The sequence below is a fragment of the Escherichia sp. E14V7 genome (assembly GCF_004212225.1).
Lineage (GTDB): Bacteria > Pseudomonadota > Gammaproteobacteria > Enterobacterales > Enterobacteriaceae > Escherichia.
In genome coordinates this window covers 1-57,671 of record NZ_RHJJ01000014.1, presented here as the reverse complement: position 1 = coordinate 57,671, position 57,671 = coordinate 1, and the positions used below count along the sequence as shown (strand labels likewise).

Sequence of the window (57,671 nt, the reverse complement as noted above, 5' to 3'; positions counted from 1 at the left end):
TCACTGGCCTGGTTGCCGATGATTAACTCATCGTGTTTGATCCAGATGGTGCGATTAGCCAGGTGGTGCGCCAGCGCCAGCGCGCGACGTACCGGGATTGGCTTGTCGAGATGTTGTTGATACATCTCAGTATAGTGCTGTGCGCGCTCGGTACAGACCGGCGGTTTCACAATATGCACCAGCGCATTTTTGTGCGCTTTAATGCGGTCGCTGAGCGTGTCCAGTTTCAGTGTTGTCATGATTGTTATCCTCGTAAGGTCGCGGTTAACCCTTTCTGGCAGGCATACTGCTGGGCAAAGTCGAGCAGTTCTGGCGCATCAAGCGGTTTTTCCGGGGCGTCATAGGGCAGATTAAGTAAGTGATATTTGTTGATGCCCAGCGTGTGGTAGGGCAGGAAATGGATTTCGTTAACGTGCAGTTCACTGGCGGCAAAATCAGTAATGGCTTTCACACTGGCTTCATCGGCATTAAAGCCTTGAATCAGTGGCACGCGAATAATGATTTTTTTGCCCGCTGCGGCGAGTTTTTTCAGATTATCCAGCACTCTGGCGGCGCTGCCGTCAGTCCACTGTTTAAACGGCGCGTCGGCAACGTGTTTTAAATCGGCAAGAAACAGATCGATATAGGGCAGAGAAGGGGCGATATATTTCCACGGCACATGCAGACAGGTTTCTACCGCAGTATGAATACCGGCCTCGTGGCTGGCTTGCAGCAGCGCCGTCGCCATTTCCGGCTGCATAAACGGCTCACCACCGGAAAGCGTTAAGCCGCCGCCGCTGCGATCGTAAAACGGTTTATCGCGCAGAACGGTCGCCATGATCTCCTCAACGCTTTTCACTTCACCACACACGGTTAACGCCTGTGTCGGGCAGCAGTCGGTCAGCGCCGTCAGATGTTCAGGCGTTAACTTTTCCCTGTGAATGAGTAAACCATTCAGCGCGCGCTCAATCACTTCCGGCGCGGTCTTTGAGCATAGTTCGCAGCCTTCCAGGCACAGACGCGCGTCATATAGCAGGTCCTGCGTGCGGGCGCGGCTTTCCGGGTTCTGACACCAGCGGCAGCCCAGCGAGCACCCCTTAAGGAAAACTACCGTGCGGATACCGGGACCGTCGTGGGTCGAATAGCGCTGAATGTTGAAAATCATAGATGCCCCTCTTTTTCGTTCAAACATTAAAATACTTTCGAATGAAAGTTAGATTGATGTGCATCAACTGTTCAGAGAGTTTTTTCGTGATAGTCTGATTTCATACAAAAGTAGATTTAGAGGATGACTATGGAACTGTATCTGGATACTTCAGACGTCGCCGCAGTGAAGACGCTGGCTCGTGTTTTTCCGTTGGCGGGTGTGACCACTAATCCAAGTATTGTGGCAGCAGGTAAGAAGCCTCTGGAAGTTTTACTTCCTGAGTTACATGAGGCGATGGGCGGACAGGGGCGTTTGTTTGCCCAGGTCATGTCTACAACTGCTGAAGGTATGGTGAATGATGCGCGTAAACTGCGTTCTATTATTGCGGATATCGTGGTTAAAGTACCTGTGACTGCCGAGGGGCTGGCAGCGATTAAGCTATTAAAAGCGGAAGGGATTCCGACGCTGGGTACGGCGGTGTATGGTGCGGCGCAAGGGCTGCTGTCGGCGCTGGCGGGGGCAGAGTATGTTGCGCCTTACGTCAACCGAATTGATGCTCAGGGCGGAAGTGGTATTCAGACGGTGACCGACTTACACCAGTTACTGAAAATGCATGCGCCACAGGCGAAAGTGCTGGCAGCGAGTTTCAAAACCCCGCGTCAGGCGCTGGACTGCTTACTGGCAGGATGCGAATCAATCACACTGCCGCTGGATGTCGCGCAACAGATGATTAGCTATCCGGCAGTTGATGCCGCAGTGGCGAAGTTTGAGCAGGACTGGCAGGGGGCGTTTGGCAGAACGTCGATTTAACAGGGCGCTTGTCATCCTCATAAATTGCTGATGACGTGGCAGAGTGCACCGATGCCTGCCGCGTCTTATCAGGCCTGGAAATGTGTACCCGAACCGTAGGCCAGATAAGGCGTTCACGCCGCATCTGGCGTCAGGAGCAAATGCCTGATGCGACGCTTGCCGCATCTTATCAGGCCCGGAGCTGGCAATTAATGCCCGCACACCTCACACCCCGGATTACGCATCAGTTTCATTTCGCGAAACTGACAGGTCATCGCATCGTACATTACGATTTTCCCGCTGGCAGGTTTGCCATAACCTGCCAGCAGTTTGATCGCTTCCATTGCCTGCAACGAACCAATCACCCCAATCAACGGTGCCATTACGCCTGCTTCCACGCAGGTTAGCGCGTTCTCGCCAAACAAACGGCTAAGGCAGCGATAGCACGGCTCACCGTCCTGATAAGTAAAGACCGTGATTTGCCCTTCCATGCGAATAGCCGCGCCGGAAACCAGCGGCACCTTCGCGGCAAAACAGCCCGCGTTCAGTTGATTACGTACCGCAACGTTATCCGTACAGTCGAGCACCAGATTGTGTTCAGCAATCAACGCAGCCAGTTCAGCGTCATCAAGCAACGCGTTTATCGGCGTAATCGAGATATGTGGATTGATCCGCGCCAGGGCGTCACGGGCTGATTCTACCTTCGGTTGCCCGACCGTAGCATCACTGTGCAGCGTCTGGCGCTGCAAATTTGAGAGCGAAACCGTGTCGAAGTCGAGCAGCGTCAGGTTACCGACGCCCGCGCTTGCCAGATACTGCGAGGCCGCACAACCGAGGCCGCCCAGACCAACCACCAGCACGCGGGAATCTTTCAATGCCTCCTGGCCGTCAAAATCAAAACCCCGCAGGATGATTTGCCGATTGTAGCGCAGCATCTCCTGATCGCTGAGTTCCGCCATTACAGGCCTCCGAACAACGCGTTAAATGGCTCGACTTCCACCCATTCGCCCGCTTCAACATTGCCGCGATCGCGCTCCAGCACGATAAAGCAGTTGCCGAGGCTAAAGGAGCTAAATATATGTGAACCCTGATGCCCGGTGGTCGTGACTTCCAGCTCGCCGTCGGCGTTGCGTTGCAGCACGCCGCGCTGGAAATCAAGACGTCCAGGGGATTTCTTGAGACGCGATGCCGTGCGTACGCGCTGACGGGCGGGCAGGCCACTGGCGGTATTGCCGCTTAATTTGGCCAGCAAAGGTTGTACCAATTGATAGAAGGTCAGCGTTGCAGAAACTGGATTGCCCGGCAGGCCGCAGAACCAGCTATTAGAGAGTTTACCAAACGCGAACGGTTTACCCGGTTTAATCGCCAGTTTCCAGAAAGCAATTTCGCCCAGTTCTTCGAGAATGGTTTTGGTGTAATCCGCCTCACCAACCGAAACACCACCGGAACTGATCACCACATCCGCCTGGCTGTCGGCTTCAATAAATGCGGCGCGCAGGGCATGTGGATCGTCGCGAATAATCCCTAAGTTGATTACTTCACAACCCAGCTGTTCTAACATCAAATGCACCGCGAGGCGGTTGGTATCGTAAATTTGCCCATCGCCCAGAGGCTGACCGGGTAACTGCAACTCATCACCCGTGGAAAATAGCGCCACTCGCACTTTACGAATCACCGGAACGTCGGCAATCCCTAGCGAAGCAATCACTGGCAGTTCAGCGGTAGTCAGGCGAGTTCCCGCCGGGAAAACAACCGCGCCCGCAGAGATATCTTCACCGCGACGGCGAATATTTTGCCCGCTATGCACTTCAGCGGTAAAACGTACGCCATTGTCCGTTAGTTCAGTCTGTTCCTGCATGACCACTGCTTCGCAGCCTTCCGGTACTGGTGCGCCAGTCATAATGCGGATGCAGGTGCCAGCGGGCCACTCGCCATGATAAGGCTGACCGGCAAACGACTTCCCGGCAACGGGCAGCGGTTGCCCGGAGGTGATATCGGCCAAACGTACCGCGTAACCGTCCATTGCGGAGTTATCAAACCCTGGGACATCCAGCGGCGAAACCACATCGCTCGCCAGAATACGACCAAAACACTGTACCAGTGGTAGCGTTTCCTGGGCGGTCAGTGGGGTAACGCGAGAAAGCATCTCATTAAGCGCGGTGTCGAGCGACATCAATCCGGTGGTAAATTCCATGAAAACACTCCTGCGGAGGCAAAATCGAATTTGCCTATTATGTCAGAAAAACGCCACAGACTGTATGCCACCTCGGTCGTAGAGCAGACACTCGCCTTTACATGCCATATACATCTTTCTATATTCAAAAATTGAATGAGTAATTCATAAAAATTCTGATATTTATAGCAAAAGTGGCGAGCCACCCTTAATGGACGAAGACTATGGGCAAAGCAGTCATTGCAATCCACGGCGGCGCAGGCGCAATTAGCCGCGCACAGATGAGTCTGCAACAGGAATTACGCTACATTGAGGCGCTGTCTGCCATTGTTGAAACCGGACAGCAAATGCTCGAAGCGGGTGAAAGCGCGCTGGATGTGGTGACAGAAGCGGTGCGCTTGCTGGAAGAGTGTCCGCTCTTTAACGCCGGAATTGGCGCCGTCTTTACGCGTGATGAAACGCATGAACTGGACGCCTGCGTGATGGATGGCAACACACTGAAAGCGGGGGCGGTGGCGGGCATTAGTCATCTGCGTAATCCGGTTCTTGCCGCCCGGCTGGTGATGGAGCAAAGCCCGCATGTGATGATGATTGGCGAGGGGGCGGAAAACTTTGCTTTTTCTCATGGCATGGAGCGCGTCTCGCCGGAGATTTTCTCTACGCCTTTGCGTTATGAACAGCTGCTGGCGGCGCGTGAGTGTGGGGAAACCGTCCTCGACCATAGCGGCGCTCCGCTGGATGAAAAACAAAAAATGGGTACGGTGGGGGCCGTGGCGTTGGATTTAGACGGCAATCTGGCAGCCGCCACGTCCACGGGCGGAATGACCAATAAATTACCCGGACGAGTGGGCGATAGTCCCTTAGTGGGTGCCGGATGCTACGCCAATAACGCCAGTGTGGCGGTTTCTTGTACCGGTACGGGCGAAGTCTTCATCCGCGCGCTGGCGGCGTATGACATCGGCGCGTTAATGGATTATGGCGGTCTAAGCCTCGCGGAAGCCTGCGAGCGGGTGGTGATGGAAAAACTCCCTGCGCTTGGCGGCAGCGGTGGCTTAATCGCTATCGACCACGAAGGTAACGTCGCACTACCGTTTAACACCGAAGGAATGTATCGCGCCTGGGGCTACGCAGGCGATACACCAACCACTGGTATCTACCGCGAAAAAGGGGACACCGTTGCCACACAGTGATGAACTTGATGCCGGTGATGTCCTGGCGGTCGATAATCTCAACATTGCCTTTATGCAGGACCAGCAGAAAGTGGCTGCGGTGCGCAATCTTTCTTTTCGGCTGCGACGCGGTGAGACGCTGGCCATTGTCGGGGAATCCGGCTCCGGTAAGTCAGTGACTGCACTGGCATTGATGCGCCTGTTGGAACAAGCAGGCGGCCTGGTGCAGTGCGATAAAATGCTGTTGCGGCGACGCAGTCGTGAAGTGATTGAGCTTAACGAGCAGAGTGCCAGGCAAATACAGCATGTGCGCGGCGCAGATATCGCGATGATTTTTCAGGAGCCGATGACGTCGCTGAATCCGGTATTTACTGTGGGTGAGCAGATTGCCGAGTCTATCCGTTTGCATCAAAACGCCAGTCGTGAACAGGCGATGGTAGAGGCGAAGCGGATGCTGGATCAGGTTCGCATCCCGGAAGCCCAAACCATTCTTTCGCGTTATCCGCATCAACTCTCCGGCGGGATGCGCCAGCGAGTGATGATTGCAATGGCGCTGTCATGTCGCCCGGCGGTGCTGATTGCGGATGAACCGACCACCGCACTGGATGTCACCATTCAGGCGCAGATCCTGCAATTAATCAAAGTATTGCAAAAAGAGATGTCGATGGGCGTCATCTTTATCACTCACGACATGGGCGTGGTGGCAGAGATTGCCGATCGGGTGCTGGTGATGTATCAGGGCGAAGCGGTCGAAACGGGCAGCGTTGAAGAGATTTTTCATGCGCCACAGCATCCTTATACCCGCGCGCTGTTGGCTGCCGTGCCGCAGTTGGGGGCGATGAAAGGGCAAGATTATCCTCGCCGTTTCCCGCTGATATCGCTTGAAGATCCGGCTAAACAGGAACGACCTGTCGAGCAGAAAACGGTGGTTGATGGCGACCCTGTTTTACAGGTGCGTAATCTGGTGACCCGTTTCCCTTTACGTAGTGGCTTACTGAATCGCGTTACGCGAGAAGTGCATGCGGTTGAGAAGGTCAGTTTTGATCTCTGGCCGGGCGAAACGTTGTCGCTGGTGGGAGAGTCCGGGAGTGGCAAATCAACCACCGGTAGGGCGTTGCTGCGCCTGGTTGAATCCCAGGGCGGCGAAATCATCTTCAAAGGGCAGCGAATCGATACCCTTTCACCAGGCAAACTTCAGGCATTGCGTCGCGACATCCAGTTTATTTTTCAGGATCCTTACGCCTCGCTGGATCCACGACAGACCATTGGTGATTCGATTGTTGAACCGCTGCGCGTACACGGTTTATTGCAAGGTAAAGAAGCTGCTGCACGCGTTGCGTGGTTGCTGGAACGCGTTGGCCTGTTACCTGAACATGCGTGGCGTTACCCGCATGAGTTTTCCGGTGGTCAGCGTCAGCGCATCTGCATTGCTCGCGCGTTGGCATTGAATCCAAAAGTGATCATTGCCGATGAAGCCGTCTCGGCGCTGGATGTTTCTATCCGTGGGCAAATCATCAACTTGTTGCTCGATCTCCAGCGTGATTTGGGCATCGCCTTTCTGTTTATCTCCCACGATATGGCCGTGGTGGAGCGGATTAGTCATCGTGTGGCGGTGATGTATCTCGGGCAAATCGTTGAAATTGGTCCACGGCGCGCGGTCTTTGAAAATCCGCAGCACCCTTATACACGTAAATTACTGGCGGCAGTTCCGGTCGCTGAACCGTCCCGACTACGACCGCGGCGCGTGCTGCTGTCGGATGATCTTCCCAGCAATATTCATCTGCGTGGCGAAGATGTTGCCGCCGTCTCGTTGCAATGCGTCGGGCCGGGGCATTACGTCGCACAACCACAATCAGAGTACGCATTTTTGCGTAGATAACATTCAGGCGGAGAATAAAATGGCAAGAGCTGTACACCGAAGTGGGTTAGTGGCGCTGAGCATTGCCGCAGCGTTGATGGCACCTTGTGCATTCGCTGCCAAAGATGTGGTTGTGGCAGTGGGATCGAACTTCACTACGCTCGATCCATATGACGCGAATGACACGTTATCTCAGGCCGTAGCGAAATCTTTTTATCAGGGGCTGTTCGGTCTGGATAAAGAGATGAAACTGAAAAACGTGCTGGCGGAGAGTTATACCGTTTCTGATGACGGCCTCACTTACACCGTGAAATTGCGCGAAGGGATTAAGTTCCAGGATGGCACCGACTTTAACGCCGCAGCCGTCAAAGCGAATCTGGACCGAGCCAGCGATCCGGCAAATCATTTAAAACGCTATAACCTGTACAAAAATATTGCCAAAACTGAAGCGGTCGATCCGACAACGGTAAAGATTACGCTCAAGCAACCGTTCTCCGCGTTTATTAACATCCTCGCTCACCCGGCGACCGCGATGATTTCACCGGCGGCGCTGGAAAAATATGGCAAGGAGATTGGTTTTCATCCGGTCGGAACTGGACCGTATGAACTGGATACCTGGAACCAGACCGATTTTGTGAAGGTTAAAAAATTCGCGGGTTACTGGCAGCCAGGCTTGCCCAAACTGGACAGCATCACCTGGCGTCCGGTGGCGGACAACAATACCCGCGCGGCAATGCTGCAAACCGGTGAAGCGCAGTTTGCTTTCCCCATCCCTTATGAACAAGCTGCGCTACTGGACAAGAACAAAAATATCGAGCTGATGGCCAGCCCGTCGATTATGCAGCGTTATATCAGTATGAACGTGACGCAGAAACCATTTGATAACCCAAAAGTGCGTGAGGCGCTGAATTACGCCATCAACCGTCAGGCACTGGTGAAAGTGGCCTTCGCGGGGTATGCAGTTCCTTCCACTGGTGTGGTGCCACCGAGTATTGCCTACGCGCAAAGTTATAAACCGTGGCCTTACGATCCGGCTAAAGCGCGCGAACTATTAAAAGAGGCGGGATATCCCAACGGTTTCAGTACCACATTGTGGTCATCACATAATCACAGTACCGCGCAGAAAGTGCTGCAATTTACCCAGCAACAGCTAGCGCAGGTGGGGATTAAAGCCCAGGTGACGGCGATGGATGCCGGGCAGCGGGCGGCAGAAGTTGAAGGTAAAGGGCAAAAAGAGAGCGGCGTGCGAATGTTCTATACTGGCTGGTCGGCCTCGACCGGTGAAGCTGACTGGGCGCTATCGCCGCTGTTCGCCTCGCAGAACTGGCCGCCGACGCTGTTTAATACTGCGTTTTACAGCAATAAGCAGGTGGATGACGAGCTTGCCCAGGCGCTGAAAACCAACGATCCGACGGAAAAGGCGCGCTTGTATAAGGCGGCGCAGGATACCATCTGGCAAGAGTCGCCGTGGATCCCGCTGGTGGTAGAAAAACTGGTGTCGGCACACAGCAAAAAACTGAGTGGTTTTTGGATTATGCCAGACACTGGCTTTAGCTTTGAAGATGCGGATTTGCAATAAGCAACGCAGGGAGAGGAATGCTTAATTACGTTATCAAACGCTTGCTGGGGCTGATTCCGACGCTGTTTATTGTCTCGGTGCTGGTGTTTTTGTTTGTCCATATGCTACCCGGCGACCCGGCGCGATTGATTGCCGGTCCAGAAGCCGATGCGCAGGTCATCGAACTGGTGCGTCAGCAACTGGGGCTGGATCAGCCGCTGTATCACCAGTTCTGGCACTATATCAGCAATGCCGTGCAGGGGGATTTTGGTCTGTCGATGGTGTCGCGTCGTCCGGTTGCCGAGGAGATCGCCAGCCGTTTCATGCCTACGCTGTGGTTGACCATTACCAGTATGACATGGGCGGTGCTGTTCGGCATGGCGGCGGGTATTATCGCCGCCGTCTGGCGTAACCGTTGGCCGGATCGATTAAGTATGACCATCGCGGTATCAGGGATTTCATTTCCGGCATTTGCGCTCGGCATACTGCTGATTCAGGTTTTCTCTGTTGAACTGGGCTGGTTGCCTACCGTAGGTGCAGACAGTTGGCAGCACTACATATTACCTTCTCTGACGCTCGGCGCGGCGGTGGCGGCAGTGATGGCGCGTTTTACCCGCGCCTCGTTTGTTGACGTTTTAAATGAAGATTATATGCGTACCGCGAGGGCGAAAGGGGTAAGCGAAACCTGGGTTGTCCTCAAGCATGGTTTACGCAACGCCATGATCCCGGTGGTCACCATGATGGGATTGCAGTTTGGCTTTTTGCTCGGTGGCTCTATCGTGGTGGAGAAAGTATTTAACTGGCCCGGACTTGGGCGTTTACTGGTCGATTCGGTAGAAATGCGTGATTACCCGGTGATTCAGGCAGAAATTCTGCTCTTCTCGCTGGAGTTTATTCTTATCAACTTAGTGGTGGATGTGCTTTATGCCGCCATTAACCCGGCTATCAGGTACAAGTAAGGATGCGACTATTTAACTGGCGACGCCAGGCGGTGTTAAACGCTATGCCACTGGTAAAACCTGACCAGGTACGTACACCGTGGCATGAATTCTGGCGACGTTTTCGCCGTCAGCATATGGCGATGGCCGCCGCACTGTTCGTCATTTTGCTGATTGTGGTGGCAATTTTTGCCCGTTGGATCGCCCCCTATGATGCCGAAAATTTTTTCGATTATGACAACCTGAATAACGGCCCTTCTTTGCAACACTGGTTTGGTGTCGACTCGCTGGGGCGTGATATTTTCAGCCGTGTCCTGGTCGGCGCGCAAATCTCGCTGGCGGCGGGTGTGTTTGCTGTCTTTATTGGCGCGGCGATCGGTACGCTATTGGGTTTACTGGCGGGATATTACGAAGGCTGGTGGGACCGATTGATTATGCGTATTTGCGATGTGCTGTTTGCTTTCCCTGGCATATTACTGGCGATTGCTGTCGTTGCGGTGTTAGGAAGCGGTATTGCCAACGTAATTATCGCAGTCGCCATCTTTTCCATTCCGGCTTTTGCCCGTCTGGTGCGCGGCAACACGCTGGTGTTGAAACAGCAAACTTTTATTGAATCGGCGCGCAGTATTGGTGCCAGCGACATGACCATCTTGTTGCGCCATATCTTGCCCGGGACTGTCTCTTCCATTGTCGTCTTTTTCACAATGCGTATTGGCACTTCGATCATCTCGGCTGCCAGCCTTTCATTTCTTGGCCTGGGGGCGCAGCCGCCGACACCAGAATGGGGGGCTATGCTCAATGAAGCGCGAGCGGATATGGTCATCGCGCCGCATGTGGCGGTTTTCCCGGCACTCGCTATCTTCCTTACCGTGCTGGCTTTCAACTTGCTGGGCGATGGCTTACGCGACGCGCTGGACCCGAAAATTAAAGCATAGCCACGGCAGAATATTGCTTAAAAATGTAATGGCGTCATAGGAAATTATTGCTATACGCAAATGTTGTAACTTTCTGCCGATTTTGTAGAATCAGGTAATTGGGTAAATATGCTGCTGTAAAAGTCTATTTATGCAGCGAAGTAGCGTACTGATAGTTATTTTGTTACGTGTATTAACATGCTTAGTTTATACGAAAAAATAAAGATAAGACTGATTATTTTATTTTTGTTGGCTACGCTGTCATTTATTGGTCTTTTTTTCATCATTAACTATCAGTTGGTATCGGAAAGGGCGGTAAAACGTGCCGATAGCCGCTTTGAACTTATTCAAAAAAATGTAGGTTATTTTTTTAAAGATATTGAGCGTGCTGCCTTAACGTTAAAGGATTCGCTGTATTTATTGAAAAACAGTGAGGAGATTAAACGTGCCGTCATTCTGAAAATGGAAATGATGCCATTTCTGGATACGGTAGGATTGGTGCTGGATGATGATAAATATTATCTCTTTACCCGTCGGGCGAATGATAAAATCATTGTTTACCATCAGGAAAAAGTAAATGGGCCACTTGTCGATGAGGCAGGACGCGTCATCTTTGCCGACTTTAACCCGTCCCAGCGGCCCTGGTCGGTGGCATCAGACGACTCGGGTAGTAGCTGGAATCCGGCCTACAACTGCTTTGATCGGCCAGGGAAAAAGTGTATCTCTTTTACTCTACGAATTAATGGCAAAGACCGTGACTTACTGGCGGTTAACAAAATTCATGTTGACTTAAACTGGCGCTATCTGAATGAATATCTTGATCAAATCAGTTCGACTGATGAAGTGCTGTTTTTGAAACAAGGCCATGAGATCATCGCCAAAAACCAACTCGCCCGTGAAAAACTGATTATTTATAATAGCGAAGGAAACTATAACATTATTGATTCTTTCGACACGGAATATATCGCAAGAACATCAGAAGTTCCAAATAACGCGTTGTTCGAAATATATTTTTATTATCCCACAGGTAATTTATTTAACGCATCGGATAAACTCTTTTATCTACCATTTGCATTTATTATTATCGTATTGCTGTTGGTTTACTTAATGACCACGCGTGTGTTTCGTCGACAATTTTCCGAAATGACAGAACTGGTCAATACGCTGGAGTTTTTGCCCGATTCTACTGAACAAATGCAGGCGCTGAAAATCCGTGAAGGCGATGCGAAAGAGATTATCAGTATCAAAAATTCCATAGCGGAAATGAAAGATGCCGAAGTTGAACGTTCGAATAAACTGCTCTCGCTAATCTCCTACGATCAGGAGAGTGGATTTATCAAAAACATGGCGATTATTGAATCTAATAATAGCCAGTATCTGGCTGTCGGGATCATCAAACTGTGCGGGCTGGAAGCTGTCGAAGCTGTGTTTGGCGTCGAGGAACGCAATAAAATCGTCAGGAAACTGTGTCAGCGAATTGCCGAGAAATATGCGCAATGCTGCGATATAGTGACATTCAATGCCGATCTCTATTTATTATTATGCCGGGAAAATGTACAGACCTTTACCCGCAAAATAGCGATGGTAAATGATTTCGACAGCAGCTTTGGTTATCGTAATCTGCGTATACACAAATCTGCCATTTGTGAACCGTTGAAGGGTGAAAACGCCTGGAGTTATGCCGAAAAGCTGAAACTGGCGATTTCCAGTGTCCGTGACCATATGTTCTCTGAGTTTATTTTCTGTGATGACGCGAAACTCAACGAAATTGAAGAGAATATCTGGATTGCGCGTAATATTCGCCATGCAATGGAAATAGGCGAACTATTTTTAGTCTATCAACCGATTGTTGATATGAAAACCAGAGACATTGTCGGCGCAGAAGCATTATGCCGCTGGATCTCTGCGGAACGAGGAATAATCTCACCGCTGAAGTTTGTTACGATTGCTGAAGATATTGGGTTTATCAATGAGCTTGGCTATCAAATTATTAAAACCGCAATGCGTGAATTCAGGCATTTTAGCCAGCGTGCGGCCCTGAAGGACGGTTTCTTACTGCATATTAATGTTTCGCCCTGGCAGCTAAACGAACCACACTTTCATGAGCATTTTACAACTATCATGAAAGAGCATGATCTGCAGGCAAATAGCATCTGTATTGAGATCACTGAAACAGTGATCGAACGAATTAATGAACATTTTTATCTCAATATTGCACAACTGCGTAAACAAGGGGTAGGGATATCGATTGATGACTTTGGCACAGGGCTGTCAAACCTGAAACGTTTTTATGAAATTAACCCTGACAGCATAAAAGTAGATTCACAATTTACCGGCGATATTTTCGGCACCGCGGGAAAAATTGTACGCATTATCTTCGACCTGGCACGCTATAACCAGATTCCGGTGATTGCAGAAGGCGTTGAGAGCGAAGAGGTTGCGCGTGAATTAATGAAATTAGGCTGTGTTCAGGCCCAAGGGTATCTGTACCAGAAGCCTATGCCATTCTCTGCCTGGGATAAAAGTGGAAAGTTAGTAAAAGAGTAGTTTAGGTATGTCCAGAATCAATAAATTCGTACTTACAGTCAGTCTGCTGATTTTTATTATGATTTCGGCAGTTGCCTGCGGGATCTACACTCAAATGGTGAAAGAACGGGTGTATGGCCTGAAACAGTCCGTTATTGATACTGCTTTTGCGGTGGCAAATATTGCTGAATATCGGCGTAGTGTGGCAATTGATCTCATCAATACGCTAAATCCTACGGAAGAACAATTGCTGGTTGGCTTACGCACAGCCTATGCCGATTCGATTTCTCCTTCTTATTTGTATGATGTTGGGCCTTATCTGATTTCCAGTGATGAATGTATTCAGGTAAAGGAGTACGAGAATAACTATTGTACAAATATCATGCAGGTGGTTAAGTATTTGCATGTTAAGAATACGGGGTTTATCTCTTTTGACGGTAAAACCTTCGTCTATTATCTCTACCCGGTTAGCCATAATCGCAGTCTGATATTTTTGCTTGGGCTGGAGCGCTTTTCTTTACTGTCAAAATCACTGGCAATGGACAGCGATAACCTGATGTTCTCACTTTTTAAGAATGGCAAACCGGTTACTGGTGATGAATATAACGCCAAAAACGCCATCTTCACTGTTTCGGAAGCGATGGAGCACTTCTCCTATTTACCGACAGGATTGTATGTGTTTGCCTATAAAAAAGACGTTTATTTTCAGGTATGTACGTTGATCATCTTCTTTGCCGCATTGGTGGCAGCTATATCAGGGGCCAGCTGCCTCTATCTGGTACGCAGAGTGATCAATCGGGGCATTGTTGAAAAAGAAGCCATTATTAATAACCATTTTGACCGCGTGCTGGACGGTGGGCTTTTCTTCTCGGCGGCGGATGTCAAAAAACTCTACAGCATGTATAACTCAGCATTTCTTGACGACCTGACCAAAGCGATGGGCAGAAAATCCTTTGACGAAGACTTAAAAGCCTTGCCGGAAAAAGGCGGATATTTGTGCCTGTTTGACGTCGATAAATTCAAGAACATTAACGACACCTTCGGCCATTTGTTGGGCGATGAAGTGTTGATTAAGGTTGTGAAAATCCTTAAATCACAAATTCCGGTGGATAAAGGCAAAGTCTATCGTTTTGGCGGCGACGAATTTGCGGTGATTTATACAGGTGGAACGCTGGAAGAGTTGCTATCGATATTAAAAGAAATCGTTCATTTCCAGGTGGGGAGCATTAATTTAAGCACCAGCATCGGCGTAGCACATTCAAATGAATGTACCACCGTTGAACGGCTGAAAATGCTGGCAGATGAGCGACTGTATAAGAGCAAGAAAAACGGCAGGGCGCAGATTAGCTGGCAATAATGTTTATTAGCAGGCCGGGAAAATAAATTTGCCCGGCCTGGCATTAATTAAACCCGACTACCCCATAAATCGTACTCATCGGCATGCTCGACTTTCACACGCAGGATGTCGCCCGGCTTAACGTTGGTTTCACCGTTGAGATAGACCGCGCCGTCGATTTCCGGCGCATCAGCCATACTGCGGCCAATCGCGCCTTCTTCATCCACTTCGTCGATGATCACCAGAATTTCACGGCCAACTTTCTCCTGCAGGCGCTCGGCGGAAATCTGTTGTTGCAGTTGCATGAAGCGATTCCAGCGTTCTTCTTTCACTTCTTCCGGGACCTGGTCCGGCAGAGCATTGGCATCAGCGCCTTCAACCGGGCTGTATTTAAAGCAGCCAACGCGATCCAGACGTGCTTCTTTCAGGAAGTCGAGCAGCATCTGGAAATCTTCTTCCGTCTCGCCAGGGAAGCCGACAATAAAGGTTGAACGCAGGGTCAGTTCCGGGCAGATTTCACGCCATTTTTTGATACGTGCCAGTTGGCGATCAACCGAACCCGGGCGCTTCATCAGTTTGAGAATGCGCGGGCTGGCATGCTGCAGCGGAATATCCAGATATGGCAGGATTTTGCCTTCAGCCATCAGCGGGATGACGTCGTCCACGTGCGGATAAGGGTAAACGTAGTGCAGACGTGTCCAGATCCCCAGTTTCGATAACTGTTCGCACAGGCTGACCATGCTGGTTTTTACCGGCTCGCCGTTGTGGAAGCCAGTACGGTGTTTAACATCTACGCCATAGGCGGAAGTATCCTGGGAAATCACCAGAATCTCTTTAACGCCCGCATCCACCAGACGTTTCGCTTCGCTTAATACTTCGCCAATCGGGCGGCTCACCAGATCGCCGCGCATTGAAGGAATAATGCAGAAGGTACAGCGGTGGTTACAACCTTCGGAAATCTTCAGATAGGCATAATGACGTGGGGTCAACTTAACACCCTGTTCCGGCACCAGGCTCAGGAACGGATTGTGTTTCGGTTTTGGCACGTAGTGATGAACGTGCTCCAGAACCTGCTCGTAGCTATGAGGCCCGGTGATTTCCAGCACTTTCGGGTGAACTTCGCGGATCTGATCTTCTTTTGCTCCCAGACAACCAGTCACAATCACCTTGCCGTTTTCATTCAACGCTTCGCCAATGGCTTCCAGAGATTCTTGCACCGCGCTGTCAATAAAGCCGCAGGTGTTAACGATCACCATATCTGCGTCGTCATAGCTCGGTACTACGTCATAACCTTCAGTACGCAGTTCGGTAAGAATGCGCTCTGAATCGACGAGGTTTTTCGGGCAGCCAAGGGAAACAAAGCCGATTTTCGGCTGGGGAGTTACTTTGCTCATAGCTTAAAAAATATTCAGTTACAGGAAAGGTCAGGGCAGGGATTCTACAGAGTTCTGGATAAAATTTGTATCGTAATCTGGTCAACAGGTGAGGAAAACGCCCCAAATATCGGGGCGCAAATGATTGTCATGCTACTGGGTTTTCAGTTAGCGCCTCCGCAGGCTGGCTGCTGGATTTGTCCCGCAGCGTAAAGACCGAAATAATCGTGAAGCAACCGGCAATCGCCCCCAGGATTAGATAGGTTTCAGCAAAGCCAATGGTGTCATACAGATAGCCGGCAATGGGTGAATAGATTGCCGTGGCGATGGATGCCACAAAAAGCACCAGCAGGTATACCGTCGAAGAGAGTTTATGATCAAAGTTAGCCGCGATAAATTTAAACACAGACACCAGGATCAGTGGTTTTTCGATGGCGTGCATCATTTTAACGGCCGCAATCCACACTGGTCCCAGTTGGATAGCAGAACCGGCAATGCGTAGCGACATAATGGTTCCGGCAATAACCAATGCCCATTTGGCGCCAGTGCGGTTAACAAACCACGGCATCAGACAGAGAAATAAGGTTTCTCCACAGACCTGGACAGAAGCCAGAATTCCGTACCAGCGATTGCCTTCTTCTGGCGTCGGAAATTGCAGCGAAAAATATTGTGCGAATTGTTGATCGTAGGTGTCATAAATTTGCGTTACGAACAGAGTGAACATCAATAAAAACCAGAACTGACTATTTTTCGCCAGTTCAAGTGCATGGATAGCTTTCAGCGAATTGGTTTTTTCAATTTCCGCCTCGGTCAGTTCAATTTTGGTAAACATAAAGCAGATTGCGGCGATCACAATGGCACAGCTTGCCAGCCAGAAAGAGAGATTAGGGCTGGTATCAATGTATTTACCCACAATCCACGCGGCGGCAGCCCATCCCAGAGAGCCCCACATTCTTACGCGACCATATTCAAAATGATAACGGCGCGAAACTTTATCTATCCAGGAATCCAGAACGCCACAGCCAGAATTAAAAATGATCCCCAGGTAAACACCACCCAAAACAGCGCCCAGCCAGAAGTTATGAACCAGAAGCGGGGCATACACATAAATAAAGAATGGTCCTACGGGAAGTAATAATGCGACGAGGATCCAGATGAGTTGTTTCTTAAGACCAAATTTATCGGAGATGAAACCGAAGAACGGCTGCATTAATAACGCAATGAAAGCATTAACGGAATAAAGCAATCCTGTGCGTGTGGCGGTAATTTCCAGATGCTGTGTCGTCCATATGACAAAAAATGCCATCGTTGCCGACCAGGCGAAGAGGTACAGAAAATCAAAAATACTGAGCAAAATATAATTACGTTTACCGGGCAATAACATAGCCATATCCTCAATCACTGGCGTTGGGTCATTTACCGTTGGCACAGGCATTAGCTGTGCTTACTGGTTATTGTTTTGGTATGCATCTCCGGAAATGTCATGCGTTAACAATTTCATTTTTACTCTGACCCTGACCGCGATGATTAGGCAATGTGTTAAATGAATGTTTGAGATTTACATCACAATTATTGCTGATAATAAAAAAGATTTAGCGAAACAGATCACTAAATCTTTTTATGAGAACGTATTACTTTTATGCCTTTCGTGTTAGCTCATCTGCCAGTGTGCGAAGGTGTTCAGCAATATTCATCAGATCAGTCTGTGGTGAGTGCAGGGGACCAGCAGAGTTACGCACGACCAGGCGACTGGGAAGGATGGTCGAAGAGCGGAGCATCGCGTGTTCATCGTTCGGCTGTAAAATTTGTTGAACGGCAATTTTCCCTTGTAAATCAAAGTCGATTGCGACGGTCGTTAGCGAAGGTTCAAAAAACGCACTCTCATAGGTGTCGTCATAGCCTATGACAGAAATATCTTGCGGGATTTTACGTTTTTGTTGATGTAAGGCGCTTAATGCCCCCAATGCCATCTGATCATTGGCGATCAGAAGAGCGGTCGCCTGTGGTGTTTCACGTAGCATCTGTAACGTCGCCAGATAGCCGCTTTGAGCGTCCCAATGACCGTAATGAATGGCCAGCGGCGTCAGTTGGAGTGAAGCGAGTGTGTCGCGCCAGGTATTGAGTCGTAGCCGCGCGGGTACTGAATTTTCAGGGCCAGAGATCAAGCAAAATTGACGATGCCCCAAATCGTAAAGATGCTTCACGCTGGCGCGTGCACCTTCTGCGGGATTAAAGGTGACGTTAAATACCGGGCTATAAGGGTCCACGTCGAGAAACAGACACAATACATCGCTGTTTTCAGTAACCAGTGTTTCAGCCAATGCCGTTTCCAGTGGTGCGTTGATAATAATCTTTGTTACCCGTTGTGCTTTTAATTCATTAATTGCAGCCTGAATACCTTTAATATCAACATCGTCAATCATGGATATCAGTACCTGATATCCCTGTTCTCCGGCATATTTTTTCACTGCTGCCGCAATTTGCGAGGGGGCATGCAGGGCAAGTGAAGTTGTAACCAGCCCGACTGTTTTGCTCTCTTTCCCTACCAACTGTTGAGCTACGCGATTTGGAACGTACTTAAGTTCGGCAATGGCTTGTTCAATTTTTTGACGTGTTTTAGCAGACACGTTCGCTGAATTGTTAAGCACCCTCGACACTGTCTGATAAGAAACATTGGCATGACGAGCAACATCGGCAAGGGTTGCAGCTTTGGTTTTCATATTCGCCCCGGATAAAAGATTTGTCACAGTATACCGCAGTGAATGTCATACGTATCACGCTCACCTGTCTCAGTGCCGGTAAGCTGAACCGACGAACCTGTTTGAAGGGAAAAAACGCGTACTTGATCACATTCCTGCCGGACATTCCTTGCATAACGAAGCAATAAATTACTAGATGACAGCATTGTGAACGAATAACATTTTTTGTCTGTTTAAAACAATTCAGGAGTCAGCATGGACAAGTACCCACCGATTATCCCCAGAGCCCCATGGTTACTTCATGGAGCTGATTACAATCCGGAGCAATGGTTACATGTCCCTGGGATTCTGGAGAAAGATATCGCCATGATGCAACAGGCTGGTTGTAACACCATGTCGGTGGGCATTTTTAGCTGGTCAATACTGGAACCCACAGAGGGTGAGTATCGCTTTGACTGGCTGGATGAGGTGCTGGATAAACTTCATGCTGGTGGGATCTCTGTCTTCCTCGCAACACCAAGCGGAGCCAAACCCGCCTGGCTTGCTGCTCGTTATCCAGAGGTTCTGAGAGTTAGCGCCTCACGCGAGAAAATGCTTCACGGTGGTCGCCATAATCACTGCCTTTCTTCGCCAGTGTATAAAGATAAAGTGACGCAAATTAACCGTAATCTGGCGCAGCGATACGCCAATCATCCGGCGGTTCTGGGATGGCATATCAGTAATGAGTATGGCGGAGAGTGCCATTGTAATGGATGCCAGCAGGCGTTTCGCCGTTGGTTGCAGACGCGTTACACCACTCTTGAGGCGCTTAATCAGGCATGGTGGACTGGCTTCTGGAGCCATACATACAGTGACTGGTCACAAATTGAATCTCCTTCCCCAATAGGTGAAATGTCCAACCACGGTTTGAATCTTGATTGGCGGCGCTTTGTCACATCGCAGGTAAAAGAGTTCTATCAAATGGAAATCGCGCCGTTAAAAGCAGAGCGCCCCGATTTACCTGCGACGACTAATTTTATGTGGTATTTCAATGACTATAACTACTGGGTATTAGCCGAAGTGGTTGATTTTGTGAGTTGGGATAGCTACCCCATGTGGCACAAACAGGAAGATGAACGCGCCGTAGCCTGTAAAACAGCGATGTATCACGACCTGATGCGTACCTTGAAAAATAAACCGTTTATTCTGATGGAATCCACGCCCAGCCAGACAAGCTGGCAGCCAACCAGCAAATTGAAAAAGCCGGGAATGAATATTCTTTCTTCCTTACAGGCCGTCGCTCACGGCGCAGACGGCGTGCACTATTTTCAGTGGCGTAAGAGTCGTGGTGCCGTGGAGAAGTTTCATGGCGCGGTGGTTGATCACGTCGGCCATCTGGAGACGCGAACCGGACGCGAAGTCATACAACTGGGGCAACGGCTGTCTCATCTTAAACAATTGGTTGGGACGAAAACGCAGGCAAAAGTTGCCATTATTTTCGACTGGGAGAACCGCTGGGCGGTCAATGATGCTGCCGGGCCGCGCAATTGCGGTATCCACTACGAACAAACGGTAGTGGAGCATTACCGACCTTTCTGGGAGCAGGGCGTGGCGGTCGATATTATCAATGCTGATTGTGATCTTACGGGTTATCAGTTAGTTATCGCCCCAATGCTCTATATGGTTCGCGATGGATTTGCTGCTCGTGCTCGTGCCTATGTCGAAGCTGGTGGCAATTTTGTCACCACTTACTGGTCCGGGATTGTCAATGAAACCGATTTATGTCACCTGGGTGGGTTCCCTGGCCCGTTGCGTGACCTGATGGGCGTATGGGCTGAAGAGATTGATAGTCTTAATGATTATCAGCATAACGAAGTTATCTGCGAGCCGAATGCGTATGGACTGCAGGGGCAATGGCAGGCACGGGAATTATGTGCGGTTATTCACGCCGAAGGTGCTCAAGTTCTGGCGCGCTATGGTGAGGATTTTTATGCGGGTACACCTGCGTTAACGGTAAATCACGTCGGACAAGGTCGTGCTTTTTATGTGGCTTCGCGTAATGATGCGTCATTTCATCAAGCGTTTGCCGCGATGTTGATCAACACACTTCATCTCCCAAAAGCACTTGCTACTGAACTTCCTGCTGGCGTTATTGCAACGCGTCGGGCAGACGGCGATCAGGAATGGGTTTTTGTACAAAATTACACTGCTCATGTACAAAATGTTGTGCTTCCTGGAGCGTGGCGAGTGGCGGAAACGGGCAAGGCTTGTTCACAACAATTAGAACTGGCGCCGTGGGGATGTGAGGTACTGGAAAGAGAAATAATGTAAATTCTTATTAATAAGATGTGAAGTATTGGTCCTTGACAGCATTTTGCTCAAAAAATGGCCATACTATTTAATTGCAATAAGGCTGGAAAGAGGAGGATCGAAGTATGTTCGTTGACAGACAGCGAAGCGACCTGCTGAACCGGTTGAAAGACGCACAAGTTGACCTCGCTGCATACGTGCATCTGAGGAAGGCCAAAGGATACATGTCCGTCAGCGAAAGCAATCATCTACGAGATAACTTTTTTAAACTGCATCGCGAATTGCACGATAAATCGCTGCGGTTGAATCTTCATCTGGATCAGGAAGAGTGGGGTGCTCTTCATCACGCTGAAGAAGCATTAGCGACAGCCGCAGTATGTTTGATGAGCGGGCATCATGATTGCCCGACTGTTATTACCGTCAACGCCGATAAGCTTGAAAATTGTCTGATGAGCTTAACGCTGAGTATCCAGAGCCTTGAAAAGCACACCATGCTTGAGCAGGCCTGAAAACTAAGGGGGAGAAAGCATCTCCCCCTTCATGTTTAAGTTTTTGTAAAAATGAATTTGTCATCTCCTCCACTGACTACGCTTTAAGCCAGAGTCAATCCGGAGGCGTTATGCATCGACAATCTCTTTTCCTTGTGACCCTTTTCTGTGTTTCTTCCGCTCTCTGGGCGGCGCCTACAACGGTAAATGTCGAAGTATTGCAAGACAAACTCGACCATCCCTGGGCGCTGGCCTTTTTACCCGATAATCACGGTATGTTAATCACGCTGCGTGGTGGCGAGTTACGCCACTGGCAAGAAGGAAAAGGATTATCTGCGCCGCTGGCTGGTGTGCCGGAAGTCTGGGCGCACGGGCAGGGAGGCTTGTTGGATGTAGCTTTAGCGCCTGATTTTGCCCAGTCGCGCCGCATCTGGTTAAGTTATTCGGAACAGGGAGATGATGGCAAAGCCGGAACTGCCGTGGGTTATGGCCGCTTAAGCGATGATCTCTCAAAAGTGACCGACTTCCGCACCGTTTTTCGTCAGATGCCTAAGCTTTCTACCGGTAACCATTTTGGTGGGCGGTTGGTGTTTGACGGCAAAGGTTATTTGTTTATTGGTCTGGGGGAAAACAATCAGCGCCCGACGGCGCAGGATCTGGATAAATTACAGGGCAAACTGGTGCGTCTGACCGACCAGGGCGAGATCCCGGATGATAATCCTTTTGTAAAGGAATCCGGTGCGCGCGCTGAGATCTGGTCTTATGGCATTCGTAATCCGCAAGGAATGGCGATGAATCCGTGGAGTAATGCACTATGGCTGAATGAACATGGCCCGCGCGGTGGTGATGAAATTAATATCCCGCAAAAAGGCAAAAACTACGGCTGGCCGCTGGCAACCTGGGGAATCAACTATTCGGGCTTTAAGATACCGGAAGCGAAAGGGGAAATCGTTGCCGGAACCGAACAACCGATTTTCTACTGGAAAGATTCGCCTGCCGTGAGCGGTATGGCCTTCTATAACAGCGACAAATTCCCCCAGTGGCAGCAAAAATTATTTATTGGCGCGTTAAAAGACAAAGATGTCATCGTGATGAGTGTCAACGGCGACAAAGTGACAGAAGATGGCCGCATATTAACGGACAGAGGGCAGCGAATTCGTGATGTTCGCACTGGGCCCGACGGTTATTTGTACGTGTTGACCGACGAGTCCAATGGCGAATTACTGAAAGTAAGTCCACGTAATAATTAGCTAACGGGGATCATCACCACTTTACGCACTGCGGGGCGTTCAGTGAGCTGTTGATACCAGCGTTCCAGATTTGGACGCGGTGTCCAGGTCAGACCGACGTTAAACAAATTGTAGATAAACGGTGCAATAGCGATATCACCCACGCCAAATTTATCACCAGAGAACCATTTCACTTTTGCCAGTTCCGCATCAAGAAGGGCAAACAGAGCGTCGCATTCCTTGCAACTGGCATCAATGGCGGCCTGGTCGCGTTCTTCAGGCGGTGTTCTGACCAATCCCATCAGGATCCCGCGATGGGCATTACTGAGCGTCTGGTTTGCCCAGTCCATCCATTTTTCCGCTTCTGCACGACGTGCTGGCGAGTCGATCCACAAGCGGTTTTGCCCGTACTGTGCTGCCAGGTAGCGGACAATGGCGTTCGATTCCCAGAGAATTAAACCACTTTCGTCGTCGCGCAACAGCGGCACCAGCCCGTTGGGATTCATCGCCAGAAAGTCGGCGTCATGGTTTACTCCAAACTCACGGCCCGCGAGAATTTGCTCATAAGGTAGATCCAGTTCTTCGAGCGTCAGCAACACTTTTTTTACGTTGGTTGAATTATTCCGACCCCACAGCGTAATCATACTCACCCCTTTTTACACAGGCAGCCACAGGCTGAACAGGACTCTGATGGTGGAGTAAAGTTAACTTTTAAGCAACAGTTGGCAAAAAAATGACGCCAGAAGCAGCGAAGCGGCAGGATATTGCATAAACTTTAAAAACTTTACCAACTTACGGTTTCTTTAAGTTTGTGTGTGCGTTATTAATCACCGAACTTATCATACGGCGATATAACGTATTTTTTTTGAATGGATACTCGGGTGGCATTTATGACGCAATACTCCTCTCTCCTTCGTGGTCTTGCAGCGGGTTCTGCATTTTTATTCCTTTTTGCCCCAACGGCATTCGCGGCGGAACAAACCGTTGACGCGCCGAGCGTGGATGCGCGTGCATGGATTTTAATGGATTACGCCAGCGGAAAAGTGCTGGCTGAAGGTAATGCGGATGAGAAACTGGACCCAGCCAGTCTGACCAAAATCATGACCAGCTATGTGGTTGGGCAGGCGCTCAAGGCCGATAAGATTAAACTCACCGATATGGTGACGGTCGGTAAAGATGCCTGGGCGACGGGGAATCCGGCGCTGCGCGGTTCATCGGTGATGTTCCTCAAACCGGGCGATCAGGTTTCGGTGGCTGATTTAAACAAAGGCGTGATTATTCAGTCCGGTAATGACGCCTGTATTGCGCTGGCAGATTACGTCGCGGGCAGTCAGGAGTCATTTATTGGCTTGATGAATGGTTATGCTAAGAAATTGGGCCTGACCAACACTACCTTCCAGACGGTGCACGGCCTCGACGCACCGGGGCAGTTCAGTACCGCACGCGATATGGCCTTGCTGGGCAAAGCGTTAATCCACGATGTACCGGAAGAGTACGCCATTCATAAAGAGAAGGAATTTACCTTCAACAAGATTCGCCAGCCTAACCGTAACCGTCTGCTGTGGAGTAGTAATGTCAATGTCGATGGCATGAAGACCGGTACTACGGCAGGAGCCGGTTACAACCTGGTGGCCTCCGCGACCCAGGGCGACATGCGTTTGATCTCTGTGGTACTGGGAGCGAAAACCGATCGTATCCGTTTTAATGAGTCCGAAAAGTTGCTCACCTGGGGCTTCCGTTTCTTTGAAACCGTGACACCAATTAAGCCTGATGCCACCTTTGTGACCCAGCGAGTCTGGTTTGGCGATAAGAGTGAAGTGAATCTCGGTGCTGGCGAAGGCGGATCGGTGACTATTCCGCGTGGACAACTGAAAAACCTGAAAGCCAGTTATACATTAACCGAACCGCAGCTCACCGCACCGCTGAAAAAAGGCCAGGTCGTCGGAACCATTGATTTCCAGCTTAATGGTAAATCTATTGAACAGCGTCCGCTGATCGTAATGGAGAATGTGGAAGAGGGTGGATTCTTTGGTCGGATGTGGGATTTTGTGATGATGAAATTCCATCAGTGGTTTGGTAGCTGGTTCTCTTAATCTTGAGATGACCGGATGGCGCGTTGACGTCATCCGGTGATGCTTAATTAATACATTAACTTAATACGCTGCGTTTGCGCGTACTTCACATACTCATCTTCCGGACAACGATCGCTTACTACGATATCAAAGCGTTTCAGGTCGCCCATGCGTGCCGGACGTACCTTACCAAACTTACTGTGGTCGACAACCAGCACATGCTTTTGCGCCATCGACATAGCCCAGTGTTTTACCGGCAACTCTTCAAGATTAAAACAGGTTGTGCCTTTTTTGATATGTACACCCGCAGCGGAATAAAAAGCGATATCCGGACAAAAATTATTCAGCGTTTGTTGAAAATCGATAGGTTTGAAGATGGCGTTGCTGGCGTGAAATTCTCCACCACTAAGAAACGCCCGGCAATGTGGTTTCTCTTGCAGCGCCAGAAAGGTATTTAGTGAATAACAAACGGCGGTGAAAGGGATTTCATTATCAATCGCTTCAATAATCCAGGGCGTAGTGGTGCCGCAGTCAAAAAAGAGGGTCTGACCGGGTTCTACCAACGTCGCGGCCAGTTTCGCAGCGCGACGTTTTTCTTCCACCAGACGGGATTTTTGGTCGCTTAGCAGGTAATGGCTGGCGCTGCGTGGTTCGAGAACGATATAGCCGCCGAGTAATACGACGGGGGCGCTGTTGTTATTCAGGTCGCGACGAATCGTCATCTCTGAAACCCCAAGTAGGGCGGCGGCGTCCTTCAGATGTAACTTATCGCTGCGTTTTAATTCCTGGAGTAATTGCCCGATGCGCTCTTCGCGACGTGTTTCCATATTCCCTCTGAATAGTTATTGAAGCGAGCCGCCTGATATTACACGTTTTATCCGAAATCAGCCACGTACCCAGCCTTTACGGATCGGTAAGGCGAAACAGAAGCGATACCACGATTGCAGTCGCTGGTAGAGCATCGCCCCCGCAGCTTGCCAGATAATCTGCGCGCTAAGGCAACCAATCATTCCCGCTAACAATCCACCAAGCATATCCAGTGGCCAGTGGACGCCAAGGTAGACCCGCGACCAGGCAATAATTACGGCCAGCACCATGAGAAGCGATCCGGACCACAAACGATGCCAGATTAAAAATGCCAGAGCGAAGGTGAAGATCACTGTGCCGTGATCGCTCGGGAAAGAGTCATCCGCCGCATGGTGCAGGAAGTTATAGCCGATATTCTCGACAAACGGGCGGTCATGCGGAAATAAATGACCCATCCCCCAGGAAACAAACAGACTTACAGCCAGTGCGATCGCTATTTTTATCACTATCTGCCGTTGCGCCGTACGTCCCCACAGCCAAAGTACCCCGGCCAGTAGCGGCACCACAGTAATCAAATCTTTGGCAATAAAAATCGCCAACGAGATCATCCACGGAGAAGAATCTGGCGTGGCATTAATTAGAGAGAATAATGAGTAATTGAGATTTTCCAGCATAACTTCCAGACTCATAAGGTGTTTAATGGGGAGCCGTCAGGCAAGGCGGTGAGAATAAGGTGCATGTTAAACAGGGTAAAGCGGCATCGTCTTATTTCTCATAAGCGGCCCGTATTATGTGAAGTAATGGTAACGCGCGGTAGTTAAATAAAGCTTAAAAAAGAGAGTCTAATCGCCGATTAATGTAAGAATGTGCTTAAGGGGCAAAAATTGCTTTCTCGTTAGCCGCGCTTTTATTAAACTTTGCGCGATTATTATTGGCGAAGAAATTGCATGCAAAATAGATTAGCTAATGGTGCCAGACTTGGACGTCAGGCATTACTTTTCCCTCTCTGTCTGGTGCTCTACGAATTCTCAACCTATATCGGTAACGATATGATTCAGCCCGGTATGTTGGCCGTGGTTGAACAGTACCAGGCGGGCATTGATTGGGTTCCTACCTCGATGACCGCGTACCTTGCGGGTGGGATGTTTTTACAGTGGCTGCTGGGGCCATTGTCGGATCGTATTGGTCGCCGTCCGGTGATGCTGGCGGGCGTAGTGTGGTTTATCATCACTTGTCTGGCGATACTACTGGCGCAAAACATTGAACAATTCACGCTGTTGCGCTTCTTGCAGGGCATAAGCCTCTGTTTCATTGGCGCTGTGGGTTACGCCGCAATTCAGGAATCCTTCGAAGAGGCGGTTTGTATCAAGATCACCGCGCTGATGGCGAATGTGGCGCTGATTGCTCCGCTACTCGGCCCGTTGGTGGGCGCGGCGTGGATCCATGTGCTGCCCTGGGAAGGGATGTTTGTATTATTTGCCGCATTGGCAACGATCTCCTTCTTCGGCCTGCAACGTGCCATGCCAGAAACCGCCACGCGTATAGGCGAGAAACTGTCGCTGAAAGAGCTCGGGCGTGACTATAAGCTGGTGCTGAAGAATGGTCGCTTTGTTGCGGGGGCGCTGGCACTGGGGTTTGTTAGTCTGCCGTTGCTGGCGTGGATTGCCCAGTCGCCGATTATCATCATTACCGGCGAGCAGTTGAGCAGCTATGAATATGGTTTGCTGCAAGTTCCCATTTTCGGCGCATTAATTGCGGGGAACCTACTGTTGGCGCGACTGACCTCGCGTCGCACCGTACGTTCGCTGATCATTATGGGCGGTTGGCCGATTATGATTGGTCTGTTGGTCGCTGCTGCGGCAACGGTCATCTCATCGCACGCGTATTTGTGGATGACCGCAGGGTTAAGTATTTATGCTTTTGGTATTGGTCTGGCGAATGCGGGACTGGTGCGATTAACCCTGTTTGCCAGCGATATGAGTAAAGGTACTGTCTCGGCGGCGATGGGGATGTTGCAAATGCTGATTTTCACTGTCGGTATTGAGATCAGTAAACACGCGTATCTGAACGGCGGCAACGGTCTGTTTAATCTCTTCAACCTTGCCAACGGAATTTTGTGGCTGCTGCTGATGTTTATCTTTTTAAAAGATAAACAGGTAGGAAATTCACACGAAGGGTAAAAAAATGCCTGATTGCACAACGCAATCAGGCATTTTCGAATTAATAGTGATGGTCATCGATCTGATGTTCGATAACCATCCCTTCGCCAACGCTGGCAAGGTGACGAACATACGGATGTGGACGGTAAGCTGGAGCAGGAGTCGGAGCCACATAGACGGTTTGCGGCACAGTAGCGACACTGACTGCTTGTGGAACGCTGACAGAATCAGGGACCACTACCACTTTGTATCCACTCGGCACATCGACGGTAACGCTTTGCGCCATCGTTGCACCGGCAAAGCTCATGAGAAACGCGCCCAGCAAAACATAATTCTTCATAATCATTTCGCCTGAAATAATTCGGTGGGTTAATTTCTGCGAATTATGCAGCCTTCATTCAGGCGTTGTGTTGCCGGGCGTGCTGCCGTTTTATTGATTAAATGGCGCTTCGTGTTTAAGAACTTTATCAATCACGTCCAGTACGCCTTCACGGTTATTGGAACCTGCACGATATTTCGCCGCTGCAACAACCGCGCTGCCGGCATTTTCCATTGCGAAGCTGTACCCTGCCTGACGCAGCATCTCAATATCATTACCGCCATCGCCAAAGACCACGACTTCGCTGTCGTCTATTCCCCATAATTTCTGGAGTTGACGTAGGCCATTGGCTTTATGCACGCCAGGGATGATTAAATCGATGCTGCCGTTGCCGGTATGCACTGGCACCATAATATCGCCGATGGCCTCATGTAATGCTTTCTGCACTTGTGGAATCAGTTCATCGGAAAGATTCAGGCCAAACTTGAAGAAGATATCTTCTAAGTTGTCAAAGTTATCGACGTATTCCAGACGGTGATAATACATTTCCGCCACAGTTTTCATGGTATCGTCATATTTTTTGAGGGTATAGGCGCTATTTTTGCCGCAGGCAATAATTTCCACTTCCGGGCGCGTCAGCAAATGCGCCACGACAGTGGCAAAAGCATCTTTCGATAGCTCACCATTAAAAACATCTTTGCCTTCGCTCACTACCCAGCCGCCATTTTCCGCCACAAAAGCAATTTCATCGGCAATTTCGGGGAAGAATGAGATCAACTGATAATATTGATTCCCGCTGGCAACCACAAAGCGAATACCTTGTGCTTTCATCTGCTGATATTGGGCCATAAACCGCTCGCGGTTATAGGTTTTTTGATCGCTTAAGAAAGTACCGTCCATGTCTACCGCAATTAATTTAATGCCCATCAACTATTCTCCATCGCAGTCTGCGTTTTTGTATTGGGTTTGGCGACGGCTTTTGCGACGATAGCCGCGAGAATAACCAGCGCCAGTACAACCAGCATTGCACTACGTAATCCATAATGTTCGCCGAGATAGCCCAGCAGTGGCGGCCCGACGAGGAAAGCCAGATAACCGGTCGTGGCCACTACGCTGACACGGGTTGGCGCGTCGGGGCCGGTATCACTGGCGGCTGAAATGGTCAGCGGGAAGCCCAGCGAGGCACCCAGTCCCCAAAGAACGACAGATACCCCGGCGACCCAGGCGCTATCAACAAAAATAATTAGCCCGATACCCAACGCACCCATTAGTGCACTGGCACGTACCACGGCAACGCGGCTGTAGCGATCAATAAACCAGCCGCCGGTAAAACGTCCAACGGTCATCCCCAGGGTAAAACCGGCATAAATCAGCGAGCCGGAAGTAGGGCTAAAACCGTGACCATCAACCATTAATAAGGGTAACCAGTCGTTGGCAGAACCTTCTGCAAAAGCCATTGCCAGCACCACGACACCAATTAATAGCAACTGAATATCGCGATAAAAAGGAACCCCTTTTTCACTATGCTGCGTGCCATCAGCAGCATTTTTTCCCGTACCGTCAGGGATTGCCTGAATAGCGATATAAATAGGCGCGATGCCCACCAGCGCCGCCAGCAAAATGTGAACAGTTGCCGGAACTCCAAAGGCCGTCAGCGCCATCCCTACACCAGCCCCCGCCAGCGTACCGAGGCTGTAGAAGCCATGCATCATCGGCAAAACCGTTTTATTCATTTCTCTCTCAACGGCAGCACCTTCAACGTTTATCGCCACTTCTGCGGAACCAAAACTGGCGCCAAAAACGCCAAGACCAACGGCAAAGATCACAGGAGATGTCAGCCAGAGCGCCAGACTTAATATCATCATCCCGATCAATGCGCAGGACATCGTGACCAGGATGACATTACGCGTCCCAAAGCGTTTTACTAACCACGCCGAGCAGAGAATACCGCTCATCGAACCGATTGACAGACCAAAGAGCACTCCGCCCATTTCGGCGATAGAGACAGAAAGAATGTCGCGGATAGCGGGCGTTCTGGTTGCCCAGGAAGCCATTAGAAGGCCCGGCAAAAAGAAGAACATAAACAGCGCCCAGGTACGGCGTTTCAATGCATTACGTGAAGAATTTACTGTCATAGATCACGTCAAAAAAAGAAGAGAGAAGACAACCTTAGCAAGGTTGTGTACATTTGTACACAATTGCAGAGAGAGGAAATGACATGCGTCGCGCTAACGATCCACAACGGCGAGAAAAAATCATCCAGGCCACTCTCGAGGCGGTGAAACTTTACGGAATACATGCCGTGACGCACCGTAAAATAGCTACCCTTGCCGGGGTACCGTTAGGGTCGATGACCTACTATTTTTCAGGAATTGATGAGCTATTACTGGAGGCGTTCAGTAGCTTTACGCAGACTATGTCACGGCAATATCAGGCATTTTTTCTCGATGTCAGAGATGCCCCCAGTGCCTGCCAGGCCATCACAGAAATGATCTACAGCTCGCAGGTTGCAACGCCGGACAACATGGAACTGATGTATCAACTCTACGCGCTGGCCAGTCGAAAACCGTTATTAAAAACAGTGATGCAAAACTGGATGCAGCGCAGTCAGCAAACACTCGAACAATGGTTTGAACCTGGAACGGCCCGGGCTCTGGATGCTTTTATTGAAGGGATGACGCTGCATTTTGTCACTGACCGTAAGCCGCTATCGCGCGAGGAGATTTTACGGATGGTGGCACGAGTGGCGGGGCAGGAGATAAATTTCAGGCAACAAAAAACCCATCAACCTTGAACCAAAATGGCGGGGTTGATGGGCTCCACAAAATGGGGACATCAAAGAAAAGCAGTGGCACTAATTAAGACTGATGCCCCAAAGAAAAGTTCGCCGATTGTACAAAAAAATTTCATTTTCAGGGCAACTTCAGTTTTATCCGAGTCCTGGCCATACCATGACAATGATTGTCCCGGCCAGCGTTAGCAGTACGTTAGCTATTGCATAAGTACCCGCATAACCTAAGGCTGGGATGTTACTGCGTGCGGTGTCGCTGATGATCTCCATTGCCGGAGCACAAGTACGCGCGCCCATCATCGCGCCGAACAGGAGTGCGCGGTTCATACGCAGTACATAAGCGCCGAACAGGAAGCAGATAACCACCGGCACCAGACTGACAATCAATCCGGCAATTAACATCTGACCACCGATCGCGCCCAGGCCGTTATTAATGCCGCTACCGGCGCTTAAACCAACGCCTGCCATAAACACCATCAAGCCGAACTCTTTCACCATGCTTAACGCTCCCTGCGGAATGTAACCGAAGGTCGGGTGGTTAGCGCGCATAAAGCCCAACATAATGCCGGCGAATAACAAGCCAGCAGCGTTCCCCATGCCGAAGCTAAATGTACTGAACTGGAAGGTGATCATCCCGATCATCAGGCCAATAACAAAGAACGCGCAGAACGCCAGCAGGTCTGTGACCTGGCTGTGAATCGAGATAAAGCCGATGCGGTCAGCAATGGTTTTCACGCGACGGGCATCGCCGCTCACCTGCAAAACATCACCTTTATTAAGCACAACGTTGTCATCAATTGGCATCTCAATCTGGCTGCGGATGACGCGGTTAAGGAAGCAACCGTGATCGGTCAACTTCAGTTGTGCCAGACGTTTACCTACCGCGTTATGGTTTTTGACGACGACCTCTTCAGTGACGATACGCATGTCGAGAAGGTCACGATCAAAAACTTCTTTACCGTTACGGAAGCTGGGATCGAGGCGGGCGTGGGCGTCTGGATATCCCACTAACGCTATCTCATCGCCCATTTGCAGCACGGCGTCGCCATCCGGATTTGCCAGAATCCCGTTACGACGAATACGTTCAATGTAGCAACCAGTTTGACGATAAATACCCAATTCACGCAGATTTTTGCCGTCGGTCCAGGCCACCAGCTCCGGACCGACACGGTAGGCGCGGATCACCGGCAAATAAACTTTTCGGCTGGCATCGGTGTCCAGGCCACGTTCGCGAGCGATTTGTTGGGCGCTGGTCTGTAAATCCTGATGTTGCAACTTCGGTAAATAACGTGCACCGACAATTAAACTCACCAGGCCAATTAAATAAGTTAACGCATACCCAAGGCTTAGATTATCCAGTGCTGTGGAGAGCTGTCCGCTTTCCATACCGGAATGGCGTAATGTGTCGCCAGCACCGACCAGAACCGGTGTCGATGTCATGGAGCCAGCCAACATACCGGCCGTCAGACCGATATCCCAGCCAAACAGCTTACCCAACCCTAAGGCGATCACCAGCGCACTGCTAACCATCACCAGAGCTAACATTAGGTAATTTTTCCCATCGCGGAAAAAAATGGAAAAAAAGTTGGGTCCGGCTTCGACCCCGACGCAGAAAATAAACAACATAAAGCCAAGATTAAGCGCGTCGGTGTTAATGCTGAAATGTTGTTGCCCTAATAGTAACGATACGACTAAAACGCCAATGGAATTACCCAGTTGGATTGAACCAAGTCGTAATTTTCCTAGACATAGTCCAAGCGCAAGGACTACAAATAATAACAGAATGTAATTCCCATTTAACAATTCGGCGACGTTTATATTCACGGAGACTAACTTCTTGTTTACGAGTAAGCTGTTGAAAGAAATGGTAATTTAAGATAATGTTTTTACCTGAAATCAGGGCGCGAATTCATTCAGCGCACTTAAGCAATAGTAAAGAAACAATATATTTTACTAGTGTAATCACATTAAGTACCAACGGCTATAAAAATTGCGTTGGCCTATATTAGCATGGAATGCGAAGCGGCTTTATCTTACTGAACGCCATAGTGGCGAAAATGTGTTCGATAGAGGCAGTGTCAGGAGGAGCGAGTGAAACATAAACAACGTTGGGCGGGGGCAATCTGCTGTTTTGTCCTCTTCATTGTAGTGTGCCTGTTCCTGGCGACGCAAATGAAAGGCGCTTTTCGGGCTGCCGGGCATCCTGAAATCGGCTTGCTGTTTTTCATTCTTCCTGGGGCGGTTGCCAGCTTTTTTTCGCAGCGTAGAGAAGTCCTTAAACCGCTGTTTGGCGCAATGCTGGCGGCACCGTGTTCTATGTTAATTATGCGTCTGTTTTTTTCACCAACACGCTCATTCTGGCAAGAGCTGGCGTGGTTATTGAGCGCCGTCTTCTGGTGTGCGTTGGGAGCGTTGTGTTTCTTGTTTATTAGTAGTTTGTTCAAGTCACAGCACAGAAAAAATCAATAAAGCCCTCAAACAGAGAGGGCTTATCCGGCAATCAGGCTTCAAGATTCTCTTTCACCCAGGCAGCAAAATCGATATAGCCGCCGATGTGTTGCTGATCGACAAAGATCTGCGGTACGGTTTCTACTGGTTTACCTGCTTTCTGTTGTAAATCTTCTTTGCTAATCCCTTCTGCACGAATATCAACATACTGATATTCAAAGTCATCGCGTTCATTACTCAGTTTGTCTGCCAACTCTTTAGCACGCACGCAGTAAGGGCAACCCGGACGACCAAAAATAACGGTTTGCATTGTTTCTCTCCTCATCTGTTTATGTCCGCCATGATTACGCCAAAATTTATTTGCTGAAAGTAGGTTTAACCTGTTGCATTGATTGCTTAAAGCTATAACTGTTAAGCACAACGCAACGAAAGGTTTTAAAATAGCAATTCACTTTGCAGAGGGAAGCCTATGCGCGCGATCGGTAAATTACCTAAAAGCGTGTTGATACTGGAATTCATCGGCATGATGTTACTGGTGACGGCGCTGCTGTCGTTAAGCCATTACCTTTCGCTCCCGGTGCCGTTTTCGACGCCAGAGATACAAATTCTGATGATTTTTCTCGGTGTTTTGCTCATGCTTCCCGCTGCGGTGGTGGTTATTCTTCAGGTGGCAAAACGGCTTGCCCCACAACTGATGAACCGCCCACTGGAATCTTCACGTTCAGAAAGAGAAAAAGATAATGACGCCAACCATTGAACTTATTTGTGGCCATCGCTCCATTCGCCATTTCACTGATGACCCCATTTCTGAGGCGCAGCGTGAGGCGATTATCAACAGCGCCCGAGCGACTTCCAGTTCCAGTTTTTTGCAATGCAGTAGCATTATTCGCATTACCGATAGAACGCTGCGTGAAGAACTGGTAACGCTGACCGGCGGGCAAAAACACGTAGCGCAAGCGGCGGAGTTCTGGGTGTTCTGTGCCGACTTTAACCGTCATTTACAGATCTGTCCGGATGCACAACTTGGCCTGGCGGAACAACTGTTGCTCGGTGTCGTTGATACGGCAATGATGGCGCAAAATGCGTTAACTGCAGCGGAATCGCTGGGGTTGGGCGGAGTATATATTGGTGGACTGCGCAATAATATCGAAGCAGTGACAGAACTGCTGAAGTTACCAAAGCATGTTCTGCCGTTGTTTGGTCTGTGTCTAGGTTGGCCTGCGGATAACCCGGATCTCAAGCCGCGTTTACCTGCCTCCATTTTAGTGCATGAAAACAGCTATCAACCGCTGGATAAAGACGCTCTGGCGCAGTATGACGAGCAACTGGCGGAATATTATCTCACCCGTGGCAGCAATAATCGTCGGGATACCTGGAGCGACCATATTCGTCGGACAATCATTAAAGAAAGCCGTCCTTTTATTCTCGATTATTTACATAAACAAGGTTGGGCGACGCGCTAAAACCGTAACGCCGATGTATTATACGCGGGCTTTTGACCAGGTCTGACAGAGAGGTGCAGGGTGAAAATTGCCATATTGTCCCGGGATGGAACGCTCTATTCGTGTAAGCGGCTGCGTGAAGCTGCCATACAGCGTGGTCACCTGGTTGAAATTCTCGATCCGCTTTCTTGCTATATGAACATTAATCCTGCGGCGTCTTCTATTCATTATAAAGGCCGCAAGCTACCCCATTTTGACGCGGTGATCCCACGCATTGGCACCGCCATTACCTTTTATGGGACGGCGGCGCTACGCCAGTTCGAAATGCTGGGGAGCTATCCGTTGAATGAATCGGTCGCGATTGCCCGTGCGCGTGACAAATTGCGTTCCATGCAACTGTTAGCGCGACAGGGCATTGACCTGCCTGTAACAGGCATGGCGCATTCGCCGGATGATACCAGCGACTTAATCGAGATGGTCGGTGGTGCACCGCTGGTGGTCAAGTTGGTCGAAGGCACGCAGGGGATTGGAGTGGTGCTGGCGGAGACGCGTCAGGCAGCAGAAAGCGTAATTGACGCTTTTCGCGGTCTTAATGCGCATATTCTGGTGCAGGAATATATAAAAGAAGCAAAAGGCCGTGATATCCGTTGTCTGGTCGTTGGCGATGAAGTGGTCGCGGCAATTGAACGGCAGGCGAAAGAGGGCGATTTTCGCTCCAATTTGCATCGCGGTGGTGCGGCAAGCATTGCCAGTATTACCCCGCAGGAGCGTGAAATTGCCATAAAAGCCGCGCGAACGATGGCGCTGGATGTTGCTGGTGTGGATATTCTGCGTGCAAATCGCGGACCGTTAGTGATGGAGGTGAATGCGTCGCCCGGTCTGGAAGGAATAGAGAAAACCACCGGTATCGACATCGCGGGTAAAATGATCCGTTGGATTGAGCGCCACGCCACGGCAGAATATTGCTTAAAAACTGGTGGTTAGTCGCAATAACGTGACTGATCATGGTTTTGCCTGCGCTTTTTGCGTAAGCTGTGCCAGTCTTTTTATCGGAAGAGGTTGTACAAAATTATGACATCGCTGGTCGTTCCTGGTCTGGATACGTTGCGTCAATGGCTCGATGACCTGGGGATGAGTTTTTTTGAATGTGATAACTGTCAGGCGCTACATCTGCCGCATATGCAGAATTTCGACGGTGTCTTTGATGCCAAAATCGACCTGATTGATAACACGATCCTGTTTTCTGCCATGGCGGAAGTCAGACCTTCAGCCGTGTTGCCGCTGGCGGCGGATTTGTCGGCCATCAATGCCAGTTCGCTGACTGTGAAAGCATTTCTTGATATGCAGGATGATAATCTGCCAAAGCTGGTGGTTTGCCAGTCTTTATCCGTTATGCAGGGCGTAACCTATGAACAGTTTGCATGGTTCGTACGCCAGAGTGAAGAGCAGATTTCGATGGTCATCCTTGAAGCCAATGCCCATCAACTGCTGTTGCCGACTGACGATGAAGGGCAAAATAACGTTACCGAAAACTATTTCCTTCATTGATAACTCTTTTTGAGCACGCAGTCGCTGCCGCAGTGACTGCGCATTATAATATTTCCTGCTAAATTTAACCTTCCATTAAAGATTTTTTCACTTGTCTTGTGCCGAATTTGCTTTATCACATAGAGCAAATGCGCATAAAAATTTGTTAAATACTGTTTTTTAATTACAGCTATAGTTTCAAACCCTGGCTAAAGTTATTCTTGCAAGGCTTTTATATAGCGAGCAATGCTGGCCGGGAGAGAGTTCTCTTTTCTTGCGCCGCGCCGATAAAAAATATGCACGTTTATTGCATATCTTTCAGTGTGACAACTTTTGTTCGTTTGTTAACGAACTTTCAGAAGGAAAGAGATATGACCGCCTTAAATAAAAAATGGCTATCGGGTCTGGTTGCAGGTGCTCTGATGGCCGTCTCTGTCGGCACGCTCGCGGCTGAACAAAAAACACTCCACATCTATAACTGGTCTGATTATATCGCTCCAGATACAGTGGCAAATTTTGAAAAAGAGACGGGTATAAAAGTCGTCTACGATGTTTTCGATTCCAACGAAGTATTGGAAGGCAAGTTAATGGTGGGGAGCACCGGCTTTGATCTTGTCGTTCCATCAGCCAGTTTTCTTGAACGCCAGTTGACTGCTGGTGTATTCCAGCCGTTGGATAAAAGCAAATTGCCAGAATGGAAGAATCTCGATCCAGAACTGCTGAAGCTGGTGGCAAAACACGATCCCGACAATAAATTTGCCATGCCGTATATGTGGGCGACCACAGGAATTGGCTACAACGTCGATAAAGTCAAAGCGGTACTGGGCGAAAACGCGCCAGTCGATAGCTGGGACTTGATCCTCAAACCTGAAAATCTGGAAAAACTGAAAAGCTGCGGAGTCTCGTTCCTCGATGCGCCGGAAGAAGTGTTTGCCACCGTGCTGAATTATCTCGGCAAAGATCCCAACAGCACCAAAGCGGATGATTACACTGGCCCGGCAACCGATCTGCTGTTAAAGCTGCGTCCAAATATTCGTTATTTCCATTCATCTCAATACATTAACGATCTGGCAAACGGCGATATTTGCGTCGCTATTGGCTGGGCGGGTGATGTGTGGCAGGCGTCAAACCGCGCGAAGGAAGCGAAGAATGGCGTGAATGTCTCGTTCTCGATTCCAAAAGAAGGGGCGATGGCATTCTTTGATGTATTCGCCATGCCTGCGGATGCCAAAAATAAAGACGAAGCATATCAGTTCCTGAATTACCTGCTGCGTCCGGATGTCGTAGCGCATATCTCTGACCATGTGTTCTATGCTAACGCCAATAAAGCAGCCACGCCGCTGGTGAGTGCGGAAGTCCGTGATAACCCAGGAATTTACCCGCCTGCGGACGTTCGCGCCCAAATGTTCACACTACAAGTGCAGGATCCAAAAATCGATCGGGTGCGCACTCGCGCCTGGACCAAAGTGAAGAGCGGAAAATAATCTGCTGTTGTAGATGCCGGACGGGTGCACCACACCCGCCGGCAATTCGCACCATCATGGTGCGCTTGCACACATTCAATGCCGGAGAGCAGCCGTGAATGACGCTATCCCTCGCCCGCAGGCGAAAAGTCGTAAGTCGCTGACACCACTATTAGAAATCCGTAATTTGACCAAATCCTACGATGGTCAACATGCGGTCGATGATGTCAGTCTGACCATTTATAAAGGCGAAATCTTTGCGCTGCTGGGCGCATCCGGCTGTGGTAAATCCACGCTGCTACGTATGCTGGCAGGTTTTGAACAACCTTCTGCCGGGCAGATTATGCTTGATGGCGTCGACCTGTCACGGGTTCCTCCTTATCTACGCCCCATCAATATGATGTTTCAGTCTTACGCGTTGTTTCCCCATATGACCGTGGAACAGAACATCGCCTTTGGCCTGAAGCAGGACAAATTGCCAAAAGCGGAAATTGCCAGCCGGGTCAACGAGATGCTCGGGCTGGTACATATGCAGGAGTTCGCCAAACGCAAACCGCACCAGCTTTCCGGTGGCCAACGCCAGCGTGTGGCCCTGGCCCGAAGCCTTGCCAAGCGCCCGAAACTATTACTGCTCGATGAGCCGATGGGCGCGCTGGATAAAAAGCTGCGTGACCGGATGCAGCTTGAAGTGGTGGATATTCTGGAGCGTGTCGGCGTGACCTGCGTAATGGTTACTCACGATCAGGAAGAGGCGATGACCATGGCGGGGCGTATCGCCATTATGAATCGCGGGAAATTTGTTCAGATTGGCGAGCCGGAAGAGATTTACGAGCATCCGACTACCCGCTACAGCGCCGAGTTTATTGGTTCAGTCAACGTCTTTGAAGGGCTACTAAAAGAGCGTCAGGAAGACGGCCTGTTGCTCGATTCACCGGGGCTGGTCCATCCGCTGAAAGTCGATCCGCTGGCGTCAGTGGTCGATAACGTGCCGGTACATGTGGCGCTGCGACCGGAAAAAATCATGCTTTGCGAGGAGCCGCCCGCCAATGGTTGTAACTTCGCGGTGGGGGAGGTGATACACATTGCCTATCTCGGCGATCTTTCGGTGTATCACGTTCGTCTGAAAAGCGGGCAGATGATTAGCGCCCAGCTACAAAACGCGCATCGTCACCGCAAAGGGCTACCGACCTGGGGTGATGAAGTTCGTTTATGTTGGGAAGTGGACAGTTGTGTGGTGCTGACGGTTTAAGGAGCAAAGATGAGTACACTTGAACCTCCTGTCCAGCCGGGCGGGTTAAAACAGTGGCTTACGCAGTGGCAGATGAAGCACGGGCGCAAACTGGTCATTGCGTTGCCATATATCTGGTTGATCTTGCTGTTTCTGCTGCCATTTCTGATTGTCTTTAAAATAAGCCTGGCGGAGATGGCGCGCGCCATTCCACCTTATACCGAACTGATGGAGTGGGCTGACGGGCAACTGTCCATCACCCTTAATTTCGGTAATTTCCTGCAACTGACCGACGATCCGCTCTATTTCGATGCTTATCTCCAGTCGTTACAGGTGGCGGCGATTTCGACATTTTGCTGTTTACTGATCGGCTACCCGCTGGCGTGGGCGGTGGCGCACAGTAAACCCTCGACCCGCAATATCTTATTGCTGCTGGTGATCCTGCCGTCGTGGACCTCGTTTCTGATCCGCGTTTATGCCTGGATGGGAATATTAAAAAACAATGGCGTGCTGAATAACTTCCTGCTGTGGCTGGGCGTTATCGATCAACCGCTGACCATTCTGCATACCAACCTGGCGGTCTATATTGGCATTGTTTACGCCTATGTGCCGTTTATGGTGCTGCCGATCTACACCGCGTTGATTCGTATTGATTATTCGCTGGTGGAAGCGGCGCTGGATCTCGGTGCACGCCCGCTGAAAACGTTCTTTACTGTGATCGTGCCGCTGACTAAAGGTGGGATTATTGCCGGGTCGATGCTGGTGTTTATCCCGGCCGTGGGCGAGTTTGTGATCCCGGAACTGCTCGGCGGTCCGGATAGCATCATGATCGGGCGCGTGCTGTGGCAGGAGTTCTTCAATAACCGTGACTGGCCAGTAGCCTCTGCAGTGGCGATTATCATGTTGTTGTTGCTAATCGTGCCTATTATGTGGTTCCACAAGTATCAGCAAAAAAGTGTGGGAGAACACGGATGAATAATTTACCGGTCGTTCGTTCGCCCTGGCGGATTGTGATTTTGCTGCTGGGCTTCACCTTTCTTTATGCGCCAATGCTGATGCTGGTTATCTATTCATTTAACAGCTCGAAGCTGGTGACGGTGTGGGCGGGCTGGTCAACGCGTTGGTACGGTGAGTTATTGCGCGATGACGCAATGATGAGTGCAGTTGGTTTAAGTCTGACAATTGCGGCCTGTGCGGCGACGGCGGCGGCGATCCTCGGGACAATTGCGGCGGTGGTGCTGGTGCGCTTTGGCAGGTTTCGCGGATCAAATGGTTTTGCCTTTATGATCACCGCGCCGCTGGTAATGCCAGATGTGATCACGGGATTGTCGCTGTTATTGTTATTCGTCGCGCTTGCTCATGCCATTGGCTGGCCTGCGGACCGCGGTATGCTCACCATCTGGCTGGCGCATGTCACTTTCTGTACGGCTTATGTGGCAGTCGTTATTTCGTCGCGCCTGCGGGAACTTGATCGCTCGATAGAAGAAGCGGCGATGGATCTCGGTGCGATGCCGCTGAAAGTGTTTTTCGTCATTACGCTACCGATGATCATGCCCGCGATTATTTCTGGCTGGTTACTGGCTTTTACTTTGTCGCTTGATGATCTGGTGATTGCCAGCTTTGTTTCCGGCCCGGGAGCCACGACGTTACCGATGCTGGTCTTCTCCAGCGTGCGGATGGGGGTGAATCCAGAAATTAACACACTTGCAACGTTAATTCTCGGTGCGGTCGGAATTGTCGGATTTATCGCCTGGTATCTGATGGCGCGTGCAGAAAAGCAGCGGATACGTGATATCCAGCGTGCAAGACGTGGCTGAAGACACTAAAATTTGCCAACCTGGCTACATAATGCCGCGCATGTCGCGGCATTGTTTTCATGGAAGACGAACCGTTGGGATTTTTTAAGAAAACATCTTCATCACATGCTCGCCTGAATGTGCCTGCGCTGGTGCAGGTGGCGGCGCTCGCCATTATTATGATCCGTGGCCTCGACGTGTTGATGATTTTCAATACATTAGGCGTGCGCGGTATTGGCGAGTTCATTCATCGCAGCGTACAAACCTGGAGTTTAACGCTGGTCTTTTTAAGCAGTCTGGCGCTGGTTTTTATTGAGATCTGGTGTGCGTTTTCGCTGGTGAAAGGGCGTCGCTGGGCGCGCTGGCTGTATCTGCTGACACAAATCACGGCCGCCAGTTATTTGTGGGCTGCTTCGCTGGGTTATGGTTATCCGGAGTTGTTCAGCATTCCCGGTGAATCAAAACGTGAAATCTTCCATAGCCTGATGCTGCAGAAGTTGCCGGATATGCTCATCCTGATGCTGCTGTTCGTTCCCTCGACCAGTCGGCGGTTCTTCCAGTTGCAATAATGTGTATAATCGTCGCCCCTGATGATGTGAAGGTCAATGTATGCAGTGCGCACTTTACGACGCGGGTCGCTGTCGTTCCTGTCAGTGGATAACGCAGCCGATTCCACAGCAACTCTCCGCTAAAACCGCCGATCTTAAGAATCTGCTGGCCGATTTTCCGGTTGAGGAATGGTGCGCGCCGATGTCTGGCCCGGAACAAGGGTTTCGTAATAAAGCCAAAATGGTGGTGAGTGGCAGCGTTGAAAAACCACTGCTCGGAATGCTGCATCGCGACGGCACGCCGGAAGATCTTTGCGATTGCCCGCTTTATCCTGCCTCATTTGCGCCCGTTTTTGCGGTGCTAAAACCGTTTATCGCCCGTGCGGGGTTAACGCCCTACAACGTGGCGCGTAAGCGTGGCGAACTGAAATACATTCTGCTGACCGAAAGCCAGAGTGATGGCGGCATGATGCTGCGCTTTGTACTGCGTTCTGAAACCAAACTGGCACAACTGCGTAAGGCATTGCCGTGGTTACAGGCACAATTGCCGCAGCTGAAAGTCATTACCGTCAATATTCAGCCGGTACATATGGCGATTATGGAAGGGGAGACGGAGATCTACCTGACGGAACAACAGTCGCTGGCAGAGCGTTTTAACGATGTGCCGCTGTGGATCCGCCCGCAAAGTTTCTTCCAGACTAATCCGGCGGTCGCCAGCCAGCTGTATGCCACCGCGCGCGACTGGGTACGGCAGCTGCCGGTCAAACATATGTGGGATCTGTTCTGCGGCGTGGGGGGCTTTGGTTTACACTGCGCGACGGCTGACATGCAGTTAACCGGGATCGAAATTGCGCCAGAAGCCATTGCCTGTGCGAAGCAGTCAGCCGCTGAACTGGGCTTAACGCGTCTGCAATTTCAGGCGCTGGACTCCACTCAGTTTGCCACCACTCAGGGGGAGGTGCCGGAGCTGGTGCTGGTTAACCCGCCGCGCCGCGGCATTGGTAAACCGCTGTGTGATTATCTCGCAACGATGGCACCGCGTTTTATTATCTATTCCAGCTGTAACGCTCAAACGATGGCGAAAGATATCCGCGAACTGCCTGGTTATCGCATTGAACGGGTACAGCTTTTTGATATGTTCCCGCACACCGCGCACTATGAAGTGCTGACGCTGCTGGTGAAACAATAAAAAAGCCGCGGCTGCGGCTTCAGATTGCTGATCAGGTGCGCTTTGTTCATGCCGGATGCGGCGTAAACGCCTTATCCGGCCTACAAAATCATGCTAAATCAATACATTGCAGAGTTGATGTGGGCCGGATAAGCGTAGCGCATCAGGCAATCTTACTTTTGTCATCAGTCTCAATTACTGTGGGAACCACTGGTCATTGATTTTCTGATACGTGCCGTCAGCTTTAATTGCTGCCAGCGCGTTATTCAGTTTTTCCAGCAGAGCTTTGTTATCAGGACGTACAGCGATACCCAGGCCGGTGCCGAAGTACTGCGGATCGGTCACTTTTTCAGTAGCAACGCCCAGTTGCGGATTGGTTTTCAGCCATTCGTTCACCACCGCGGTGTCACCAAATACCCCATCAATACGGCCATTTTTCAGATCGATAAAGGCATTCTGATAACTGTCATAGGAGACAGTTTTCACTTCCGGGTGCTGATCCTGAATATATTTCTGGTGCGTGGTGCCGTTTTCCATCCCAATACGTTTACCTTTCAGATCGGCAAACGTTTTGTAGGTATCTTTTTTGGCAATTACGACGGCTGAGTTTTCATAGTAGGGCGTGGTAAACGATACCTGCTTGCTACGCTCTGGCGTGATATCCATACCGGAGATAACGGCGTCATATTTTCTGAATTTCAGCGACGGGATCAGGCTGTCGAACGCGTGATTAGTAAAAGTACATTCTGCCTGCATTTGTTTGCACAAGGCTTTTGCCAGGTCGATATCAAAGCCGACAATCTGGTTATTGGCATCCATCGACTCGAACGGAGGATAGGTCGCTGATACGCCAAAATTGATTTTCTCCGCGGCAGAAGCGCCGAAAGTAAAGGAAGCAAGTAAAGCGGCAAGAACTAACTTTTTCATGATGGAACTCCCGTCTGTCAATCTTATGATTTTTGGCCGTATCTGCGGCATGGGATAACAATGCCATTAAGTGAATTTATATGCAATAAATATGATTAAATAATTTGCATAGAATAAAAAAAGACGGACAACTTAGTGGGTTGCCCGTCTTCATTATAAGGATTTATGCAGTATGTGGGTTCTGTGCAGGTGTCTGATGCGACGCTGGCGCGTCTTATCAGACCTACAAAACCGTACGCAGCTACATTAATTCCGTCGCTCAAACGCCAGCGCTTTGCGCTCTATCAAACGCATCATCAGCGTCAGCAGGCCGTTAACGATCAGGTAAATAATCCCCGCCGCGCCAAATACCATCACATCGTAGGTGCGTCCGTACAGCAACTGGCTGTAACCCATCACTTCCATCAACGTAATGGTGTATGCCAGAGAGGTACTTTTGAACACCAGCACCACTTCGTTGGAATACGAAGAGAGCGAGCGTTTAAAGGCATACGGCAGCAGGATCGCCAGCGTGTCTTTTTTGCTCATTCCCAGAGCGCTACAGGACTGCCATTGACCTTCCGGGATCGCGCGGATCGCGCCGTAAAACAGTTGCGTGGTATACGCCGCACTGTTCAGCGACAACGCAATCAGCGCACATAACCACGGTTCTGACAACAAATGCCACAGTGCCGGATACTCCTGCAACGTCGGGAACTGGCCCGGTCCGTAATAAATCAGGAAGATCTGCACCAACAGCGGCGTACCAGTAAACAGCGTGATATAACCTCGCACCAGCCACACCAGCACCGGCGTTTTCAGCGTCAGGATAATGGTAAAAATCAACGCCAGAATCAGCGCCACAATCAGCGAGGCAACGGTTAGCGTCAGGCTGGTGTGCAGCCCTTTCATCAGTTCGGGTAAATACTCAAACATTAGCTGGGCCTCCGCTCAAAACGTGTCGCGCGCAGGTCAATGCGTTTGAGAATGTACTGACTCAATAGAGTAATCACCAGGTAAATCGCCGCCGCCACAATGTACCAGGTAAATGGTTCCTGGGTACGGGTAGCGATGCTTTTGGTTTGTAGCATTAAATCATTCACACTAATCAAACTGACCAGCGCGGTATCTTTCAGCAGCACCAGCCACTGGTTACCGAGGCCAGGCAACGCATGACGCCACATCTGCGGCATCACCAGGCGGAAAAAAATAGCCGATTTCGACAGCCCCAGCGCCTGACCGGATTCCCACTGGCCAACCGGCACCGCTTTTAATGCACCGCGCAGCGTTTGCGAGGCATAGGCGGCATACAGCAGCGACAGAGCGATGACACCACAAAGGAACGGGCTCACGTCGAAGTTCTCGATGTCCATCTGCACCGGGATCTGTACGATCCCAAGATTGATGGTGAAGCCATCCGAAAGCGTCAGCAGCAGCTGTGAGGAGCCAAAATAGATAAACAGCACCACCAGAATTTCTGGCAGGCCGCGCAGAACCGTCACTAGCGCTGAACCTGCCCACGCGACAGGACGCCATTTTGCCGACTCCCATACCGCAAAGAACATCGCCAGCGCCAGTCCGACAATCAATGCACAAACGGCAAGGCCGACGGTCATCCCGGCGGCGCTTGCTAAAGGGAAAAATTCATTCATCAGGAATTACTTCTGGAACCATTTGTTGTAGATGGTTTCGTAAGTGCCATCTTTCTTCACTTTTTCCAGCGCAGTGTTGAATTTCTGCTGCAGTTCAGTGTTGCCCTGACGTACCGCAATGCCGAGGCCAGTGCCGAAGTAATCTTTGTCGGTCACTTTGTCGCCCACTGCCGCCAGTTTCGGGTTATCTTTCAGCCATTCGGTGACCACAGCGGTGTCACCGAATACGCCGTCGATACGACCGTTTTGCAGATCCAGTTTTGCGTTCTGGTAGCTGTCATACGGCACGGTAGTGATTTCCGGATGCTTATCCATAATGAACTTCTGGTGCGTCGTCCCGTTCTGAACGCCGACTTTTTTGCCTTTCAGCTGATCAACGCTGGTGTATTTACCCTGCTGACCCACAAACAGTGCGGAGTTGTCATAGTACGGGGTGGTAAACAGCACCTGCTTTTCACGCTCCGGGGTGATATCCATGCCCGCCATCACCGCTTCTACGCGACGGAATTTCAAGCTTGGGATCAGGCTGTCAAACGCCTGGTTAGAGAAAGTGCAGGTTGCATCAATCTCTTTACACAGCGCCTGTGCCAGGTCGACGTCAAAACCGACGATCTGGTTATTCGCATCCATCGATTCAAACGGAGGATAAGAGGCTTCGGTAGCAAAACGAATGGTTTCGGCAGCTGTAGCGGAAAGACTAAAACCTGCAATTAGCGCGGCAATCAGAACTTTTTTCATTGTTGTTATCCCGAATCTTAGTGAGAGAGATAGTTTTTAAATGCTTCGGTTTGCGGCTCGGTAAAGCAGCTCGCGTCGCCTTGTTCTACGATGTGACCGTTTTCCATATACACCACACGGCTGGCGGTTTTACGCGCCACTTCAACTTCGTGGGTGACGATCACCTGGGTAATATTCGTTTCCGCCAGCTCACGAATAATGCTGACGATTTGTGCGGTAATTTCCGGATCCAGCGCGGCGGTCGGTTCATCAAACAGCAGTACCTGCGGTTCCATCATCAGCGCGCGGGCGATAGCGACACGTTGCTGCTGACCACCAGAAAGGTGCAGCGGGTAACGATCGCTATAAGGTTTGAGACGCAGACGTTCCAGCAGTTTTTCTGCACGGGCCAGTGCCTGATCTTTACTCAACCCCAGCACGCGGCAGGGCGCTTCAATCAGGTTTTGCTGTACCGTCAGATGCGGCCATAGATTGTATTGCTGAAACACCATCCCGACGTTACGACGCAGCTCGCGGATCGCTTTGTCAGATGGCGTTTTAGTGAAATCGAAATGGTTGCCTGCGATGTTGAGCGTACCGGAGCGCGGCATCTCTAGCAGATTGAGTACACGCAGCAGCGAGCTTTTCCCCGCGCCGCTGGGGCCAAGTAACACCAGCGTTTCGCCTTGCGGACAATCCAGCGTGATATCGAACAGCGCCTGATGCGCGCCGTAGAAGCAATTAATGCCGTTTAATTGAATACTCATTGACACTCGTATACTGGCAGTCGGATAGCTATTGAAGTCGAAGATAGTACCTTTGACAGAATAATTATGCAATATTTCTGCTTTAAAAGTTAAAAGCAAAGCGCATTATTCAATAAACATAGCACAAAATAACGGCGGCGAAGGGCGGCGAGCATAAATGTCGGCATTCTTCACAGAATGCCAGACAATTTATGGGGGTTATCGTTTAATCAGGGTTTTAGCGGTTCTCTACGGACTGGCGCAGAGTGCCGGCAGGAGCGTGTACGCTGCCACCTAAATAGCGCACATCGTCGATCACCCAACACTGTCCTTCCTGAATCATCAACACTTCATCCTGCCAGCTCTGGTCGCCTTGTTTCAGATTCACCCGCAGCGGAATATTGCGCGCATCGCGATTTGGGATGGTCGAGGCGCTGGCAACTTGTGCGCTGTCAGGCAAAGTGGTGCGACTGGAGAACGGATCGCTGCTTAATAATTCGCGATGGCTGTTATCGCGGCTGGCATTGCTCAGTAGAGTTGCCAGTTTGTCACTTAAATATGGACGCAGAGCGGTAATGTCGTTACTGCGGTGCGAAATGCGGTAGTCATAAAACTGCTGGGCCACGCTGTCAGGTCCGCCCTGAACGCAAGATCCCGTACGGGGGCCATTATCTTTATAGGCAGGCGTGACGGTGGTACAAGCACTGAGTAACAGTGCGCAAGGGATAAGCATAGTCAATTTGCTGTAGCGCATAATGATTTCCTTATAAGCGAACACCTTGAAAGCGTTCTACGATAATAATGATATCCTTTCAATAATAGCGTATCAGTCCGATAATGCTTTGAAGATCGAAGGCTTAGCAAACAAGGAGATCGATCATGCAATTTTCCACAACCCCAACACTTGAAGGCCAGACCATCGTTGAATATTGCGGCGTGGTGACTGGCGAAGCGATTTTAGGCGCTAACATTTTTCGCGATTTCTTTGCGGGTATCCGCGATATCGTTGGCGGACGTTCCGGTGCGTATGAAAAAGAACTGCGTAAAGCGCGGGAGATAGCCTTTGAGGAACTTGGTGAGCAGGCGCGAGCGCTGGGGGCTGACGCCGTGGTCGGCATTGATATCGACTACGAAACGGTCGGGCAAAACGGCAGTATGCTGATGGTTAGCGTCAGCGGAACGGCGGTGAAAACGCGTCGATGAGAAGAGTCTTCTGGCTGGTCGCTGCCGCTCTGTTGCTGGCAGGGTGTGCAGGCGAAAAAGGCATTGTCGAGAAAAAGGGATATCAGCTTGATACCCGACGCCAGGCGCAGGCGGCGTATCCGCGCATTAAAGTGCTGGTGATCCACTACACGGCAGAGGACTTTGATACGTCACTGGCGACACTGACCGATAAGCACGTAAGTTCGCATTATCTGGTTCCTGCCGAGCCACCACTTTACAACGGCAAGCCGCGTATCTGGCAACTGGTACCGGAACAGGAACTGGCCTGGCATGCGGGGATTAGCGCCTGGCGCGGGGCAACGCGCCTTAACGACACCTCTATTGGTATTGAGCTGGAAAATCGTGGCTGGAAAACATCAGCGGGGGTGAAATATTTTGCGCCATTTGAACCGACACAAATTCAGGCGCTTATTCCACTGGCGAAGGATATTATCGCCCGCTATCACATCAAACCGGAAAACGTAGTGGCTCATGCAGATATTGCGCCGCAGCGCAAAGATGATCCCGGGCCATTATTTCCGTGGCAGCAACTGGCACAAGAGGGGATTGGTGCCTGGCCTGATGCACAGCGGGTGAACTTTTATCTTGCCGGGCGCGCGCCGCACACACCGGTAGATACCGCCTCATTGCTGGAACTGTTGGCCCGTTACGGCTATGACGTGAAACCAGAAATGACTCCTGGCGAACAGCAACGAGTGATTATGGCGTTCCAGATGCACTTCCGCCCGACGTTATATAACGGCGAAGCGGATGCAGAAACTCTGGCAATTGCACAAGCGTTGCTGGAGAAATACGGTCAGGATTAGCGCGGCAGTTTTCCGTGGTCGCGTAACCAGGCGGCAGTTTTCTCGATCCCTTCATCCAGCGTGATGACAGGCTGATAACCTAACTCTTCCTGTGCACGCGTAATATCCAGCGTAAAGTCAAAATTCAACTTAGAGACGCCGTAGTGGGTTAGCGGCGGCTCTTTCGCTGACTTGCGGCCTAAACGCTCCATGCTGCGGGCGATCATATCCAGCATCGGGTAGGGAATTGAACGAATACGGCAATCAATATTCAGTTCGTCGATGAGCTTCTGCACGATGCTGCGCAGTGTACGATGCTCACCATTGGTAATGTTGTATGCCCTGCCGGACGGCAGTTTGTCGCAGTTTTCCTGGCTCGCCAGCCACATGGCATGCACGGCATTTTCGTAGTAGGTCATATCGACCAGCGCACTGCCGCCGTGCGGTAACAGAATGCTGCCGTAGTGGTGCATCATATGCGCCAGGCGGGGGATGAACACTTTATCGTGCGGTCCGAACAGACTCTGTGGGCGCAGAATAGTAAAGCGCGTTTGTGGATTCGCCTGCGAAAGCATATTAATCACTTCTTCGCTGGCAGCTTTGCTGCGGGCAAACTCGTTAGCGAAGCGGTGAGGGCGAAAATCTTCTTTAATATCGCGATGATGGTGATAATCGAAGTACAGGGAGGGGGAAGAGATATGAATAAAGTTACGCACTCCCCAGGCAACAGCCCATTCGCCCAGGCGACGCGTAGCGCGAACGTTGGCCAGGTCGAAAGCCTGCTGCGTTCCCCACGGCGAAGTAAAGCTGGAGCAGTGCCACAGCGTATCTATGCCTGCGAGCATCACTTTAGCCTGCGATGAGACAAGTTCGGTCAGATCCGCCCGGACAAACTCTGCGCCCAGTTTTTCCAGCAATTTGCCCATCGCTTCGTTGCGACCGGTCGCTCTCACGCTGATGCCTTTCTGGCATAAAAATTCAACCGCGTTTCGACCTAAGCCGCTGGTAGCGCCGGTAACCAGTACCTTCATATCATTCCACTGTTGTTGATAAGTCGACGTGCGCATTCTTTCGTGATTTCCCCCTTGATGCAATGGGAAACATGAAAGAATCACGCAGGTTTTTTTCGATTAATCTGTGATTTGTTCTGCAAGTCTGGCGATTCGTTTTGCCATGCCGCGAAAAATAAACAGATGTGCAGGGATCATGAAAAGCCAGTAAAACAGGCCTGGCATGCCGTGCGGATGCCAGAAAGCGCGAACGTCTATGGTGCGGTAGTTGCCTTTATCCTCCAGCGTAAAACAAAGCCGCCCCAGTCCTGGTGCTTTCATACCAAATAACAACGTAAGTTGTTTTTCCGCTTCAACGACAATCACTTTCCAGCTATCTACCGCATCGCCCGTCTGCAAATATTCCCGCTCAGGGCGACCTTTCGCCAGTTTATGACCGATCGCGCGGTCCATCAGCGCACGGAGCTGCCACAAAATATTGCCAAAGAAATAACGTTCTTTACCGCCGATTTGATTGACTACCCGCCATAGCGCCTGAAGGCTGGCAGACGTTTTAACCGTAAAACCGGCTTGTTTAGCGAAGTAACCGTATTCTGGTCGCCAGCGAGCAAAAGCCTGCGCGTCATATCCCCAGTCGCTGGAGTTGACCAGTTTTTCTTCCTCTTTCAATGTGCGACGTACCGCATCATCGAAAGCGATCAGCGGTTGTGGAATGAGTGCACGTAACGCGGTGTCATCTGCCAGCAGATCGTGTTTCAGCCCCTGAATCAACGCTTTGGCGGTGGTGGGCGGTACGGAAGTAATCACATTGAGAAACCACACCGAAATCCAGCGGGTCGGAAAGGGGATGGGGATCAACCAGCGGCGCTTACCGCTTACGGTCATAAAATGTTCAAATTGTTGTTGATAACTGAGCACCTCTGGCCCAGCGGCTTCGAAGACCCGATGTTCGCAGGCCGGATGATCTAACAGCGCCACCAGATAGTGCAGCAGGTTTTCCAGCGCAATAGGCGTGGTGCGTGAACGGACCCAGCGTGGTGGTGTTAACACTGGCAGGTTGTAAACCATATCGCGCATCACTTCGAACGCTGCAGAACCTGCACCAACGATAATTCCGGCCCGCAGTTCGGTCACTGGTACATTCGCTTCACGAAGAATGTCCGCCGTGGCCTGACGAGCACGCAGATGGTCCGACTGCTCATGTGGTGGAGCCTGCAACGAACTGAGAAAGATGACTTGCTTAACTGGCACTTCGCGTAGCGCATCGCGGACGTTGAGAGCCACCTGGCGCTCCTGAGCGATAAAATCGCCGCCTTCGCCCATGCTATGCACCAGAAAATAGACCGTATCGATATCCTGCAACAGGGCCGGAAGATTATCCGGCCAGCTGAGATCGATTTTATGGCAACTGACGTTTGCCAGTTGCAGCTTTGCAAGCCTGTCGACATGACGTGCCGCCGCCAGGATCTGATGCCCTTGCTGGCTGAGTGTGCGCACCAGATGCTGACCAATGTAGCCACTGGCACCGAGAACTAAAATGCGTTGCGGCACGTCTCTCTCCTTAACGCGCCAGGAATGCGCGCCAGTGGGCGGCGACTTCCGCCAGCTGAGCGCGCGAGACGTCAAGATGGGTCACCAGGCGGACAATCGGCGAGGCGTTAATCAGCACGTTTCTCGCTTTCATGTATTCGCCTAACGCGGTAGCATTTTCTTCCCCGACGCGAACAAACAGCATATTGGTGTCCTGACGCATCACATCCGCGCCTGCTTCACGCAGCTGCTCCGCCATCCAGGCGGCGTTATCGTGGTCTTCCTGCAAGCGTGCGACGTTATTTTTCAGCGCATACATCCCGGCGGCTGCCAGAATCCCGGACTGGCGCATCCCGCCGCCGGTCATTTTCCGCCAGCGGATGGCATGTTTAATGTAGTCACGGTTACCGACCAGTAACGAACCGACTGGCGTACCAAGACCTTTCGACAGACAAATGGTGAACGAATCACAATATTGCGTGATCTCTTTTAGTTCGCAGCCATAAGCCACGATGGCGTTAAAGATGCGCGCACCGTCAACATGCAGCGCCAGATTGCGCTCACGGGTAAATTCCCATGCTTCTTTCAGGTATTCACGCGGCAGCACTTTGCCGTTGTGGGTGTTTTCGAGACTGAGCAATTTGGTGCGGGCGAAGTGAATATCGTCGGGTTTGATTTTCATCGCCACTTTATCCAGCGGTAACGTGCCGTTGGCGTCAGCATCGATGGGTTGCGGTTGAATACTGCCCAGCACTGCTGCGCCACCGGCTTCAAACAGATAGTTATGTGCGGCCTGACCGACAATATACTCTTCGCCGCGTTCGCAGTGACTGAGCAGAGCGACCAGGTTGGCCTGAGTGCCGGTAGGCAGAAAAATGGCGGCTTCTTTACCGGAAAGCTCTGCCGCATAGTCCTGCAGAGCATTAACGGTAGGGTCGTCTCCGTAAACGTCGTCCCCAACCGGGGCGGCCATCATCGCTTCGAGCATGGCGCGGCTCGGTCGGGTAACGGTATCACTGCGTAAATCAATCATGGCATGTCCTTATTATGACGGGAAATGCCACCCTTTTTACCTTAGCCAGTTTGTTTTCGCCAGTTCGATTACTTCATCGCCGCGTCCACTGATGATTGCGCGCAGCATATACAGACTAAAACCTTTTGCCTGTTCGAGTTTGATCTGCGGCGGAATGGCTAATTCTTCTTTGGCAACCACCACATCCACCAGCACCGGACCGTCGATGGAGAAAGCGCGTTGCAGGGCTTCATCGACTTCAGCGGCTTTTTCCACGCGAATACCCGTAATGCCGCACGCTTCGGCAATGCGGGCAAAGTTGGTGTCGTGTAGTTCGGTGCCGTCAGTCAAATAGCCACCAGCTTTCATCTCCATCGCCACAAAGCCCAGTACGCTGTTGTTAAAGACGATAATTTTCACTGGTAGCTTCATTTGCACTACTGAGAGGAAATCGCCCATCAACATGCTAAAACCGCCATCGCCGCACATGGCGACCACCTGGCGTTCTGGCTCGCTTGCCTGCGCGCCCAGCGCCTGCGGCATGGCGTTAGCCATCGAACCGTGGTTAAACGAACCTAACAGGCGACGCTTGCCGTTCATTTTCAGATAACGTGCCGCCCATACCGTAGGTGTGCCAACGTCACAGGTAAAGATGGCGTCATCGGCGGCAAAGTGACTAATTTGCTGCGCCAGATATTGCGGGTGAATGGCTTTCTCGCTCGGTTTAGCTAAATCGTCCAGCCCTTTACGGGCATCGCGGTAATCTTCCAGCGCTTTATCCAGAAACTTGCGATCGGTTTTTTCTTCCACCAGTGGCAGCAATGCGCGCAGGGTTGATTTGATATCGCCGACCAGCGCCATATCTACCTTGCTATGCGCGCCGATGCTGGCTGGGTTGATATCAATCTGAATAATTTTGGCATCGGTCGGGTAGAAGGCGCGGTAGGGAAATTGTGTGCCGAGCAGCACTAAGGTGTCGGCATTCATCATAGTGTGAAAACCTGACGAGAAGCCGATTAATCCCGTCATTCCGACATCATACGGATTATCGTATTCGACATGTTCTTTACCGCGCAGGGCATGAATAATAGGCGCTTTAATTTTCCCGGCAAACTCAACTAACTCTTTATGCGCCCCCGCGCAGCCGCTGCCACACATCAGGGCGATATTGCTGGAATAACGCAGCAGTTGCGCCAGTTTGCGTAACTCTTCTTCTTCCGGTGTTATGACTGGCTGTGGCGCATGATACCAGTGCGTGGTCGCCCCTTCTGGTGCAGGTTTTAGCGCCACGTCGCCCGGTAACACGACAACGGAAACGCCACGGTTAAGCACCGCTTTGCGCATGGCAATCGCCAGCACTTGTGGGATCTGCTCCGGGCTGGAAACCAGCTCGCAATAGTGACTACATTCGCGGAATAACTCTTGCGGGTGGGTTTCCTGGAAATAGCCGCTGCCAATTTCGCTGGAAGGGATATGGGCGGCAATCGCCAGTACCGGAACGTGATTACGGTGGCAATCGAACAGGCCGTTGATTAAGTGCAGGTTGCCGGGGCCGCACGATCCGGCACAGACCGCCAGTTCTCCTGAAAGTTGTGCTTCAGCGCCAGCGGCAAAGGCAGCCACTTCTTCATGGCGGGTAGGCATCCACTCGATAGTGCCCATGCGATTAAGACTGTCACTAAGACCGTTCAGAGAGTCGCCCGTGACTCCCCAGATGCGTTTTACGCCTGCTGATTCGAGTGTTTTGGCGATATAAGCTGCAACCGTTTGTTTCATGGTTTTCCGTCTCCTGAATGTGATAACGGTAACAAGTTTAGTTCATCTGACGGAGGGGGAAGGGATGGGAGAAAAAGGAGGCACTAACGGTTAAACAGCCCGATGACAGGAATATCATCGGGCATAAGGTGATTACGCGAGAACCAAATCCCCCTGCGGATGGCAGGAGCAGGCCAGTACGTAACCTTCAGCGATTTCGGCGTCGGTCAGCGTCATTGTGCTGCTCACCGTATATTCACCGGAAACCACTTTTGTCTTACAGCAGCCGCAAACACCCGCGCGGCAGGCGGCGACAACCGGAACGTTATTGCTTTCCAGCGCCTCCAGCAGCGTGGTGCCAACCGGAGCGTAAAATTCTTGCACCGGTTGCAGTTTGGTGAATTTCAGACCGCTGGTCGCCGCTTCCGCCACTGGCGTAAAGAATTTCTCTTTAAAGAAACGCGTCACGCCGAGCGCCTTCACTTCCTGTTCCACCCAATCCATATACGGTGCCGGACCACAAGTCATCACGGTACGTGAGGCTAAATCAGGAACGCTTGCCAGCAGTTCACGAGTCAGGCGTCCGGCAACGAACCCCTCGGTAACGTTATTTTCCGCCACCAGTGTTACCGGATAATGACGCCACTCATCGGCGAAAATTACATCCTGCGGCGTACGCACGTTGTAGATCACCTGCACATCGGCCTGCGGACGGTTCTTCGCCAGCCAGCGACGCATCGACATAATCGGTGTGACGCCGCAGCCTGCCGCCAGCAACAGGAATTTATCTTCTGCTTTATCGTCGCAGGTAAATTCCCCCATCGCGTCCGAAAGCCAGAGATAGTCACCGCGTTTTACATCGCGGGTCAGCCACTGGGAGCCGACACCGTCATCAATCCGCCGCACGGTCAGGGTGATATATTCACTCACGCCTGGCGTGGAGGAAATGGTGTATGCACGCAGCGTTTCCGCTGAGTTTCGCACGCTGACCAGTGCATATTGCCCGGCGCGATATGGGTAGTAATCGTGGCAAATCAGGGAAATCGTCCACACATCCGGCGTTTCTTGCGTAATGTGATGAACCTGCATCCGCCACGGGCATTGATTCGTTGGCATCGTCATCGACAAACTCCTTACGCGCTCAACAGTTGCTTCATGTCTTCTTCAACAGTGGTGATAGAACGCAGGCCGAATTTCTCGTTCAGCACCGCCAGCAGGTCTGGTGTCAGGAAACCAGGTGCAGTCGGGCCGGTGACGATATTTTTCACACCCAGAGAAAGCAGCGTCAGCAGAATGACAATCGCTTTCTGTTCAAACCAGGAGAGCACCAGCGACAGCGGCAGATCGTTGACACCGCAGCCCAGTTTTTCTGCCAGCGTTACCGCCAGAATAATTGCTGAGTAAGCATCGTTACACTGACCAGCATCCACCAGACGCGGCAGACCTTCGATATCGCCAAACTCAAGTTTGTTAAAGCGATATTTACCACAGGCGAGAGTCAGGATCAGGCAGTCATCCGGCACGCTGGTGGCGAAATCGGTGAAGTAGTGACGTTCGCCGCGTGCGCCGTCACAGCCACCAAGCAGGAAGATATGACGCAGTTTTTCACGGCTCACCAGATCAATCAACGTATCGGCTGCGCCAAGCAGCGTCTGGCGACCAAAGCCCACGGTGATCAGGTGCGGAATTTCGCTATACGGGAAGCCCGCCATTTGTTGCGCCTGGGCAATGACCGCAGAGAAATCTTCGCCATCCAGATGACGCACACCCGGCCAGCCAACGATGCTGCGGGTCCAGATACGATCGTCATAAGCGCCTACGGTTGGGTCGATGATGCAGTTAGAGGTCATCACGATGGGGCCAGGGAAACGAGCGAACTCCACTTGCTGATTCTGCCAGCCGCTGCCGTAGTTACCGACCAGATGCTTGAATTTACGCAACTCCGGGTAGCCGTGGGCAGGCAGCATTTCGCCGTGGGTGTAGACATTAACGCCCGTGCCTTCGGTCTGTTCCAGCAGGTTGTAGAGATCTTTGAGATCGTGACCGGAAATCAGAATGCATTTACCCGCCGTCGCTTTGACGTTGACCTGGGTTGGCGTCGGGTGACCGTATTTACCGGTTTCGCCTGCATCCAGAATGCTCATCACTTTGAAGTTCATCTGGCCGATTTCCATTGAACACTCAAGAAGCGCGTTCATATCGGCAGGCCAGGTCCCCAGCCACGCCATGATTTTATGGTACTGGGCGTAAATATCGTTGTCGTATTGACCGAGAACGTGGGCGTGTTCCATATAGGCCGCTGCACCTTTCAGGCCATACAGGCACAGCAGACGCAGGCCGAGAATGTTTTCGCCAATCTCGGCTTTATCTTTGTTAGGGGTAAATTCTGCTGCCTGACGTTGCAGTTCGCCGAGATCGTCGCTCACCAGTTGCAGGTCAGCCATCGGGTTATCGACGCGGGCGTTGGCATCTACAGCCAGGCATTGTGCTTTCAGCGCCTCGCGCAGGGCAATCGCTTCACGAGCGTAGCCGACAATACGCGGAGAATCGAAGTTAACGTTGGTCAGGGTTGAGAAAAATGCCCGAGGCGCGAAGCTGTCTACATCGTGGTTGATGATGCCGTATTCACGCGCTTTTACAGCCCAGGCAGAAAGCCCTTGCAGCGCCGTGATGAGTAAATCCTGAAGGTCAGAGGTTTCCGCCGTTTTACCACACATCCCCTGCGCGTATGAGCAGCCGTTTCCTGCCGGAGTACGGATAGTTTGTTCACATTGCACACAAAACATGATCACACCTTTTAAAGTTATATTTAATATACATGTTTAAGGTTAAGACGCTTAACGCGGGGATAAAAGGGATTTTTCATGCAACTTTAAGGGAGATTGATTTAGCGCAATTTTGGCGGCAGGGATCTACCGCCAGAGAGGTATTATGCGGAGAAAAAGGCGATGAGGATCGGCACTAACAGGCTGAGAATAAAACCGTGAACAATCGCTGCCGGGACCATATCCAGCCCACCTGTACGCTGAAGAACGGGCAGGGTGAAATCCATTGATGTGGCACCGCATAAGCCCAGTGCAGTAGAGCGGCTACGGCGAATCAGGCCAGGGATCAACATAATGGCGATCAACTCACGCGCTAAATCATTGAAGAACGCCGCGCTCCCGATTACCGGACCAAAAGATTCGGTCAACAAAATACCGGAAAGAGAATACCAGCCGAAACCGGAGGCCATTGCCAGCGCGGTATTGATGGGGAGATCAAGAATAAAGGCGTTAATTAAACCGCCAATTAATGAACTGGCAACCACCACCACGGCGACAATCATTCCCCGGCGATTAAGGACAATCTGCTTTAAGGTCATGCCATTATTGCGCAACTGAATACCGACGAGGAAAAGTAACAGAATTAACGTGTATTCGCTGGCTTCGGTAGCGTGCTGTAAAAAACCTAATCCGCTAAAGCCAATAGCAAAACCAATCACCACGACGCCACACAGTTTCAGCGATTCCAGTGCCATCGCAATACGCGACGGCAATTTCTCTTGCTGGTGGCTACTGCGCCACGGCAAACCGCGTTCCAGCCACAGCAAGGCGACAATATTGCACAGTAAAATAATGGTAATACTGACAGCGGAATAATGCAGAATCGCCAACAGGTTACTGGCGAGATTATCGAGAAACGCCAGACTGATACCCATAAAAAAGAGAATGAGATAGACCATCCAGCTTAATAGCTGATTAATGCGTTTTAACGCAGCTTTTTGGCGAAGCGGAATGAGGTAACCCACAATCAGGGGAACCAGAATGATTAACAGCCCAGAAAACATGAAAAACCAGTCCTTGCAAAGAAGAAGTCGAAATGCGCGATGACACACTACTGAAAGCGGAAGGACGAGTAAAGTTGCAATTAAAAGGAAATGTTATGCATAAGGAGCTGTAGGGTATTCATTTTCATTTAAAGATATTCTTGCGCTTTAATTACAAACCGCACTGGTGTTGGTGGCGTCAAAATCGCTGAGGCGTTCCCTGAAGGCCGGGGCAGCCCACATGGATGTGGGCTGAGGGCGCGTTTTACAGGGATAATGAGATGGACGCTCCA

Annotated in this window: 55 protein-coding genes and 1 pseudogene (1 of these 56 running past the window's edge); 28 read left to right on the top strand and 28 right to left on the bottom strand. The window is 50.7% G+C overall.

Translation table 11 applies throughout. The annotated features are described in order from the left end of the window. Positions 1 to 239, bottom strand: partial view of a glycyl radical protein gene (locus tag D9741_RS16205; protein ID WP_130214788.1) — the 5' end (the start) only. 2,194 nt of this gene lie to the left of the window's left edge; 239 of the gene's 2,433 nt are visible here — the first part of the coding sequence; its start codon is at positions 237 to 239; its stop codon lies beyond the left edge, outside the window. Positions 240 to 244: 5 nt separating this feature from the next. Then, positions 245 to 1,144, bottom strand: a complete 900-nt coding sequence (locus D9741_RS16200; RefSeq protein WP_130214786.1) for a glycyl-radical enzyme activating protein — start codon at positions 1,142 to 1,144, stop codon at positions 245 to 247. A gap of 129 nt (positions 1,145 to 1,273) precedes the next feature. Between D9741_RS16200 and fsa the strand changes: the two genes are divergently transcribed. After that, entirely contained in the window at positions 1,274 to 1,936 is a 663-nt protein-coding gene (gene fsa / locus D9741_RS16195) for a fructose-6-phosphate aldolase (protein ID WP_130214784.1), read from the top strand. Between the two features lie 188 nt (positions 1,937 to 2,124). On the opposite strand, the gene moeB is transcribed toward fsa, so the two are convergent. Then, positions 2,125 to 2,874 carry a molybdopterin-synthase adenylyltransferase MoeB gene (moeB, locus tag D9741_RS16190; protein WP_130214782.1) on the bottom strand — a complete coding sequence of 250 codons (750 nt, stop codon included), beginning with the start codon at positions 2,872 to 2,874 and terminating at the stop codon, positions 2,125 to 2,127. Then, the gene (gene moeA, locus D9741_RS16185) at positions 2,874 to 4,109 is read right to left on the bottom strand and encodes a molybdopterin molybdotransferase MoeA (protein ID WP_130214780.1); all 1,236 of its coding nucleotides are present in this window, start codon (positions 4,107 to 4,109) and stop codon (positions 2,874 to 2,876) included. Before moeA ends, moeB begins: the two co-directional genes overlap by 1 nt. A 203-nt stretch (positions 4,110 to 4,312) precedes the next feature. On the opposite strand from moeA, the gene iaaA reads away from it, so the two are divergent. From iaaA to D9741_RS16150, 7 genes are all read left to right on the top strand, one after another. Beyond that, entirely contained in the window at positions 4,313 to 5,278 is a 966-nt protein-coding gene (iaaA, locus tag D9741_RS16180) for a beta-aspartyl-peptidase (protein WP_130214778.1), read from the top strand. Continuing rightward, positions 5,265 to 7,136, top strand: coding sequence for a glutathione ABC transporter ATP-binding protein GsiA (gene gsiA, locus D9741_RS16175; RefSeq protein WP_130214776.1), 1,872 nt, complete (start codon positions 5,265 to 5,267; stop codon positions 7,134 to 7,136). Before iaaA ends, gsiA begins: the two co-directional genes overlap by 14 nt. Positions 7,137 to 7,155: 19 nt before the next feature. Next, positions 7,156 to 8,694, top strand: coding sequence for a glutathione ABC transporter substrate-binding protein GsiB (gsiB, locus tag D9741_RS16170; RefSeq protein ID WP_130214774.1), 1,539 nt, complete (start codon positions 7,156 to 7,158; stop codon positions 8,692 to 8,694). Positions 8,695 to 8,711: 17 nt separating this feature from the next. Beyond that, positions 8,712 to 9,632, top strand: a complete 921-nt coding sequence (gsiC, locus tag D9741_RS16165; protein WP_130214772.1) for a glutathione ABC transporter permease GsiC — start codon at positions 8,712 to 8,714, stop codon at positions 9,630 to 9,632. 2 nt (positions 9,633 to 9,634) lie between these two features. Further along, positions 9,635 to 10,546: a glutathione ABC transporter permease GsiD gene (gene gsiD, locus D9741_RS16160; RefSeq protein WP_130205171.1), complete on the top strand. Its 912-nt coding sequence runs from the start codon at positions 9,635 to 9,637 to the stop codon at positions 10,544 to 10,546. Between the two features lie 177 nt (positions 10,547 to 10,723). After that, a complete protein-coding gene (locus D9741_RS16155; RefSeq protein WP_130214770.1) occupies positions 10,724 to 13,072 on the top strand; it encodes an EAL domain-containing protein in 2,349 nt (782 codons plus the stop codon). A gap of 7 nt (positions 13,073 to 13,079) precedes the next feature. Further along, positions 13,080 to 14,408, top strand: a complete 1,329-nt coding sequence (locus D9741_RS16150) for a GGDEF domain-containing protein (protein ID WP_130214768.1) — start codon at positions 13,080 to 13,082, stop codon at positions 14,406 to 14,408. Between the two features lie 47 nt (positions 14,409 to 14,455). On the opposite strand, the gene rimO is transcribed toward D9741_RS16150, so the two are convergent. The 3 genes from rimO to D9741_RS16135 all read right to left on the bottom strand — a co-directional run bounded on the left by rimO (position 14,456) and on the right by D9741_RS16135 (position 18,480). Further along, a complete protein-coding gene (gene rimO, locus D9741_RS16145) occupies positions 14,456 to 15,781 on the bottom strand; it encodes a 30S ribosomal protein S12 methylthiotransferase RimO (protein ID WP_001558886.1) in 1,326 nt (441 codons plus the stop codon). Between the two features lie 127 nt (positions 15,782 to 15,908). After that, complete coding sequence (locus D9741_RS16140; RefSeq protein ID WP_130215051.1) at positions 15,909 to 17,144, bottom strand: oligosaccharide MFS transporter; 1,236 nt, start codon at positions 17,142 to 17,144, stop codon at positions 15,909 to 15,911. Positions 17,145 to 17,397: 253 nt separating this feature from the next. Continuing rightward, positions 17,398 to 18,480, bottom strand: coding sequence for a LacI family DNA-binding transcriptional regulator (locus tag D9741_RS16135; RefSeq protein ID WP_130214766.1), 1,083 nt, complete (start codon positions 18,478 to 18,480; stop codon positions 17,398 to 17,400). 234 nt (positions 18,481 to 18,714) lie between these two features. Between D9741_RS16135 and D9741_RS16130 the strand changes: the two genes are divergently transcribed. The 3 genes from D9741_RS16130 to yliI all read left to right on the top strand — a co-directional run bounded on the left by D9741_RS16130 (position 18,715) and on the right by yliI (position 22,486). Continuing rightward, entirely contained in the window at positions 18,715 to 20,769 is a 2,055-nt protein-coding gene (locus D9741_RS16130; protein ID WP_130214764.1) for a beta-galactosidase, read from the top strand. A gap of 104 nt (positions 20,770 to 20,873) precedes the next feature. Further along, positions 20,874 to 21,257 (top strand): biofilm formation regulator BssR, encoded by a 384-nt coding sequence (gene bssR, locus D9741_RS16125; protein ID WP_130214762.1) that lies wholly within the window; start codon positions 20,874 to 20,876, stop codon positions 21,255 to 21,257. Positions 21,258 to 21,367: 110 nt separating this feature from the next. Continuing rightward, positions 21,368 to 22,486: an aldose sugar dehydrogenase YliI gene (gene yliI, locus D9741_RS16120; RefSeq protein ID WP_130214760.1), complete on the top strand. Its 1,119-nt coding sequence runs from the start codon at positions 21,368 to 21,370 to the stop codon at positions 22,484 to 22,486. On the opposite strand, the gene gstB is transcribed toward yliI, so the two are convergent. After that, positions 22,483 to 23,109: a glutathione S-transferase GstB gene (gene gstB / locus D9741_RS16115; RefSeq protein ID WP_130214758.1), complete on the bottom strand. Its 627-nt coding sequence runs from the start codon at positions 23,107 to 23,109 to the stop codon at positions 22,483 to 22,485. The two genes, yliI and gstB, sit on opposite strands and share 4 nt — an antisense overlap. Positions 23,110 to 23,355: 246 nt before the next feature. On the opposite strand from gstB, the gene dacC reads away from it, so the two are divergent. Next, positions 23,356 to 24,558 carry a serine-type D-Ala-D-Ala carboxypeptidase gene (dacC, locus tag D9741_RS16110; RefSeq protein WP_130214756.1) on the top strand — a complete coding sequence of 401 codons (1,203 nt, stop codon included), beginning with the start codon at positions 23,356 to 23,358 and terminating at the stop codon, positions 24,556 to 24,558. A gap of 47 nt (positions 24,559 to 24,605) precedes the next feature. On the opposite strand, the gene deoR is transcribed toward dacC, so the two are convergent. Further along, positions 24,606 to 25,364, bottom strand: coding sequence for a DNA-binding transcriptional repressor DeoR (deoR, locus tag D9741_RS16105; protein ID WP_130214754.1), 759 nt, complete (start codon positions 25,362 to 25,364; stop codon positions 24,606 to 24,608). Between the two features lie 57 nt (positions 25,365 to 25,421). Beyond that, positions 25,422 to 26,018 carry an undecaprenyl-diphosphate phosphatase gene (gene ybjG, locus D9741_RS16100; protein ID WP_130215049.1) on the bottom strand — a complete coding sequence of 199 codons (597 nt, stop codon included), beginning with the start codon at positions 26,016 to 26,018 and terminating at the stop codon, positions 25,422 to 25,424. Positions 26,019 to 26,291: 273 nt separating this feature from the next. On the opposite strand from ybjG, the gene mdfA reads away from it, so the two are divergent. Beyond that, on the top strand, positions 26,292 to 27,524 hold the full coding sequence (gene mdfA / locus D9741_RS16095) for a multidrug efflux MFS transporter MdfA (RefSeq protein ID WP_130205191.1): 1,233 nt from the start codon (positions 26,292 to 26,294) through the stop codon (positions 27,522 to 27,524). Positions 27,525 to 27,564: 40 nt separating this feature from the next. Here mdfA and ybjH read toward each other — a convergent pair whose 3' ends face one another. From ybjH to D9741_RS16080, 3 genes are all read right to left on the bottom strand, one after another. Further along, on the bottom strand, positions 27,565 to 27,849 hold the full coding sequence (gene ybjH / locus D9741_RS16090) for a protein YbjH (RefSeq protein ID WP_130214752.1): 285 nt from the start codon (positions 27,847 to 27,849) through the stop codon (positions 27,565 to 27,567). A gap of 84 nt (positions 27,850 to 27,933) precedes the next feature. Beyond that, positions 27,934 to 28,749, bottom strand: a complete 816-nt coding sequence (ybjI, locus tag D9741_RS16085) for a 5-amino-6-(5-phospho-D-ribitylamino)uracil phosphatase (protein ID WP_130214750.1) — start codon at positions 28,747 to 28,749, stop codon at positions 27,934 to 27,936. Further along, a complete protein-coding gene (locus D9741_RS16080) occupies positions 28,749 to 29,957 on the bottom strand; it encodes an MFS transporter (RefSeq protein WP_130214748.1) in 1,209 nt (402 codons plus the stop codon). The genes ybjI and D9741_RS16080 overlap by 1 nt, the downstream gene beginning before the upstream one ends. 83 nt (positions 29,958 to 30,040) lie before the next feature. Here D9741_RS16080 and rcdA point away from each other — a divergent pair, with 83 nt between their 5' ends. Then, complete coding sequence (rcdA, locus tag D9741_RS16075; RefSeq protein WP_130214746.1) at positions 30,041 to 30,616, top strand: DNA-binding transcriptional regulator RcdA; 576 nt, start codon at positions 30,041 to 30,043, stop codon at positions 30,614 to 30,616. Positions 30,617 to 30,751: 135 nt separating this feature from the next. Here the strand turns inward: rcdA and D9741_RS16070 are convergent, their stop codons facing one another. Beyond that, positions 30,752 to 32,437, bottom strand: a complete 1,686-nt coding sequence (locus D9741_RS16070; RefSeq protein ID WP_130214743.1) for an aspartate:alanine antiporter — start codon at positions 32,435 to 32,437, stop codon at positions 30,752 to 30,754. A 267-nt stretch (positions 32,438 to 32,704) separates the two neighbouring features. Here D9741_RS16070 and D9741_RS16065 point away from each other — a divergent pair, with 267 nt between their 5' ends. Continuing rightward, entirely contained in the window at positions 32,705 to 33,082 is a 378-nt protein-coding gene (locus tag D9741_RS16065; RefSeq protein WP_130205203.1) for an inner membrane protein YbjM, read from the top strand. Between the two features lie 31 nt (positions 33,083 to 33,113). Here D9741_RS16065 and D9741_RS16060 read toward each other — a convergent pair whose 3' ends face one another. After that, on the bottom strand, positions 33,114 to 33,371 hold the full coding sequence (locus D9741_RS16060; protein WP_130214741.1) for a GrxA family glutaredoxin: 258 nt from the start codon (positions 33,369 to 33,371) through the stop codon (positions 33,114 to 33,116). A gap of 159 nt (positions 33,372 to 33,530) precedes the next feature. Between D9741_RS16060 and D9741_RS16055 the strand changes: the two genes are divergently transcribed. From D9741_RS16055 to D9741_RS23805, 11 genes and pseudogenes are all read left to right on the top strand, one after another. Further along, the gene (locus D9741_RS16055; RefSeq protein WP_130205207.1) at positions 33,531 to 33,818 is read left to right on the top strand and encodes a DUF1418 family protein; all 288 of its coding nucleotides are present in this window, start codon (positions 33,531 to 33,533) and stop codon (positions 33,816 to 33,818) included. After that, positions 33,802 to 34,524, top strand: coding sequence for a nitroreductase NfsA (gene nfsA / locus D9741_RS16050; protein WP_130214739.1), 723 nt, complete (start codon positions 33,802 to 33,804; stop codon positions 34,522 to 34,524). The genes D9741_RS16055 and nfsA overlap by 17 nt, the downstream gene beginning before the upstream one ends. A gap of 60 nt (positions 34,525 to 34,584) precedes the next feature. Continuing rightward, positions 34,585 to 35,487: a 30S ribosomal protein S6--L-glutamate ligase gene (gene rimK / locus D9741_RS16045; protein WP_130205211.1), complete on the top strand. Its 903-nt coding sequence runs from the start codon at positions 34,585 to 34,587 to the stop codon at positions 35,485 to 35,487. A gap of 87 nt (positions 35,488 to 35,574) precedes the next feature. After that, positions 35,575 to 36,051 carry a YbjN domain-containing protein gene (locus tag D9741_RS16040; protein WP_000203025.1) on the top strand — a complete coding sequence of 159 codons (477 nt, stop codon included), beginning with the start codon at positions 35,575 to 35,577 and terminating at the stop codon, positions 36,049 to 36,051. 350 nt (positions 36,052 to 36,401) lie between these two features. Continuing rightward, positions 36,402 to 37,514 (top strand): spermidine/putrescine ABC transporter substrate-binding protein PotF, encoded by a 1,113-nt coding sequence (potF, locus tag D9741_RS16035; protein WP_130214737.1) that lies wholly within the window; start codon positions 36,402 to 36,404, stop codon positions 37,512 to 37,514. A gap of 94 nt (positions 37,515 to 37,608) precedes the next feature. Then, complete coding sequence (gene potG, locus D9741_RS16030) at positions 37,609 to 38,742, top strand: putrescine ABC transporter ATP-binding subunit PotG (RefSeq protein ID WP_130214734.1); 1,134 nt, start codon at positions 37,609 to 37,611, stop codon at positions 38,740 to 38,742. A gap of 9 nt (positions 38,743 to 38,751) precedes the next feature. Continuing rightward, a complete protein-coding gene (potH, locus tag D9741_RS16025) occupies positions 38,752 to 39,696 on the top strand; it encodes a putrescine ABC transporter permease PotH (RefSeq protein WP_130214732.1) in 945 nt (314 codons plus the stop codon). Then, entirely contained in the window at positions 39,693 to 40,538 is an 846-nt protein-coding gene (potI, locus tag D9741_RS16020) for a putrescine ABC transporter permease PotI (RefSeq protein ID WP_130214730.1), read from the top strand. Before potH ends, potI begins: the two co-directional genes overlap by 4 nt. 59 nt (positions 40,539 to 40,597) lie before the next feature. After that, positions 40,598 to 41,086 carry a YbjO family protein gene (locus tag D9741_RS16015; protein WP_130205221.1) on the top strand — a complete coding sequence of 163 codons (489 nt, stop codon included), beginning with the start codon at positions 40,598 to 40,600 and terminating at the stop codon, positions 41,084 to 41,086. A gap of 40 nt (positions 41,087 to 41,126) precedes the next feature. Beyond that, positions 41,127 to 42,254: a 23S rRNA (uracil(747)-C(5))-methyltransferase RlmC gene (rlmC, locus tag D9741_RS16010; RefSeq protein WP_130214727.1), complete on the top strand. Its 1,128-nt coding sequence runs from the start codon at positions 41,127 to 41,129 to the stop codon at positions 42,252 to 42,254. A 50-nt stretch (positions 42,255 to 42,304) separates the two neighbouring features. Further along, positions 42,305 to 42,403, top strand: a pseudogene (locus D9741_RS23805) (hypothetical protein); the annotation flags it as partial. A gap of 25 nt (positions 42,404 to 42,428) precedes the next feature. On the opposite strand, the gene artJ reads toward D9741_RS23805, so the two are convergent. From artJ to D9741_RS15980, 6 genes are all read right to left on the bottom strand, one after another. After that, on the bottom strand, positions 42,429 to 43,160 hold the full coding sequence (gene artJ / locus D9741_RS16005; protein WP_130214725.1) for an arginine ABC transporter substrate-binding protein ArtJ: 732 nt from the start codon (positions 43,158 to 43,160) through the stop codon (positions 42,429 to 42,431). Between the two features lie 246 nt (positions 43,161 to 43,406). Further along, positions 43,407 to 44,075: an arginine ABC transporter permease ArtM gene (artM, locus tag D9741_RS16000; RefSeq protein WP_000464489.1), complete on the bottom strand. Its 669-nt coding sequence runs from the start codon at positions 44,073 to 44,075 to the stop codon at positions 43,407 to 43,409. Next, the gene (gene artQ / locus D9741_RS15995; RefSeq protein ID WP_130205229.1) at positions 44,075 to 44,791 is read right to left on the bottom strand and encodes an arginine ABC transporter permease ArtQ; all 717 of its coding nucleotides are present in this window, start codon (positions 44,789 to 44,791) and stop codon (positions 44,075 to 44,077) included. Before artQ ends, artM begins: the two co-directional genes overlap by 1 nt. A 6-nt stretch (positions 44,792 to 44,797) precedes the next feature. Then, complete coding sequence (artI, locus tag D9741_RS15990) at positions 44,798 to 45,529, bottom strand: arginine ABC transporter substrate-binding protein ArtI (protein ID WP_105454365.1); 732 nt, start codon at positions 45,527 to 45,529, stop codon at positions 44,798 to 44,800. Between the two features lie 17 nt (positions 45,530 to 45,546). Continuing rightward, complete coding sequence (artP, locus tag D9741_RS15985; RefSeq protein WP_000027211.1) at positions 45,547 to 46,275, bottom strand: arginine ABC transporter ATP-binding protein ArtP; 729 nt, start codon at positions 46,273 to 46,275, stop codon at positions 45,547 to 45,549. Positions 46,276 to 46,492: 217 nt separating this feature from the next. Continuing rightward, on the bottom strand, positions 46,493 to 47,008 hold the full coding sequence (locus D9741_RS15980) for a lipoprotein (protein ID WP_130205231.1): 516 nt from the start codon (positions 47,006 to 47,008) through the stop codon (positions 46,493 to 46,495). A 125-nt stretch (positions 47,009 to 47,133) separates the two neighbouring features. Here D9741_RS15980 and D9741_RS15975 point away from each other — a divergent pair, with 125 nt between their 5' ends. Beyond that, the gene (locus tag D9741_RS15975; RefSeq protein WP_001160732.1) at positions 47,134 to 47,457 is read left to right on the top strand and encodes a heavy metal-binding domain-containing protein; all 324 of its coding nucleotides are present in this window, start codon (positions 47,134 to 47,136) and stop codon (positions 47,455 to 47,457) included. Further along, positions 47,454 to 48,284, top strand: a complete 831-nt coding sequence (gene amiD / locus D9741_RS15970) for an N-acetylmuramoyl-L-alanine amidase AmiD (RefSeq protein ID WP_130214723.1) — start codon at positions 47,454 to 47,456, stop codon at positions 48,282 to 48,284. The genes D9741_RS15975 and amiD overlap by 4 nt, the downstream gene beginning before the upstream one ends. Here amiD and D9741_RS15965 read toward each other — a convergent pair. The 7 genes from D9741_RS15965 to lysO all read right to left on the bottom strand — a co-directional run bounded on the left by D9741_RS15965 (position 48,281) and on the right by lysO (position 57,399). Continuing rightward, positions 48,281 to 49,294 (bottom strand): NAD(P)-dependent oxidoreductase, encoded by a 1,014-nt coding sequence (locus D9741_RS15965; protein WP_130205719.1) that lies wholly within the window; start codon positions 49,292 to 49,294, stop codon positions 48,281 to 48,283. The two genes, amiD and D9741_RS15965, sit on opposite strands and share 4 nt — an antisense overlap. A 99-nt stretch (positions 49,295 to 49,393) precedes the next feature. After that, a complete protein-coding gene (locus D9741_RS15960; RefSeq protein ID WP_130214721.1) occupies positions 49,394 to 50,824 on the bottom strand; it encodes an SDR family oxidoreductase in 1,431 nt (476 codons plus the stop codon). 10 nt (positions 50,825 to 50,834) lie between these two features. Next, positions 50,835 to 51,836: a low-specificity L-threonine aldolase gene (gene ltaE / locus D9741_RS15955; RefSeq protein WP_130214719.1), complete on the bottom strand. Its 1,002-nt coding sequence runs from the start codon at positions 51,834 to 51,836 to the stop codon at positions 50,835 to 50,837. Positions 51,837 to 51,872: 36 nt separating this feature from the next. Further along, a complete protein-coding gene (poxB, locus tag D9741_RS15950; RefSeq protein ID WP_130214717.1) occupies positions 51,873 to 53,591 on the bottom strand; it encodes a ubiquinone-dependent pyruvate dehydrogenase in 1,719 nt (572 codons plus the stop codon). A gap of 132 nt (positions 53,592 to 53,723) precedes the next feature. Further along, on the bottom strand, positions 53,724 to 54,692 hold the full coding sequence (gene hcr / locus D9741_RS15945) for an NADH oxidoreductase (protein WP_130214715.1): 969 nt from the start codon (positions 54,690 to 54,692) through the stop codon (positions 53,724 to 53,726). A gap of 11 nt (positions 54,693 to 54,703) precedes the next feature. Then, positions 54,704 to 56,356: a hydroxylamine reductase gene (hcp, locus tag D9741_RS15940; protein ID WP_130214713.1), complete on the bottom strand. Its 1,653-nt coding sequence runs from the start codon at positions 56,354 to 56,356 to the stop codon at positions 54,704 to 54,706. 143 nt (positions 56,357 to 56,499) lie between these two features. After that, positions 56,500 to 57,399, bottom strand: coding sequence for an L-lysine exporter LysO (gene lysO, locus D9741_RS15935; RefSeq protein WP_130214711.1), 900 nt, complete (start codon positions 57,397 to 57,399; stop codon positions 56,500 to 56,502). Between the last annotated feature and the right edge of the window lie 272 nt (positions 57,400 to 57,671).

Coding starts and splice junctions, on each gene's coding strand:
- D9741_RS16200 (WP_130214786.1), bottom strand. CDS start 1,144: ATGATTTTCAACATTCAGCGCTATTCGACCCACGACGGTCCCGGTATC.
- fsa (WP_130214784.1), top strand. CDS start 1,274: ATGGAACTGTATCTGGATACTTCAGACGTCGCCGCAGTGAAGACGCTG.
- moeB (WP_130214782.1), bottom strand. CDS start 2,874: ATGGCGGAACTCAGCGATCAGGAGATGCTGCGCTACAATCGGCAAATC.
- moeA (WP_130214780.1), bottom strand. CDS start 4,109: ATGGAATTTACCACCGGATTGATGTCGCTCGACACCGCGCTTAATGAG.
- iaaA (WP_130214778.1), top strand. CDS start 4,313: ATGGGCAAAGCAGTCATTGCAATCCACGGCGGCGCAGGCGCAATTAGC.
- gsiB (WP_130214774.1), top strand. CDS start 7,156: ATGGCAAGAGCTGTACACCGAAGTGGGTTAGTGGCGCTGAGCATTGCC.
- gsiC (WP_130214772.1), top strand. CDS start 8,712: ATGCTTAATTACGTTATCAAACGCTTGCTGGGGCTGATTCCGACGCTG.
- gsiD (WP_130205171.1), top strand. CDS start 9,635: ATGCGACTATTTAACTGGCGACGCCAGGCGGTGTTAAACGCTATGCCA.
- D9741_RS16155 (WP_130214770.1), top strand. CDS start 10,724: ATGCTTAGTTTATACGAAAAAATAAAGATAAGACTGATTATTTTATTT.
- D9741_RS16150 (WP_130214768.1), top strand. CDS start 13,080: ATGTCCAGAATCAATAAATTCGTACTTACAGTCAGTCTGCTGATTTTT.
- rimO (WP_001558886.1), bottom strand. CDS start 15,781: ATGAGCAAAGTAACTCCCCAGCCGAAAATCGGCTTTGTTTCCCTTGGC.
- D9741_RS16140 (WP_130215051.1), bottom strand. CDS start 17,144: ATGTTATTGCCCGGTAAACGTAATTATATTTTGCTCAGTATTTTTGAT.
- D9741_RS16135 (WP_130214766.1), bottom strand. CDS start 18,480: ATGAAAACCAAAGCTGCAACCCTTGCCGATGTTGCTCGTCATGCCAAT.
- D9741_RS16130 (WP_130214764.1), top strand. CDS start 18,715: ATGGACAAGTACCCACCGATTATCCCCAGAGCCCCATGGTTACTTCAT.
- bssR (WP_130214762.1), top strand. CDS start 20,874: ATGTTCGTTGACAGACAGCGAAGCGACCTGCTGAACCGGTTGAAAGAC.
- yliI (WP_130214760.1), top strand. CDS start 21,368: ATGCATCGACAATCTCTTTTCCTTGTGACCCTTTTCTGTGTTTCTTCC.
- gstB (WP_130214758.1), bottom strand. CDS start 23,109: ATGATTACGCTGTGGGGTCGGAATAATTCAACCAACGTAAAAAAAGTG.
- dacC (WP_130214756.1), top strand. CDS start 23,356: ATGACGCAATACTCCTCTCTCCTTCGTGGTCTTGCAGCGGGTTCTGCA.
- deoR (WP_130214754.1), bottom strand. CDS start 25,364: ATGGAAACACGTCGCGAAGAGCGCATCGGGCAATTACTCCAGGAATTA.
- ybjG (WP_130215049.1), bottom strand. CDS start 26,018: ATGCTGGAAAATCTCAATTACTCATTATTCTCTCTAATTAATGCCACG.
- mdfA (WP_130205191.1), top strand. CDS start 26,292: ATGCAAAATAGATTAGCTAATGGTGCCAGACTTGGACGTCAGGCATTA.
- ybjH (WP_130214752.1), bottom strand. CDS start 27,849: ATGATTATGAAGAATTATGTTTTGCTGGGCGCGTTTCTCATGAGCTTT.
- ybjI (WP_130214750.1), bottom strand. CDS start 28,749: ATGGGCATTAAATTAATTGCGGTAGACATGGACGGTACTTTCTTAAGC.
- D9741_RS16080 (WP_130214748.1), bottom strand. CDS start 29,957: ATGACAGTAAATTCTTCACGTAATGCATTGAAACGCCGTACCTGGGCG.
- rcdA (WP_130214746.1), top strand. CDS start 30,041: ATGCGTCGCGCTAACGATCCACAACGGCGAGAAAAAATCATCCAGGCC.
- D9741_RS16060 (WP_130214741.1), bottom strand. CDS start 33,371: ATGCAAACCGTTATTTTTGGTCGTCCGGGTTGCCCTTACTGCGTGCGT.
- D9741_RS16055 (WP_130205207.1), top strand. CDS start 33,531: ATGCGCGCGATCGGTAAATTACCTAAAAGCGTGTTGATACTGGAATTC.
- nfsA (WP_130214739.1), top strand. CDS start 33,802: ATGACGCCAACCATTGAACTTATTTGTGGCCATCGCTCCATTCGCCAT.
- D9741_RS16040 (WP_000203025.1), top strand. CDS start 35,575: ATGACATCGCTGGTCGTTCCTGGTCTGGATACGTTGCGTCAATGGCTC.
- potF (WP_130214737.1), top strand. CDS start 36,402: ATGACCGCCTTAAATAAAAAATGGCTATCGGGTCTGGTTGCAGGTGCT.
- potH (WP_130214732.1), top strand. CDS start 38,752: ATGAGTACACTTGAACCTCCTGTCCAGCCGGGCGGGTTAAAACAGTGG.
- potI (WP_130214730.1), top strand. CDS start 39,693: ATGAATAATTTACCGGTCGTTCGTTCGCCCTGGCGGATTGTGATTTTG.
- D9741_RS16015 (WP_130205221.1), top strand. CDS start 40,598: ATGGAAGACGAACCGTTGGGATTTTTTAAGAAAACATCTTCATCACAT.
- rlmC (WP_130214727.1), top strand. CDS start 41,127: ATGCAGTGCGCACTTTACGACGCGGGTCGCTGTCGTTCCTGTCAGTGG.
- artJ (WP_130214725.1), bottom strand. CDS start 43,160: ATGAAAAAGTTAGTTCTTGCCGCTTTACTTGCTTCCTTTACTTTCGGC.
- artM (WP_000464489.1), bottom strand. CDS start 44,075: ATGTTTGAGTATTTACCCGAACTGATGAAAGGGCTGCACACCAGCCTG.
- artQ (WP_130205229.1), bottom strand. CDS start 44,791: ATGAATGAATTTTTCCCTTTAGCAAGCGCCGCCGGGATGACCGTCGGC.
- artI (WP_105454365.1), bottom strand. CDS start 45,529: ATGAAAAAAGTTCTGATTGCCGCGCTAATTGCAGGTTTTAGTCTTTCC.
- artP (WP_000027211.1), bottom strand. CDS start 46,275: ATGAGTATTCAATTAAACGGCATTAATTGCTTCTACGGCGCGCATCAG.
- D9741_RS15980 (WP_130205231.1), bottom strand. CDS start 47,008: ATGCGCTACAGCAAATTGACTATGCTTATCCCTTGCGCACTGTTACTC.
- D9741_RS15975 (WP_001160732.1), top strand. CDS start 47,134: ATGCAATTTTCCACAACCCCAACACTTGAAGGCCAGACCATCGTTGAA.
- amiD (WP_130214723.1), top strand. CDS start 47,454: ATGAGAAGAGTCTTCTGGCTGGTCGCTGCCGCTCTGTTGCTGGCAGGG.
- D9741_RS15965 (WP_130205719.1), bottom strand. CDS start 49,294: ATGAAGGTACTGGTTACCGGCGCTACCAGCGGCTTAGGTCGAAACGCG.
- ltaE (WP_130214719.1), bottom strand. CDS start 51,836: ATGATTGATTTACGCAGTGATACCGTTACCCGACCGAGCCGCGCCATG.
- poxB (WP_130214717.1), bottom strand. CDS start 53,591: ATGAAACAAACGGTTGCAGCTTATATCGCCAAAACACTCGAATCAGCA.
- hcr (WP_130214715.1), bottom strand. CDS start 54,692: ATGACGATGCCAACGAATCAATGCCCGTGGCGGATGCAGGTTCATCAC.
- hcp (WP_130214713.1), bottom strand. CDS start 56,356: ATGTTTTGTGTGCAATGTGAACAAACTATCCGTACTCCGGCAGGAAAC.
- lysO (WP_130214711.1), bottom strand. CDS start 57,399: ATGTTTTCTGGGCTGTTAATCATTCTGGTTCCCCTGATTGTGGGTTAC.